General features: G+C 62.3%; 50 protein-coding genes and 3 pseudogenes (2 of these 53 running past the window's edge). 28 read left to right on the top strand and 25 right to left on the bottom strand.

The window, feature by feature from the left end:
• Both NV382_RS10070 and NV382_RS10065 read right to left on the bottom strand, forming a co-directional pair.
• Positions 1 to 644, bottom strand: partial view of a hypothetical protein gene (locus tag NV382_RS10070; RefSeq protein WP_260596622.1) — the 5' portion only. It extends 37 nt beyond the left edge of the window; only the first 644 of its 681 coding nucleotides appear in the window; the start codon lies at positions 642 to 644; the stop codon falls past the left edge of the window.
• Positions 625 to 2,898 (bottom strand): ATP-grasp domain-containing protein, encoded by a 2,274-nt coding sequence (locus NV382_RS10065; RefSeq protein ID WP_260596621.1) that lies wholly within the window; start codon positions 2,896 to 2,898, stop codon positions 625 to 627. Before NV382_RS10065 ends, NV382_RS10070 begins: the two co-directional genes overlap by 20 nt.
• A gap of 219 nt (positions 2,899 to 3,117) precedes the next feature.
• Here NV382_RS10065 and NV382_RS10060 point away from each other — a divergent pair, with 219 nt between their 5' ends.
• From NV382_RS10060 to NV382_RS19770, 4 genes and pseudogenes are all read left to right on the top strand, one after another.
• Positions 3,118 to 3,753 (top strand): hypothetical protein, encoded by a 636-nt coding sequence (locus tag NV382_RS10060; protein ID WP_260596620.1) that lies wholly within the window; start codon positions 3,118 to 3,120, stop codon positions 3,751 to 3,753.
• A gap of 475 nt (positions 3,754 to 4,228) precedes the next feature.
• Complete coding sequence (locus NV382_RS10055; RefSeq protein ID WP_260596619.1) at positions 4,229 to 6,190, top strand: glycoside hydrolase family 1 protein; 1,962 nt, start codon at positions 4,229 to 4,231, stop codon at positions 6,188 to 6,190.
• Between the two features lie 337 nt (positions 6,191 to 6,527).
• Positions 6,528 to 8,459, top strand: coding sequence for a M61 family metallopeptidase (locus NV382_RS10050; protein ID WP_260596618.1), 1,932 nt, complete (start codon positions 6,528 to 6,530; stop codon positions 8,457 to 8,459).
• Positions 8,460 to 8,536: 77 nt separating this feature from the next.
• Positions 8,537 to 8,997 (top strand): annotated as a pseudogene (locus NV382_RS19770) (IS6 family transposase); the annotation flags it as partial.
• A gap of 163 nt (positions 8,998 to 9,160) precedes the next feature.
• On the opposite strand, the gene NV382_RS10040 reads toward NV382_RS19770, so the two are convergent.
• A complete protein-coding gene (locus NV382_RS10040; RefSeq protein ID WP_260596616.1) occupies positions 9,161 to 9,988 on the bottom strand; it encodes a formate/nitrite transporter family protein in 828 nt (275 codons plus the stop codon).
• A gap of 146 nt (positions 9,989 to 10,134) precedes the next feature.
• Between NV382_RS10040 and NV382_RS10035 the strand changes: the two genes are divergently transcribed.
• Positions 10,135 to 10,851, top strand: a complete 717-nt coding sequence (locus NV382_RS10035) for an IS6 family transposase (RefSeq protein WP_260596615.1) — start codon at positions 10,135 to 10,137, stop codon at positions 10,849 to 10,851.
• 395 nt (positions 10,852 to 11,246) lie between these two features.
• Here NV382_RS10035 and NV382_RS10030 read toward each other — a convergent pair whose 3' ends face one another.
• Positions 11,247 to 11,450 carry a hypothetical protein gene (locus tag NV382_RS10030; protein WP_260596614.1) on the bottom strand — a complete coding sequence of 68 codons (204 nt, stop codon included), beginning with the start codon at positions 11,448 to 11,450 and terminating at the stop codon, positions 11,247 to 11,249.
• 176 nt (positions 11,451 to 11,626) lie between these two features.
• Here NV382_RS10030 and thpR point away from each other — a divergent pair, with 176 nt between their 5' ends.
• The gene (gene thpR, locus NV382_RS10025; RefSeq protein ID WP_260596613.1) at positions 11,627 to 12,172 is read left to right on the top strand and encodes an RNA 2',3'-cyclic phosphodiesterase; all 546 of its coding nucleotides are present in this window, start codon (positions 11,627 to 11,629) and stop codon (positions 12,170 to 12,172) included.
• An 800-nt stretch (positions 12,173 to 12,972) separates the two neighbouring features.
• Here thpR and NV382_RS10020 read toward each other — a convergent pair.
• From NV382_RS10020 to NV382_RS10005, 4 genes are all read right to left on the bottom strand, one after another.
• Positions 12,973 to 14,232, bottom strand: a complete 1,260-nt coding sequence (locus tag NV382_RS10020) for a metallophosphoesterase (protein ID WP_260596612.1) — start codon at positions 14,230 to 14,232, stop codon at positions 12,973 to 12,975.
• Complete coding sequence (locus NV382_RS10015) at positions 14,232 to 15,596, bottom strand: protein kinase domain-containing protein (protein ID WP_260596611.1); 1,365 nt, start codon at positions 15,594 to 15,596, stop codon at positions 14,232 to 14,234. The genes NV382_RS10020 and NV382_RS10015 overlap by 1 nt, the downstream gene beginning before the upstream one ends.
• Before the next feature lie 29 nt (positions 15,597 to 15,625).
• Positions 15,626 to 16,528 (bottom strand): vWA domain-containing protein, encoded by a 903-nt coding sequence (locus NV382_RS10010; RefSeq protein ID WP_260596610.1) that lies wholly within the window; start codon positions 16,526 to 16,528, stop codon positions 15,626 to 15,628.
• A 223-nt stretch (positions 16,529 to 16,751) separates the two neighbouring features.
• A complete protein-coding gene (locus tag NV382_RS10005; RefSeq protein ID WP_260596609.1) occupies positions 16,752 to 17,288 on the bottom strand; it encodes a cyclin-dependent kinase inhibitor 3 family protein in 537 nt (178 codons plus the stop codon).
• A 490-nt stretch (positions 17,289 to 17,778) separates the two neighbouring features.
• On the opposite strand from NV382_RS10005, the gene NV382_RS10000 reads away from it, so the two are divergent.
• Positions 17,779 to 19,032 carry a ferritin-like domain-containing protein gene (locus NV382_RS10000; protein ID WP_260596608.1) on the top strand — a complete coding sequence of 418 codons (1,254 nt, stop codon included), beginning with the start codon at positions 17,779 to 17,781 and terminating at the stop codon, positions 19,030 to 19,032.
• On the top strand, positions 19,029 to 19,169 hold the full coding sequence (locus NV382_RS09995) for a hypothetical protein (protein WP_260596607.1): 141 nt from the start codon (positions 19,029 to 19,031) through the stop codon (positions 19,167 to 19,169). The genes NV382_RS10000 and NV382_RS09995 overlap by 4 nt, the downstream gene beginning before the upstream one ends.
• 246 nt (positions 19,170 to 19,415) lie before the next feature.
• Here the strand turns inward: NV382_RS09995 and NV382_RS09990 are convergent, their stop codons facing one another.
• From NV382_RS09990 to NV382_RS09980, 3 genes are read right to left on the bottom strand one after another with little or no spacing between them, the layout of a single operon-like run.
• Positions 19,416 to 19,958: a DUF1003 domain-containing protein gene (locus NV382_RS09990; protein WP_260596606.1), complete on the bottom strand. Its 543-nt coding sequence runs from the start codon at positions 19,956 to 19,958 to the stop codon at positions 19,416 to 19,418.
• On the bottom strand, positions 19,955 to 20,260 hold the full coding sequence (locus tag NV382_RS09985) for a hypothetical protein (protein WP_260596605.1): 306 nt from the start codon (positions 20,258 to 20,260) through the stop codon (positions 19,955 to 19,957). The genes NV382_RS09990 and NV382_RS09985 overlap by 4 nt, the downstream gene beginning before the upstream one ends.
• The gene (locus NV382_RS09980) at positions 20,257 to 20,505 is read right to left on the bottom strand and encodes a YozE family protein (protein ID WP_260596604.1); all 249 of its coding nucleotides are present in this window, start codon (positions 20,503 to 20,505) and stop codon (positions 20,257 to 20,259) included. The genes NV382_RS09985 and NV382_RS09980 overlap by 4 nt, the downstream gene beginning before the upstream one ends.
• 577 nt (positions 20,506 to 21,082) lie before the next feature.
• Between NV382_RS09980 and NV382_RS09975 the strand changes: the two genes are divergently transcribed.
• From NV382_RS09975 to NV382_RS09965, 3 genes are all read left to right on the top strand, one after another.
• Positions 21,083 to 21,718, top strand: coding sequence for a helix-turn-helix domain-containing protein (locus tag NV382_RS09975; RefSeq protein ID WP_260596603.1), 636 nt, complete (start codon positions 21,083 to 21,085; stop codon positions 21,716 to 21,718).
• Positions 21,719 to 21,784: 66 nt separating this feature from the next.
• Positions 21,785 to 22,306 (top strand): SgcJ/EcaC family oxidoreductase, encoded by a 522-nt coding sequence (locus NV382_RS09970; RefSeq protein WP_260596602.1) that lies wholly within the window; start codon positions 21,785 to 21,787, stop codon positions 22,304 to 22,306.
• Between the two features lie 23 nt (positions 22,307 to 22,329).
• Entirely contained in the window at positions 22,330 to 22,821 is a 492-nt protein-coding gene (locus NV382_RS09965) for an SgcJ/EcaC family oxidoreductase (protein ID WP_260596601.1), read from the top strand.
• Positions 22,822 to 23,143: 322 nt separating this feature from the next.
• On the opposite strand, the gene NV382_RS09960 is transcribed toward NV382_RS09965, so the two are convergent.
• Together NV382_RS09960 and NV382_RS09955 are read right to left on the bottom strand one after the other, a co-directional pair.
• The gene (locus NV382_RS09960) at positions 23,144 to 23,455 is read right to left on the bottom strand and encodes a hypothetical protein (protein WP_260596600.1); all 312 of its coding nucleotides are present in this window, start codon (positions 23,453 to 23,455) and stop codon (positions 23,144 to 23,146) included.
• Between the two features lie 179 nt (positions 23,456 to 23,634).
• Complete coding sequence (locus NV382_RS09955; protein WP_260596599.1) at positions 23,635 to 24,804, bottom strand: GGDEF domain-containing protein; 1,170 nt, start codon at positions 24,802 to 24,804, stop codon at positions 23,635 to 23,637.
• A gap of 255 nt (positions 24,805 to 25,059) precedes the next feature.
• Between NV382_RS09955 and NV382_RS09950 the strand changes: the two genes are divergently transcribed.
• Positions 25,060 to 25,455, top strand: a complete 396-nt coding sequence (locus NV382_RS09950; protein ID WP_260596598.1) for a hypothetical protein — start codon at positions 25,060 to 25,062, stop codon at positions 25,453 to 25,455.
• Between the two features lie 71 nt (positions 25,456 to 25,526).
• Here the strand turns inward: NV382_RS09950 and NV382_RS09945 are convergent, their stop codons facing one another.
• Positions 25,527 to 26,723 carry a recombinase family protein gene (locus tag NV382_RS09945; RefSeq protein WP_260596597.1) on the bottom strand — a complete coding sequence of 399 codons (1,197 nt, stop codon included), beginning with the start codon at positions 26,721 to 26,723 and terminating at the stop codon, positions 25,527 to 25,529.
• Between the two features lie 84 nt (positions 26,724 to 26,807).
• On the opposite strand from NV382_RS09945, the gene NV382_RS09940 reads away from it, so the two are divergent.
• Together NV382_RS09940 and NV382_RS09935 are read left to right on the top strand one after the other, a co-directional pair.
• The gene (locus NV382_RS09940) at positions 26,808 to 27,524 is read left to right on the top strand and encodes an IS6 family transposase (RefSeq protein WP_260596596.1); all 717 of its coding nucleotides are present in this window, start codon (positions 26,808 to 26,810) and stop codon (positions 27,522 to 27,524) included.
• A 65-nt stretch (positions 27,525 to 27,589) separates the two neighbouring features.
• Positions 27,590 to 28,156, top strand: a pseudogene (locus NV382_RS09935) (IS6 family transposase); the annotation flags it as partial.
• Between the two features lie 138 nt (positions 28,157 to 28,294).
• On the opposite strand, the gene NV382_RS09930 reads toward NV382_RS09935, so the two are convergent.
• The 3 genes from NV382_RS09930 to NV382_RS09920 all read right to left on the bottom strand — a co-directional run bounded on the left by NV382_RS09930 (position 28,295) and on the right by NV382_RS09920 (position 33,682).
• Complete coding sequence (locus NV382_RS09930; protein WP_260596594.1) at positions 28,295 to 28,687, bottom strand: DUF2924 domain-containing protein; 393 nt, start codon at positions 28,685 to 28,687, stop codon at positions 28,295 to 28,297.
• A 20-nt stretch (positions 28,688 to 28,707) separates the two neighbouring features.
• A complete protein-coding gene (locus NV382_RS09925; protein WP_260596593.1) occupies positions 28,708 to 29,229 on the bottom strand; it encodes a DUF3489 domain-containing protein in 522 nt (173 codons plus the stop codon).
• A gap of 352 nt (positions 29,230 to 29,581) precedes the next feature.
• A complete protein-coding gene (locus tag NV382_RS09920; RefSeq protein ID WP_260596592.1) occupies positions 29,582 to 33,682 on the bottom strand; it encodes a PAS domain S-box protein in 4,101 nt (1,366 codons plus the stop codon).
• 385 nt (positions 33,683 to 34,067) lie between these two features.
• Here NV382_RS09920 and NV382_RS09915 point away from each other — a divergent pair, with 385 nt between their 5' ends.
• Positions 34,068 to 36,419, top strand: coding sequence for a bifunctional diguanylate cyclase/phosphodiesterase (locus tag NV382_RS09915; RefSeq protein ID WP_260596591.1), 2,352 nt, complete (start codon positions 34,068 to 34,070; stop codon positions 36,417 to 36,419).
• A 304-nt stretch (positions 36,420 to 36,723) separates the two neighbouring features.
• On the opposite strand, the gene NV382_RS19580 is transcribed toward NV382_RS09915, so the two are convergent.
• The 6 genes from NV382_RS19580 to NV382_RS09880 all read right to left on the bottom strand — a co-directional run bounded on the left by NV382_RS19580 (position 36,724) and on the right by NV382_RS09880 (position 45,415).
• The gene (locus NV382_RS19580; protein ID WP_312026733.1) at positions 36,724 to 37,830 is read right to left on the bottom strand and encodes a GGDEF domain-containing protein; all 1,107 of its coding nucleotides are present in this window, start codon (positions 37,828 to 37,830) and stop codon (positions 36,724 to 36,726) included.
• A 302-nt stretch (positions 37,831 to 38,132) separates the two neighbouring features.
• Complete coding sequence (locus tag NV382_RS09900; protein ID WP_260600377.1) at positions 38,133 to 38,861, bottom strand: GntR family transcriptional regulator; 729 nt, start codon at positions 38,859 to 38,861, stop codon at positions 38,133 to 38,135.
• Positions 38,862 to 38,866: 5 nt separating this feature from the next.
• Positions 38,867 to 39,757, bottom strand: a complete 891-nt coding sequence (locus tag NV382_RS09895) for an N-acetylmuramic acid 6-phosphate etherase (RefSeq protein WP_260596590.1) — start codon at positions 39,755 to 39,757, stop codon at positions 38,867 to 38,869.
• Positions 39,758 to 39,785: 28 nt separating this feature from the next.
• Positions 39,786 to 41,339 carry a sodium:solute symporter gene (locus NV382_RS09890; protein ID WP_260596589.1) on the bottom strand — a complete coding sequence of 518 codons (1,554 nt, stop codon included), beginning with the start codon at positions 41,337 to 41,339 and terminating at the stop codon, positions 39,786 to 39,788.
• Positions 41,340 to 41,445: 106 nt separating this feature from the next.
• Positions 41,446 to 44,091: a TonB-dependent receptor domain-containing protein gene (locus tag NV382_RS09885; protein WP_260596588.1), complete on the bottom strand. Its 2,646-nt coding sequence runs from the start codon at positions 44,089 to 44,091 to the stop codon at positions 41,446 to 41,448.
• A gap of 214 nt (positions 44,092 to 44,305) precedes the next feature.
• Complete coding sequence (locus NV382_RS09880) at positions 44,306 to 45,415, bottom strand: anhydro-N-acetylmuramic acid kinase (protein ID WP_260596587.1); 1,110 nt, start codon at positions 45,413 to 45,415, stop codon at positions 44,306 to 44,308.
• A gap of 164 nt (positions 45,416 to 45,579) precedes the next feature.
• Between NV382_RS09880 and NV382_RS09875 the strand changes: the two genes are divergently transcribed.
• The 10 genes and pseudogenes from NV382_RS09875 (at position 45,580) to NV382_RS09825 (ending at position 55,210) form a co-directional block, all read left to right on the top strand.
• Positions 45,580 to 46,602 carry an SIS domain-containing protein gene (locus tag NV382_RS09875; protein WP_418066792.1) on the top strand — a complete coding sequence of 341 codons (1,023 nt, stop codon included), beginning with the start codon at positions 45,580 to 45,582 and terminating at the stop codon, positions 46,600 to 46,602.
• On the top strand, positions 46,599 to 47,747 hold the full coding sequence (gene nagA / locus NV382_RS09870) for an N-acetylglucosamine-6-phosphate deacetylase (RefSeq protein ID WP_260596585.1): 1,149 nt from the start codon (positions 46,599 to 46,601) through the stop codon (positions 47,745 to 47,747). Before NV382_RS09875 ends, nagA begins: the two co-directional genes overlap by 4 nt.
• A complete protein-coding gene (locus NV382_RS09865; protein ID WP_260596584.1) occupies positions 47,744 to 48,808 on the top strand; it encodes a protein O-GlcNAcase in 1,065 nt (354 codons plus the stop codon). Before nagA ends, NV382_RS09865 begins: the two co-directional genes overlap by 4 nt.
• A gap of 4 nt (positions 48,809 to 48,812) precedes the next feature.
• Positions 48,813 to 50,549, top strand: coding sequence for a D-lactate dehydrogenase (gene dld, locus NV382_RS09860; RefSeq protein ID WP_260596583.1), 1,737 nt, complete (start codon positions 48,813 to 48,815; stop codon positions 50,547 to 50,549).
• Positions 50,546 to 51,451: a glucosamine kinase nucleotide-binding domain-containing protein gene (locus NV382_RS09855; protein WP_260596582.1), complete on the top strand. Its 906-nt coding sequence runs from the start codon at positions 50,546 to 50,548 to the stop codon at positions 51,449 to 51,451. The genes dld and NV382_RS09855 overlap by 4 nt, the downstream gene beginning before the upstream one ends.
• A 143-nt stretch (positions 51,452 to 51,594) precedes the next feature.
• A pseudogene (locus tag NV382_RS19690) lies at positions 51,595 to 51,690 on the top strand (IS6 family transposase); the annotation flags it as partial.
• Positions 51,691 to 51,991: 301 nt separating this feature from the next.
• Complete coding sequence (locus NV382_RS09845) at positions 51,992 to 52,231, top strand: hypothetical protein (RefSeq protein WP_260596580.1); 240 nt, start codon at positions 51,992 to 51,994, stop codon at positions 52,229 to 52,231.
• Between the two features lie 134 nt (positions 52,232 to 52,365).
• Positions 52,366 to 52,662, top strand: a complete 297-nt coding sequence (locus NV382_RS09840; RefSeq protein WP_260596579.1) for a hypothetical protein — start codon at positions 52,366 to 52,368, stop codon at positions 52,660 to 52,662.
• A gap of 132 nt (positions 52,663 to 52,794) precedes the next feature.
• Positions 52,795 to 53,742 (top strand): manganese catalase family protein, encoded by a 948-nt coding sequence (locus NV382_RS09835; protein ID WP_260596578.1) that lies wholly within the window; start codon positions 52,795 to 52,797, stop codon positions 53,740 to 53,742.
• A 751-nt stretch (positions 53,743 to 54,493) separates the two neighbouring features.
• A complete protein-coding gene (locus tag NV382_RS09825; protein WP_260596577.1) occupies positions 54,494 to 55,210 on the top strand; it encodes an IS6 family transposase in 717 nt (238 codons plus the stop codon).
• A gap of 10 nt (positions 55,211 to 55,220) precedes the next feature.
• Here the strand turns inward: NV382_RS09825 and NV382_RS09820 are convergent, their stop codons facing one another.
• The gene (locus tag NV382_RS09820; protein WP_260596576.1) at positions 55,221 to 55,598 is read right to left on the bottom strand and encodes a retroviral-like aspartic protease family protein; all 378 of its coding nucleotides are present in this window, start codon (positions 55,596 to 55,598) and stop codon (positions 55,221 to 55,223) included.
• A 90-nt stretch (positions 55,599 to 55,688) separates the two neighbouring features.
• On the opposite strand from NV382_RS09820, the gene NV382_RS09815 reads away from it, so the two are divergent.
• Positions 55,689 to 55,907, top strand: a complete 219-nt coding sequence (locus NV382_RS09815) for a hypothetical protein (protein WP_260596575.1) — start codon at positions 55,689 to 55,691, stop codon at positions 55,905 to 55,907.
• Between the two features lie 141 nt (positions 55,908 to 56,048).
• Complete coding sequence (locus tag NV382_RS09810) at positions 56,049 to 56,318, top strand: DUF1488 family protein (protein WP_260596574.1); 270 nt, start codon at positions 56,049 to 56,051, stop codon at positions 56,316 to 56,318.
• A 172-nt stretch (positions 56,319 to 56,490) separates the two neighbouring features.
• Here the strand turns inward: NV382_RS09810 and NV382_RS09805 are convergent, their stop codons facing one another.
• A complete protein-coding gene (locus NV382_RS09805) occupies positions 56,491 to 56,721 on the bottom strand; it encodes a hypothetical protein (RefSeq protein ID WP_260596573.1) in 231 nt (76 codons plus the stop codon).
• Positions 56,722 to 57,025: 304 nt separating this feature from the next.
• Here NV382_RS09805 and ligD point away from each other — a divergent pair, with 304 nt between their 5' ends.
• On the top strand, positions 57,026 to 57,671 hold the beginning of the coding sequence (gene ligD, locus NV382_RS09800; protein WP_260596572.1) for a DNA ligase D. The gene runs 1,292 nt beyond the window's last position; 646 of the gene's 1,938 nt are visible here — the first part of the coding sequence; the start codon lies at positions 57,026 to 57,028; its stop codon lies beyond the right edge, outside the window.

Here is a 57,671-nt window from a genome sequence, read left to right as displayed (position 1 = left end):
TCGCCCCAGCGCAGCCCGTCTGCGAAGCCACCGAGATCCGCCTCAATCCGCACCACGGCGAGACTGCCATAGCCGCCCTCGCCCCGCGGGTTGATCCACCAGCCGGCCGAGCCGTCCCACAGCTTCACCGTATCCTCGCCAATAAGTACAGCATTGCCCTCATGGTAGATCGCATCGCCATCGATCCAATGGTCGGACACGTCTTCCTTGCCCCAACTCTCGCGCCACGAGGCAGCGGCTTCGGCGCTGTAACGCTGGATGAATTGGGCGCGGAAGGCCTGCACGCCGCGTGCGACGAATGCCTCCTGCGCGATTGCGGCGTGGACACCACAATCGACGATCTTGGCATCCACGGCCTCGCACCAGTGGATCGGCCAGGCGGACGGGCCCCAGCTGGAATGTTCGCGCATCCAGCGCGGGCCGGACAGGACGTCGCCGCCGTTCAGCTGTGCGAAGTCGAAGGCGATCAGCCATTCGTGCGCGATGTCGCAACAGGCTGCGCCGTGGTGCGAAATATAGCTGTTCGGGAAAGTTTCCCATTTGCGACCGGGCGAGCCGGGCTGTCCCACGAGCATGAAGCTGCCGCCGACACCGCCTTCCGATGCCCGAACCTCCGCGCTGTTCTTATCCTCGACCAAATACATAGGACATGCTCCTGTCATAACCGCCGGCATCACAGAAAATCAGAAGGTCGCCGGCGCGGGTCCCTTCGGGAAGTTGAACGTTGGATGCGATGATGTCGTGCTCCATGCACAGACGCCCCATCAGATGAGTCTTGCCGCGCCCGATCGGCTGCAAGTCGCCCGTTTCGCCACACTGGCGAACCATGCGGTGCGGTTGCCAGAAGTGCATCGGGATCTCGGCGATGGAGGCATCGACAACCGCCTCGATCATGTCTTCTTCATGCTCCTGTATTTCCAGGATGCGCATCGCCAGCGCCATGGACGGCTGCGCCATGGCCTTGCCGGGCTCGGACGCGATCTGCCGCACGCCGGGTAGCATCGCGCGGGCTAGTTCGGCCGCTTGGGCGATCTTGGAGATGGCATCCTCGTGCCAATCGTCGGGGTACCAGCCGCCGCCCATGTCGAGCATCTCGATCATGCGCCCGCTGAGCTTCTCGATCGACCTGCACCAGCGCAGCATCGATTCGAACAGGTGCCACCATTGCGCCACGCCGACATGGCTGCTGGCCATGTGGAAGTGGATGCCGAACGCGCTGTCAGTTGGCAGACGCTTGACCGCCGCGATCAGCTTGCCAAACGTGGTCGGGCTATCGAGCGGAATGCCGAAGCGCGACACGATGTTGGGCGTGCGAATGCGGATGCCGATATGCTTGGCCGACATCTCGCCGGCTTCCACCGCCGCCACGACGCGGTCGAGATCGGCGACGCTGTCGCAGAACACGGCGTGCATCCGCTCGCGCGGCATCAGCCCTTCGGGCCACCATTTGCCGGGGCCATTGAGGATCACCTGGTCGGGACGGAAGCCGACCTCGAGCGCGGACTGCACCTCGCTCAGGCTGATCGCCTCGGCATAGAAGCCGTTGTCCAATGCGAGCTTGATCAGGCGCTTGTCCGGGTTGGTCTTGATCGAATAGCCGCTGATCACCTCGACATCGTTGGTGCTCAGCCGATGGGCGCGATCCGCCGCCTGCCTGAACAAAGTTTCCGCCGTCGTCTCCATGTAGATGTATTGCGGCGTCGGCATGCTGTCGAAATCCTGCGCACCGATATCGGTGACATAGGTTTCGGGAAGCTCCGGCACGGCGTTCGGCGCCGGCGCGCCCTCGGGCGCCAATGCGACGTCGAGCATGTCGGGGTCGATCTTGTGCAGCCGCGCGGCGAGCGCGGTGAGCCCCGATGGGTGCTTCATCGAATGCCCGACCGCGCCGGCGAAGGGCTCGGGGAGCGGGGGCAAGGGATAATCGGCACGCACCGGCACCTCCAGCACGATCCGCGTGAACTCGGCCGATTCCGCCGGCGCACGCTGCGCGGTCACACCGCTAGCCGCCTGTACCAGCAATGCCGGAAGATTGTGCCCGGCGATCGTCGCACCGTGCACCCAGGCGGGGAAGCGCGGGTTCATTTCGATCAGCCAGAGCTGGTCGGATGCGTCACGCACCATCTCGAGCTCGCCGCCGCCCGTCCAGTTGGTGTCGCGCACCATGCGCCGCAGCGGCTCCAAGAAGGCGGGCGGCACGTTGGATACGTCACCGGCCCAGGTCTTGCCCTCGACGGTTACGTCGCGCTTGCGCATGCTGACCGCGCCTAGCAACTCGCCCTTGTAGGCGGCCAGCATGACCGATTCCTCGTAGCCACTGACATGCGCCTGCAGGAACAGCTTCTCGGTCGACCAGACCTTGCTCAGTGCGTTGCGAACCGCAGTGAACGTATCCCAGGTCGGCGTGCGCGAAGCATCGTAATAGGGGCCCTTCAACCACACGCGCCAATTATGTTCGCGGCAGAACGCGTGCAGATCCCAGTCGCTATGCTCGGTCGACAAATAGGTCGGGATCTTGATCGGCAAGCCGGACGCTGCTTCGACCACGGGCTTGGTGATGCGCTTGATACCGGCCATGGGCGGCGCGAGCAGATTGGGGTGCCCGTCAGGAAACACGCTGCCCAGCCACATTGCCTCCAGGTCGCTGCCCGAGATCCACATGCCGCCGGCGTCAAGCACCTCGCGCACCTTCTCACCATAGTCGTCGAGGTCCAGTTCACCCCACGGCCGCTGGATCCAAAGTTCGTCCAGTTCGTCGTAATGGATGCCAGATACCCGATTGGAATATTCGACGCCAACGATGGTAGCGTCGGGATAGCCTTGGCGAACGGATCGAACAATGCCTACCCCCGGCTGGGGATTACCGCCAGCATAGAGCCCGCTAACATAGATTTTCATTCAATTTCCAAAAGACAAGGTCGGACAGCACCCGCGACTAGTAGTCGCGAGGTGAGCTTCCGATAAGACACGCCGATGGAGCCTTATTTAAACAATTAAAAATTCCGGCTATAACCCGGATCAAGCCACAGAAGATAAAAGAAATTCTCGCCTGTGGTCATGGTTCGCTATCGGCGCTAGGTTCTTCGTATGAGACCGCATTATCCCAGCTACATGAACATGGATCCGTTCATCGACGTGGAGCGCCTAAGAGCGCTTGACGGCTTTATTACGGAGCGCCTGAACCGGCGGCTTGCCGCGGCAGAGGATCGGCAATTCTATACCGGCCCGTTCCTCCTCGATGCCGATGCGTCGCACTTGCCGGGATCGCGTATGATAGAGCTGGCCCGCTCTCGCGAACCGGAAAACTACTATGATCTCAATCGTGCTGAATTGTGGGAGCCAAGTCCCGAGGCTGCGGAGTTCGCGCCGCTAATGGATTTTATTGCCACGCTGCCATTCGCTGCGACGGCTCGGATGCTGATTATGTACGATGCGAGCGGACGAGCCGTTTCCGCCCACAGAGATCACGACAGCAGCGAGCTGTGCCACGAATTCGTCTGGTTCCGCACCAACCGGAGTAAGCCGTTCTACATGCTCGACCCCGATACCGGTGAACGGGCCTATGTCGCCGGACATGCGGCCTGGTTCGATACGGTGAACCAGTTCCACGGTGCCGACGCAACGGGCAAACTCTCGTTCAGCATCCGCGTGGACGGAGTCTTTAGTGAGGAGTTCCGGCGTGCTATCCCGTTTCCTAGCCAGAACCGGGCGGCAGCGCCTAGCATCTGGGCGAACGCGCAGGCGGGTGCTTAAGTTGGATCGTAATTCAGCTCCCAAGCGCGTTGGGCATCGGCTTGGTTCTGTGTGCATCAGCCAAGCCGTCACCGAGGACATGTTTTGGCGTCCGCCGGGACACAAGCACTAGCTTGAATTTTACAAGCAGACGCACTCGGACCGGATCTCGAACCATCCTAACATCCACTGCGACATTGCGGCGAGAACGCAACGCGAAGCTGCGAAAATCCTGATCGAGGTTTGAATCCTCAGACATGCGAGCTTAGCGTACCGGAAGATGCTCGGGGCGCGCAATTGGTCCGGGCGAATAGGATATTGCCTAACCTACGTTGTAAAAAGGACTTTTTCGAGAACCTTTTGTCATTCGTCTCCGTTAGTCGCCTGGAATCCGCAACGGAGACGGGACATGGATGTACAGTCGGTTCTGTTGGCACGACGGCAAACAACACCCGCCATGGAATTATGGGGCGGCCATGAATGCACCGTCAATCGCGTGGGCAACAGGTGGTTCGACCAAACGCGCCGCAGTGGTCACGAGCACCGCATTGAGGATCTCGCGCTGTTCGCCGATCTAGGCATTTGCAAGCTGCGCTATCCCGCCCTGTGGGAGCGGATCTCACCCGCCGATCCCGAACGTTGTGACTTCCGCTGGACCGATGAGCGATTACCGGAAATACGTCGCCTCGGGATGGAGCCGATCCTCACCCTTTGCCACCATGGCAGCGGCCCGCATTACACCGGCCTGCTACAAGACAGTTTTGCTCACGGTCTGGCGCACCACGCCGCGGCAGTTACGGAGCGTTATCCGTGGGTGGAGGATTATACCCCGGTAAACGAACCGCTGACCACGGCGCGGTTCAGCGCGCTGTACGGCTTTTGGTATCCGCATCTGTGCAATGAGACCGCATTCTGGGTGGCGCTGCTCAACGAAACGGATGCGACGCGATTGGCGATGCGGGCGATCCGGCGGATCAATCCCGCCGCGCGTCTTGTCCAGACCGATGATCTCGGCTTCTGCCACGCCTCGCCGCCGCTGCAGCACAGTGCCGATTTCCAGAACGAGCGGCGCTGGATGGGGTGGGATCTGCTCTGCGGCATGGTCGTGCCTGGGCATGCCTTGTGGGAACGTCTTGTCGCCTGCGGGTTGGAGGACCGGCTGCGGACGATTGCCGATGATCCGTGTCCGCCCGACGTGATCGGTGTGAACCACTACCTGTCGAGCGAACGTCTGCTCGATCATCGCATCGACCGCTATGGCGACCGCGCGCTTGCCGACGGTCCGCTCGGCGCTACCGACGGCGTGGTGCACGTCGATGTCGATGCCGTGCGCAATCTTCCGGACGATGTGATTGGGCTCGCCGGTCTGATCGAGCAAGCCTGGGAGCGATACCGCATACCAGTGGCGATCACTGAATGCCATCTCGGCGCGACCCGGGAGGAGCAGGCTCGGTGGTTCATCGAAGCGTGGAGCGATGGCAAACGCTTGCGCCGCCGCGGAGTGGATCTTCGCGCCGTCACGGCATGGTCGCTGCTGGGCGCCTATGATTGGAACCGCATGGTCACTCGCTTCATCGGCCAATACGAGCCTGGGGTGTTCGATGTGCGCGGTGGCACGCCGCGGCCGACCCTGATGGCCAGGGTCTTGAAGGATCTGGCGTCGGGGCGGTGCCCTGATGGACCTGGGCTTCAGGTGCCCGGCTGGTGGGGAGAGCGACGCGACAATCAGGGCAGCTACGCGGTTAGCGCGCACAGCGTCGACGTCACTGCTGCTCCATTGATGATCGTGGGTGACGACGGGGTGCTGACAGCCCTGGCGATCGAGGCGTGCGAAGCGCGCGGGCTGCACTACATGCTGTCGGACGATGTCGCACGGGCATCACAGACGGTCCGGCCCTGGGCGATGCTCGATACACGCGTGCAAGCACCCGGCAGCGCGCTCGATCCTGGCGGCGTCTGCCCACGGTTCGGCATTTACGGCGCTTTCTTTACCACCGAAGCTCCGGTTCCGGGCCAATTGCCTGCGCCGGGCGTCCTCGCGATCGAGCACGGTCCCGTGTTCATCGCGGACGACGACACTGCACTTCCGGCACGTGTCTTGGATGCGCTCGATGCGGACCAGCCGATTTCGTTAGAACCGGGTCCTCCTTGGAAGGGAGTGTACGGACCTTCGCTGATCGACGGAGTGCTCGACCTGCTGCTGGATGGTGCCGCCGGACACATGCGCTTCATCCCGGCCGAGCAATGGTCTCGCGTACAGTTCAGGCACGTGCTCGCGAATGTCGCAGGTTACGATACAGGTGCGCTCCATGAATGGGCGACGGCGTCGAGCGCGGTGTCGCAGTCGCAGCTCCCGCCGATGGAAACTGTTCTGGAGCGCTTCGTAGCGGATCGTCGACGCTTGCGGAGAGCGGTCGAAGAGCGTCTACCGCAACTCTACCTCGCGGCCGCCGAATGACAGGTGAGGACGCGCGATAAAGAACACCCTGCTGCGCTAAGGCAGATCCGCCAAATAGCTGGACCTGAAACGGTACCGACAGGTTGCGAGATTTCTAGTTGGAGGTTGGTTATGGAAATCAGGGGCGCGGGCGGCAATCCCGGAGCCGATCCGGCCGAGGTGAACATGGATACTGATCGCTGCCACGGGATGTCAGGCTGTCATCAAACTGGCTGTCAGTTCTGTCATGCCTCATCATCCCCCAAGGGAAACCCACCATTGGCCCACGCCTGTGGTCGCGGCAGCGAAGCGGATGCTGCCGTGAAAATGACGTGGTAAACGGATTAAGGAAGCCAGCATGGTCAATCAATTGAACACGGAAGACGTGCTGGCGCTGGCGGCCCCCAGGGCTGTGCCGAATGCGCAAGTGGACCCCGGGCATCACTACCCGAAGACGCAGCCCGATGTAATCGCTGCACCGCAGGACGTGGATTATTGCGGCGTGCTCGGGTTGGAAATCGATGCCACGGACACGATCCGAGGCATAGTTTCAGCGAGGCTCGTGGTACCCGTCGCCGCAAGCGGGCCGATGACGTTGCTATACCCCAAGTGGATGCCGGGCTATCATTCGCCGCAGAATCCGATCGAACTCTTTGCAGGCCTCGAAATCAAGGCAGGCGATCTGGTGCTCGACTGGATACGCGATCCCGTCGAAGTCTATGCGTTCCACATCGACATCCCTTCCGGCACGTCGACGCTCGACGTGAGTTTTCAATTCCTTTCTCCGACGACATCGAACCAAGGCGATGTCGTCGTGACGGAAGACATGCTGAACCTGCAATGGGGTCGGGTGCTGCTCTACCCGGCCGGTTATTTCGCGCGCCGCGTCGAGGTACAGGCCAGCATCAAGCTACCAAATGGGTGGCAGTATGCGACCGTGCTGGAGGTCGAAGGACGAGAGGCGGACACCATTCGCTTCGCGCCGGTAGCGCTGGACGTACTGGTCGACTCACCAGTGGTGGCAGGGCTACATTGCCGCGAACTGGTGATCGCCGACGATGGCGACGTCCACATGAATTTGTTCGCGCACCAGGCACATGACCTGGAAATCACGTCCGAACAGGTCGCGCTGCACGCAGCACTGGTGAAGCAATCGGATGTGCTTTTTGGCGCGCGTCATTTCGACACCTATCGGTTCCTGGTGGCCCTCAGTGAGGAATTGGGTGGCGGGGGAATCGAACATCACCGCTCGGCTGAGATTATCGTACCGCCAACGTACTTCACGCAGTGGGAGGCCAACCGTACCAAGCGCGACGTGTTCGCGCACGAGTTTACCCATAGCTGGAACGGCAAGTTCCGCCGTGGCGCCGATTCCTGGACGCCGAGCTTTGAGGTCCCCATCCGCAACAGCCTCATGTGGCTGTACGAAGGTCAAACTCAGTATTGGGGACATGTGCTAACGACGCGCGCGGGCCTGTGGTCGACCGAAGCGTCGCTCGAATCGCTCGCCAAGATTGCAGCGACTTACGATGTACGCCCCGGCGGACTGTGGCGGACGATGGCCGACACCACGGAGGATCCCGTGATCAATGGCCGTGCGCCACTGCCGTGGCCAAGCTGGCAGCGCAACGAAGATTATTATTCGGAAGGCCAACTGATGTGGTTGGCGGTGGACACGCTCATCCGCGAAGCCTCGGGGGATCAGCGTTCCCTCGACGATTTCGCGAGCGCTTTCTTTGGCGTCGACGATGGTAGCATGGTGACGCGAACCTATGATCTGGACGATGTCGTGGACACCCTTAATGGTGTCTTAGAGCATGACTGGGCCGGCTTTCTCGATACGCAGTTGCACCGCCGCGAGGAAGGCGCACCGCTCGAAGGTCTAGGACGCGGCGGTTACCGTCTCGTCTACCGTCATCATCGCACCGATTTCTGCAAGAGCTTCGACGCGCAGGCGGGCCAGTTCGATCTACGCTTCTCGGTCGGGCTGAACATCGCCACGAGCGGGACGGTGCAGGAAGTAATGTGGGGAAGCCCGGCGTTCGACGCGGGCCTGACGTCGGGCGCGCTGATCCAGAGCGTTAACGGACAGGAATATAGCGAGGAGGCGATCGGCGATGCGATCCAAGCCTCACGGAACGGTGATCCATTACTCATGACGGTGAAGGCGCGATCGCAGTCTCGCGCCCGGGAAGTCAATGTGGACTATCAAAGAGGGCATCGGTTTCCGCACCTCGAGCCGATCCCGGGCGCACGGCTGCGGTTGAACGAAATCTTTGAAAGCCGATAGCGTAGGCTTAGGGCATCAAGGGGCTCTGTCAGACCAAGTGCATCGATCGTTAGGCGTGACGGGGTAGTGCGCCTGGCGTGCCTCGCCCCCGCAAGCCTGCCAGTCCTTTTCGCTACTTCAATTCATCGCCCGAGGTGATCCGCCTGGTGGTCATGATGTATGTCCGTTTCCCCTGTCGCTGCGCAACGTCGAGGACCTGCTGTTTGAGCGCGGGATAGACGTCTGCCATGAGACGGTGCGGATGTGGCGGAACAGGTTTGGGCCGATGTTCGCAGGCGACATTCGCCGGCAGCGCGTCTCGCGCATGCGGGGCTTCCGTCACTGGCGCTGGCACCTGGACGAGATGTACGTGAAGCTGAATGGCGAGATGGTCTAGCTCTGGCGAGCGGTGGATCACGAGGGCGAAATCCTCGAGAGCTACATCACCAGGACCCGCGACAAGGACGCAGCGCTTCGCTTCATGAAGAAGGCGCTGAAGCGTCACGGCAGCCCTGAGGCGACAACGACTGACGTTCTTCGCTCCTATCGTGCCGCAATCATTTGTTCAGTGAAACACCTGCCTATGTTCTCGCTGCGGCTCTAAGTCAGGATCCAGATCCCGACCGGTCACCCTCAACGAACCAGATTCTGGTTAGTCTGACAGCGCCCTTAGCTCCCATCTCCTAGCGGGCGGTGCACTTGCTCTTACAGTGCCCGCGACATCAATCGGCATTCTCCGGTATTTGACTATCCTGCACCATCTCCTGCCGAACCTGGCCGTGCGCCAGTAATGCGAACAAGCCCGCACCGCCGACGAGATTGCCGAGGATGGCCGGTGCACTTGATTTTCCCAGCGCGGTGATCACGTCGATGCGCCCAGCCCACAACAGAGTAAACGCTTCGGCTGAGCCGACCACCGAATGGCTGAGACCGGCAACGCCCACTACATAGGTGATGGCAAAGATCACCAGGACAGACTGTTCGCGGGCATTGGGCAGCGTCCATGCCAGGCTCGCAATCATGAATCCGGCCGGAATTGCCATCCAGAACGTCGTGAATGGATCATGCTTCAAGATGACTGCGGACACCTCGATCATGCTATTTCGCAACGAGGGGTCGATTACCGGTAGCGTCGCAAAGGCGAAGGTAGCAGCCGCAGTGCCGATCAGGTTGGCGGTAAGAACGATCAGCCAAAGGCGGGCGGTGCGGCGCGCGGTCTGCCATGCTGGCCGCGTGACCAGCGGCAACATCGCGGTTATTGTACTCTCGGTGAAGAACTGCATTCTTCCGAGGATAACAATGATGAAACCGAGCGGGTAGCCGAGGCTCACGATCAGGTGCCGCCACGGTGCTTCCGTCGTCATGCCGTGTATTGCACCCTGTGCGAGCAGCGACGCATTGATGGCCAATCCAGCAGCAATCCCCGAGCACAGCAACGAGCCGGTTGGCCGTTCCAGTTCTGCCTCGCCCTCCTCGCGAACCGCACGATGAAGCTCTTTGGCGTCCGCGGCCTTCAATTCGTCGATGTCTTGGTTATTTGGTTCAGCCACGGTCCTCGAACGGGCAACAACACGTTTCGGTCCGCTATGACGTTGAGAATAGCGAGCTTAATGATATGCGCAGCCTCTTTGTGCCAAGCGGGCTCTGTCAGACCAAATGCACCGATCGTTAGGAGGGGCGGGGTAGGGCGATCGGCATGTCCCGCCCCCGCAAACCTGCCAGCCCGTTTCGGTACTTTAATTCATCGCCAGAGGTGATCCGCCTGGTGGTGATGATGTACGTGCGTTTTCCGCTGTCGTTGCGCAACGTTGAGGACCTGCTGTTCGAGCGCGGGATCGACATCTGCCACGAGACGGTGCGGATGTGGTGGAACAGGTTCGGGCCGATGTTCGCAGGCGACATACGCCGGCAGCGTATTTCGCGAATGCGCGGTTTTCGGCACTGGCGCTGGCACCTGGACGAGATGTACGTGAAGCTGAATGGCGAGATGGTCTACCTCTGGCGAGCGGTCGATCACGAAGGCGAGATCCTCGAGAGCTACATCACCAGGACCCGCGACAAGGAGGCAGCGCTACGCTTCATGAAGAAGGCGCTGAAGCGTCACGGCAGCCCTGAGGCAATCACCACCGACGGCCTGCGCTCTTATCGTGCAGCAATGAAAGAGCTGGGTAACGAGCAGAAGCAGGAGGTCGGACGCTGGGCCAACAACCGGGTTGAGAACAGCCACCTCTCGTTCCGAAGAAGGGAGCGAGCGATGCTCAGGTTCAGGCGGATGAAGTCGCTACAGAAGTTCGCCAGCGTGCACGCCAACGTCCACAACCACTTCAATCTCGAACGCCATCTCGTCGACCGCCAGACCTACAAGGAACGCCGCTCAGCCGCACTGGCTGAGTGGGGTCAGGTGGCGAGCTAGGCGATCGCGCTCAAAGACCAAAGTGCGTCGTGTGGAGAACGGTTCGCATTAGACTGACAGCACCGTCACCGGTAAACGCGTCAGTTCGACCGTCTCAGGCGTGTTTAGGAAATCTTCTTTCGGAGCGCAGCAGGCGCACTGCCGGCTTGCCGCAGGACGTTTGGTTTGGCCCGCGAGCGCGCGGCGTTCCTGTCGGTTCATCGTCTTCGGTCACTTGTCATTCTGGTCTGCTCCAGCACCCGAGGCCTGAGGTGTACATGCGAAGCGACCACATTCGTAATCGCTTCGACATGATCAGCGCAGACCTTCCAGGATCTGACCCTACGGGTTGCCGTCACCGGCACGGCCACCGAACATTGTGCCTCAGCCCGAAACGCCTATTCACCGGGCTGCGGTCAGCCGCGACCTCTTAGGCTGTTCATCACGGCGATCGCAGCCACGCCGAGGAAGGCAGCGCTGGTCCATGGGCGCGCCTTGGCGAAATTCGTCGCCTTTTCGGTGATCGGCGCGTCGCCGGCGAAGTGCGTTCGGAATGCGTCAGACAGACCAGTCTTGCCGTTGCTCGTTGAAGCCTCCGGTGTGGCAGCGGTGTCGGTCATGTTTTTCTCCATCAGTCGCGTTATGCGCCTTGCGGCAGGTCAACGCGCAAATTCCGTAGGCGGTCCGGGGAGCGCTAAAATATCCCGCTTCTAGGAAACCGCCCCTTCTCCTCTCTTCTTGGTAGGGCATTAGCAGGTCGGGTTTAGCGTGTTAGGTGGCGACGATGTCCCACCGCTTGTTCATCGGCATCCGGCCACCCGCCCATGTGCGAGAAGCGCTGATCGACACGATGGAAGCGCTGGAAGGCGCACGCTGGCAGGACGACGAGCAACTGCACCTGACGATGCGCTTCGCCGGCGAAGTCGAGCGCGAGACCGCAAACGACCTTGCCGCCGCCTTAGCGAGCATCGCATTGCCGCCCTTCGAATTGGAGCTTGAGGGGGTGTCGCAGTTCGAGCGCAAGGGCATGCCGACCGCCATCTGGGCGCGGGTTCGGCCCGCGCCTGAGCTTGAGCGGCTCCGGGCGAAGACCGAGCGGGCGTGTGCCCTGGCCGGACTTGGTGGCGAAACCCGGCGCTTCACGCCACACATCACGATCGCGCGTCTGAACAATCACACCGGCCCGATTGTCGATTGGTTGACGCACAACTCTGGCTTGCGGGCGAACTGGCAAGTTGATGGATTCAGTTTGTTCGAGAGCCACTTGTTGGCGTCCGGCGCGCAGTATGAAGTCGCTGTGCATTATCCGCTGCAGGGGACCGAAAGTCGGACGAACTCGTGATATTCTCCCGATTTTTCTCCACTTCTCACCATCGACGCCGACCGCGGTCGGGAGGCGTCAGTTGCTTCCTAGCACCTGCCCCGAATGTTGGGGGAAGGGCAAGGTGGATCACCGCCGAATAGCAGTTTTCAAAACGACCCCGCGGGGAAAGCGGTAACGCTCCGCTAAGTCCAGCCGGTCGCTACTGTTGCCCAACGAATTCTGAACGAGCGACCGAAGTTGGGGAGTGGAAACGCGCTTTGAGTGACTGGGTCTGGGTCTTCAGAGCATCTGGAGTAACGCACCTCCAAGAAGGATCGGTACCAACAAGAACAGCCCCGCTAATAGCAACGCAAGCAACAGCAGCCGCCCGACGCAACCGCCTCCGGTTGCACGAACCGGCGCAACGGGAGCGTCGTCGCTCGCCGCCTTGCGGATGCTTCTGGCGCGGGCTGCATAGGCCAAGGCCTCGATTATCAGCCCCGGAGTGGGGCGGCGGATCCCGTCGGGGACACTACCGTCGAGTGGCCGTGAGGGCTTTATATCCCGAGCGCTCGATCGGTCATCAAGTTTTGCTGCGGGATCCGCTTCGGGCAGCGAAGGCGGACCCGGGGGGCGATCGGCAGCCCGCCGTAGTCCTGGCCGGGTAGGGGAGGCCTCGCCGAAACGCGCTCCGCACTGCGAGCATGCTGACATGTCTAGCCACAGCCCTGGTGTATGATTCGTGCAGAAGTACCGGACCTGCGCCTCGTGGCACGCTTCGCATTCACCCGCGCTGGTTTGCACAGTTCCGCAGTTCGAACAGCGAAGGACGACGCCGCTCATTGCTGATCCGCACCCTCGGCGATCTCGCCCGCTTCATGGGAGTCGCCAGGTTGCGGAAACACGGCCTCGACGATGTCCGCAGGAATATGCAGCCGATGAACCTGCGGCAGCGAGCCTTCGACGAAGCGCGCAATGGTCGGAATACGCGCGTATGGGCCGAAGGACTCCCGCGGCAGGCGGCGTGACAGCGCGACCGTGGTCAGCATCGGATGCGCCAAGTATGCAGGGTAGATTGCATAGCGTTCCTCCATGTGATCGTGCCCGCGCACCATGTGCGTGACGGGCCGGCCAAGCCGCGCCGCGAGTTCGCAAAACGCACCGAAATCTTCATAGCCGAACTGGCTTCCGCGCGTGAAGCGGTTGGGCATCTTGCGCCGTGCGGTTGGATGGGCGCGAGTCCAGGTGAAGTCGGACAGACATGCGGGATCGCTCCAGTTCCCGGTCTCTTCCAGTCGCGCGTGCAAGTCGCTCAAAGGAAAACCGGCATGAGCAACTAGCAGGCCATCAGGCAAGAACAGCGCATGGGGTGCGTGCGCAAACAGTCTCACAGCAAGCTTGCCGGCGCGCTCAATCCATTCGTGTGCGAGATTGTTATTGAGAAAGTCGGTGAAGTCGCTCGGGGATACGCTCGAAGAAAAGCGGTTGCCGTCGTAGCTTAACGCCTCGTCGTGATTGCCGACAACGACGCAGATGCGGTCGGGTGCGTTGAGGATGAGTTCAAAGACGCGCAGCAGCAGCTCGAGGCCCATTCCTTCATCGTCGAAGAAGTCCCCAAGGAAGATAATGTTGGATGCAGTGGGGGCCTGGTCATCGTTGATTACCGCCAATGCCGCCTCGAGCGCGAGCAGGTCGCCATGCAGGTCGCCGATGATCCACAGCGGAGCTGCGGGGTCCAGCGCGCTCACCTGAATAGCGCGATCGGCCGCCTCCGCGCGGTCGGCATCGAACAGCAGCCCTGGTCCGTCCGCGCGATCGAGTAGTGCTTCGAATGCCTCCACTGTGGTACGCATCCGCGCCCGGACTGCCGTCGGAGAGACCGAACTATGGACAGCCGCCCAGTCGACGTCGTAGGCGTCAACGACCGGGAGAACGCCGGCTGCAGCGGGCGGATCGATTGGCGCGTTTGCGGCGCTCCCTGCCGCATCAGCTGGAATCTCAATCGACGCCGCCGTCACGTCATGCGCGACATCGCTCGGTGTCTCGGCCGGCGGATCGTTCAGCGGCAAGTTCGCCTCGGCTTCGGGAACCTCGTCCATCAGACAGCCCGGGCTGTGAGCGGGAGCTTGGCGACGCCCTTGGCTTCATTGCCGACGGCTACCAGATCGCCGCTATTGAGGACGCGTGCCCCGGTAAGCGCACGGCCGTTAACGAGCGTCTGGTTCGTAGAGGTGCCGACGGGCGTCATCATCCACTCACCGCTCGGATTGCGTTCGATCACACACTGTCGATCGTCCCAGTATTCACCATCGGGGCCGAACTGGCGCATCAGCAACTTGCCGAGTTCGGTCCGCACGGCAATTCGCAAAGACTTGCCGCTGGAGGCAACAAGCTCAACTGCGTTAGAAACCAATGGCATGCGCGCCACGGGGGTCGCTGTCGCCACAGGCGCCGGCTTTGGAACAGATGTCGGTGATGTGACCCGTGCTGGCTTGATCGGCACGGCGACCGTGGGCGGGGACGGCACGAATGCGGCCGCAGGCTTCCTGTCGCGGCCGCTCAACGTCGCGCGTAACTCGGCGGCGGTCGGACGCGCCGCAGGGTCCGGAGAAAGGCAGCGGTGGAGCGCGGCACTTACCTCCGCATTGCTTGCCGGCCACGGCATCTTGCCCACCAATGCCGGAGGTTCAGCTTTGTAGCCTTGGACCAGTCGGGCGTAGTCGGCCTGGTCCTCCGACCAGTACGGATGCCGTCCGGCCAGCAACTCGTAGAGCATCAACCCGCAGGTGAACATGTCGGAGGCGAGGCTGGGTACGGCGCCTTTCAGCAGGTGCTCGGGCGAGCGGTAATTATCCGTGCCGACATAGCCCTGATGACCATGCCATGGGGGACGGCGATCGGCCAGGACCGAGAAATCCATGTCAATCAGCTTCAGCTGGTACTCGGCCGCAATCGTGGGGTCCTCGATCAGATAGGCGTTGGCAGGTTTGAGGTCGGCATGGACGATTTTGACGTCGTGCAGCGCGCCGATGGCCGCAACCAGTACCTTGGCCCAGGTCGCATGGCGCGCCCAAACCGCTGGATCGCTTGTTGGCGCCTTTCTGGTCAGTCGGTGCTGCTCGCGCTCTTCATCCATCACCTGCTGCAGATCGGCGCCGTTCTCAACGAACGTGTATGCTTGGAAATAGCAGGGGCCGCCCCACACCTCCTCGAACGCGTCGACCTGTGCCACGGCAAAATTGTCCGCCTTGCCCTTTATAACACGAGCGGACAGTTCCTTCTGATAGGCCACAAAGTCCCGGTACCAAACCACTGTCGGAGCCGGTGACTTATACTGCTTGAAGAAGACCTTCCTACCCGAAGGCGCCTGTGCGGCGTAGGAAATCGCCATCATGCCGGGGCCGAATACATTCAGTATGCGGTAGCCCCGAATGGTGTCGCCGACCTTGAGCTTCTTTGCCATAATCCGCTCTTACAGCCGCTTCCGGCTGATCAAAGCGCCACCGTCTCTGCCGAGCGCGATACGCTGGCAGCAAGCTGCTTGAGCGTATTGCGAAAGTTGACCGGATCGGCGGTGAACTTCTGCAAGGCTTCCTGCGCGGTCAAGCCATCAAACTCGACGACCTCCCACTCTGACTTGTCGATCTGGCTGAGGCGATCATAGCCCTCGAAATTAGGAGCAAACACGCTCAGGATGATGCGGTTCGCCATGACCACGTTGGCGACGTCCTGCAGCGATCCACCCTTTGCTTCAGGAATTCCCATCGTCTCTTTGAACGAAGCGTCGGTGAAGACGACAACCACCCGGGCCGCATCGCTGCGGTAGCGCCACTTGGTCGCTTCAACGGTCTGCGCGCCCTTCGCAGTCGCCTCCATTGTCGCGACCTTATACAGCGTATCAAGCAGCGACTCCGGTTCATCTCCGCCACCATTCGCCTCAAGGGCGGCTAGCTGCGCTTTGAGCTCAGCCGTTTCACGCACGAAGCTGTTGTCGATCATCCAGGGCAGGCCCTCGCTCTCAGCGCTTTCGAAGTCCCGGTAGCCGACGACCTTGGCGCGCCAGTCCTTCACCGGAGCGGTATTGTTGGCGTCGCCGCGGCTCAGCGAGTCCACGAAAGCCTCAATGTTCTGCCTCAGCGCATCAATACACGGTGCCATGCTGCCGCTGACGTCGACGACGAACACGATGTCGGCCACGCCCTTGGTCTTCCCGCGACTCTGCGGGGCTGGCGCGCTCGGCGCCAGATCAGCACCGCCTGCCGACGCTTCCGGCGGGATCGCCGCGATGGGCGCCTCTGAACCTGCCGCAGGCGTCGGAGCCTCGCCTACGGTCGATGTCTCGACCGGGGCGGTTTCTACGACGTCTTCAGGGCTCAAAGGCTCGGTGCCGCTCATATGATGCTCCGTGATCTCTTGGACGCCGAACATCGGCTCCATTGGAGGGCGAACGAGGGGCGACTCGGTTGGTTCCGGGCTGACGAGACCGGTCGGAAGCCCCCGCAGCCATAAGCTTCGGCTGAACGAGCCGGTAGGATCCGGTGGCCCGGGCGCATAATCTGAATGGCCGTTTGTGGGTATTTGTTGGTTGGGCGGCCGCCGCTCTTATAAAGCAAAGTCGTCAGCCCTGCTGAGCACGACACTTTCTGCGCAGCGCACGCACGTACGCCTCCTGCTCGGGTACTTGGATGGCGCCGAGACGCACGGCACGTACGTCGGCAATTGCCTGCTCGGGGTTAACGCCAAGCTCGACTAGAAGCCGGGCCGCTATCGTGCCAGCTCGACCGAGGCCGCCCTTGCAGTGCACGAAGACATCACGCCTGCTTCGCAGCAGCTTCAGCAGTGCAGGACCCGCATCGATCCAAGTCGCCTCGAATGACGGACCTGGGGCCGTAACGTCCGGTATCGGCAGATGAAACCACTGCATCTCTCTGGAAGTGACAGCCATACCCATACTCTCCACCCGTAGTGCGATCAACTCCTTCTCCTCTACGAGGGTCACCACTGCGGCCGCGCCCCATTCAGCTACAGCGTCAAGGTCGATCTCGATGTCGCGCGCCCATGCGCCCGTCATCGCGGTTGCCTGCCACTTGCCCGGGCAGAAGCTGATGCCGATACGCCCAATCCCTTCGCCCGGTGTGACGGAAGGTATCTGCAATGGGTGAGTGTGGCTTGTTCGGGGCGTCACTCGTGGTCACCTCGCGTGTGCTAGATGCTTCGGCCCATATCGGTTCGCTGCTGCGGCGAGACAATCGTCGAGGTTGGCTGATCGCTCGAATGCGAGCTCATTGCGCTGAGAAGCGTCATTCTTCTAGCTTAACGCGATCGGCTCCGCTGAGAAGCGAGGTGCTGGGCAAATATCTGAGCCGAATACAGAGCGATGGGGTCGCGCGATATCGGCTGGTCACAAATGCATGCCGTTAAGGGTAAGCAGCAAACGATCCAAGTCAGCCGATCACGTTGCTAAGCGTTATACCTAACGGTTGGAGCTTGTGGAGGCTCGGGTTGTTACCTGTCTGAATTGAAGCAGTGGCACGCGACTCAGCTGGTTTTGTGCGTGATGAAACGGAAAAATATGTCAATTGCTCGACGCCTCTCCGGCATACAGATCGAAGCCATCTTACCATTGCCGCTCGGACGCTAAGCGGATGCCCCTTGAAGCGGTGATAGAAGAGGTTTCCGGCCAAGCGGTGGTCATCGGATCGCGTGAGCAGTTGCTGCATCTGCTCGCTGAGGCATCGGAGATCGAGCACACATTAATGTGCAGCTATCTCTATGCGGCCTTCAGCCTGAAGCGTGCAGGTGAACCTGGGGTCTCGTTTGAACTGGGCGAGACGCTCGAGCGGTGGCGCAAGGTAATCATGGATGTCGCCGTCGAGGAGATGGGACATCTAATGATAGTCGCCAATCTGACGGTGGCGATCGGCGGACGTCCCCATTTCGGACGCCCCAACTTTCCCGTGGCGCCCGGCTACTTCCCATCTGGCGTTGCAGTACGGCTGACCGGGTTCAACGCCGAGACGCTCAAGCACTTCGTTTTCCTGGAACGCCCCCAGGATACGCGCGGCCAAGACAGCGCCGCCTTCGAACAGGATGACTACTGCCGCGAACAGGCGCATCTCGGGCTCATGCCGAGTGCGCAGGATTATGCGACGATCGGCCACCTGTACGAAGCGATCCGCACCAATTTGATCGCAGTCAATCGCGAACTGGGCGGAGACGTGCTGTTCCTCGGTGGTAAGGCGAGCCAAATAGGTCCACCGGCTATCGATCTCGATGGAGTCGAGCCGATCGTCGATATCGCCGGGGCCGGGCGGGCGATCGATATCATTGTGGAGCAAGGCGAGGGATCGAGCGCAGATCGCGAAGAGTCGCATTATCGCAGCTTCCTGCAAATCCAGCGGGAGCTCGATGCTGCTGTCGCCGATGATCCTAACTTTGCCCCAGCCTGGCCAGCCGCTAACAGCCCCGTGCTGCGCCAGCCGCCGGAACCCGAGGGCAAGGTGTTCGTAAATCATCCGCAGGCGGCCGAACTGCTGGACTTTGCGTGTTCGACCTATGGGTTGCTGCTGCGATGCCTCGTCCAGTGCTTCGCTCGTTCGGGCAACCAGATCGAGCGGGATCAGGCCTCGCTTATGAGCGCCGCGATCGAGCTGATGCACGTTCTTGGCGCCGCATCCACTGCGCTGGTACGGCTCCCGGCGACGCGCGAGGGGAGCGGCGTTCACGCTGGCATGACCTTTACGATGCTGCGTGGTGTCGAGCCGCTGCTGCCCGGCAGGGTCGAACGGCGCTTGCTACTGGAACGGGTCGACGCGTTGTCGCGCACACGGTGTAAACTGCCGAATCACGTGCGCCAAGCGATCGCGCGTGCATCAGAGCAAATCGAGGCGCTTGAATGAGTGACCTACCGAAGTTCGCTGCTATCGTCTTGCTGACGTTCGAGGTCGAGGCAGTTTCGATCTTCGACCAGGTGCCGTCGATGCAGCGGCTGCTACGCCGGCGGGGTCAAACTGGTGCCGAGCACGAGGGAGGCTGATGCTCCGGCAATCGCAAGCCGAGCTGCGGGAACGCTTCCGAAAACGCCTCGTGTGGCTCCACGCAGTTACATTGGCAGGAGTTCTGATCATCCTTGGCGCATCTGTGTCTCCGGAAAACTTTGGAATGCTGCGCAGGATCGGCGTCTTTGCGACGCTGCTAGGCGGCGGCGCTCAGATCTGGATAAGCATCGCACATTTGCGCAGGCCCCGTTAAGCGGACTGCTACGTGCACGTGAGCCGATGCTCTAGTTGGTCTCGCCGCCGCCCTGCTTTCTCCCTTCAAGCTCGTCCAGAACCGCCTCTGGGGCGATATCCCGCTCAACTTCAGTCATTTCTGCAGGAACAGAGACCTGCATTTTTTCTGCGATTGCGTTCACAACGACGGCGAGCTTGGTCAACTCATGCTCCGCCAGAAGGTTGATGTGCAGGTCCAAATCCGCTCGCTTGTCAGCCGCTTGCTGCATCCTGTTTTGGCTGATCAGGACGAAGGTTGAGAGAAAGATAGCCTCAACGGAGGCTTCAGACGCCAGAATCACGAAGCTTGGGTCGAATGGCTTGAGCCAAGGAACAATGCCCGAATTCACTGCAATCCAGGCGGCATAAACAACCAGGTGCAGGTACACGAAGCGCATGCTGCCAGTGAAGGCGGTGATCGCCTGAGCGACCCGGTCTTCCAACGATGCCGATGCAGCCTCCATCGCTTGACGCCGTTCGAGTGCCGCGATGTTACGCTCGAGAGCTTCACTAAGTTGGACTGGCCCAGGTGGGGGCACCAATGGCTGCGTCATTGATCACCTCCGGAGCACGTGTCTATCCCGCGGCGCTCCAGCTCCCCAGCCAAAGCGGCTGACCAAGGGTCGCCAGCCTGTCCGTGGCTAACGCAGTACTGCACGACCAGATCGCGGTTACTCAGCAGGATCGCGTGCATACGGTCGCATTGGAGCATCGCTTCGTCTGCATCCGCCATCCGCCCTTCAGTGCGCACACCCTCGGCAAAAGATTGGATGGTTCCGACGTATGACGGTCCATGTTCGTCGAGCAGAGCGCGGCCGAGTTCGTACAGCTGGCCAGGAGTCGAATGATCGCTCATGGGGTCAAGCTCCGCCAGGCGGCTTCGGCGTCATCGATCGCCAGGAAGGTGTCGTCGTCGACCTGCTGCGTGAATAAATGGGCCCGCACTGTTTCTGCGTCCCCGTCCGCCGGGAACGTGTGATCTGCACGCGCGGCGTTGGCGAGATCGTCCACCCAATCGCCGCGGTTGCGCTGTGCGAGCAGCCAGCTGGCAAAGGATTCGCGCTGGTGACGGTAGCTTTCTGGTTCGTTCTCGTCTGCCATGTCATCCCTTGATACGCCGTCGCGTTGGCGGCCATTATCTACCCCTTGAAAGATAGCGGACTCAGCCCAAACGTCGATACCGAGCGGTTGCATCGTCCGTGCCCATCTCCACTGCCCAAGCGTTGATCTGGTCGACACTTGGAAGGATAGAACCCGGGCGAAACCACCACCGCTGATCTTACCGACACGAACGATCCCCGCAAGGCGGAGAAGCTAACCAAAGAGGGCCGCGACATCGATCATCTAAATGGCGCCTGGTGACTAGCTATCATTTGCTCATTAGGTGCTTAGACGCGTGTGCGGTGACCCTCGATCCCCATACTGCATTCTGTCTGGTCAAGCTAAGCACCAGTGTTGCCTATGGCCATCGCAGGGAAGATCAGTAGACATTACTGCACCCCCTACGGATTGGTCCAGGATCATGCGGGTTTGTAAGGCAACGGCAGGTGCTGCGATCAGGTCCGTCGTTCGCTCGTTCAGCGAACGCCGCGCAGTTCTGAACGACGACGTGATCACTAAGCCCCTTCCGGCGCGACCCGATCAGTTCATCGAGATCTATCTCGCCGAGCGCTATGGTGTGTCGCACGGCGATGGCCAGCGGGAAGCCTCACCCGAGATGGTCGTCGTCGGACCGCAAAGCTACCGCAGCACCCAGTTGTTCATGACGGGCGAGATCGACGTCTTCACGATCCGGTTCCAGCCAGGCGGCTTTCACGCATTATTCGGCATCGACATGTCGGAGATCGTCGATGAAGGCGTCAACGCTATGGATATCGTCGGCGCCGCATCTGAAGTGCTTCGTAGCATGGTGCTCGGCGCGGCGGATTTCGACGCGCGCGTGGCCAGTGCCGAGCGGTGGGTCTATGATCGTGTTGCCATTGCCCGACCGCTCGACGCAGTCGCTCATGCAGGTTGGCTGTTGTCGCGGACCGGCGGGCGCCTCAGGATCGATGCGCTCGCCCGACACTCAGGCTTGGGTGAGCGGCAATTCACACGTCGGTTTACAGCGCAGGTCGGGCTTCCGCCGAAGCTCTATGCTCGAACTATTCGGTTCAACGCCGTACTGGCGGCCAAGGAGGCAAATCCCGCAGCGGTCTGGACGGACCTTGTACACGATGCAGGGTATGCCGATCAGGCGCATTTCATCCGCGACTCCCACGCATTTAGCGGCACAACGCCCGCGCGCTTCTTTGCGGAATGGTCAGGCCCATGACGGATTCGTTCAATCCGGCCCAGTTTCTCTTGGCTAGTTCTCCCGCATCAACGGGAGTGACAAGTGATGACACGACGCGATCTGGCCATCAGTTTGATGGCGTTACCCATGATGCCCTTAGCGGCGAAAGGAGCGACCATGGCATCAGACGATGTAACGCGAAAGGTCGAGGATCTACTCGACCGGTGGCTCGCAGCTTGGAATGCATCCGATATGGACGCCATGTTCGCTCTGTTCCGGGCTGATGCGCACTGGGTCAACATTGTTGGCATGCACTGGAAGGGGCGTGCAGAAGTCGAGCATGCCCACCACGTCTATTTCGAGCTCATGTTCAAAGGAGTGCACCAGTCGTTAGAAGCGATCGAGTCCATCGTGCCTATCGCAGGTGGGGCCGTGACTGTCGTCGCGCGGTGGTCGCTGGGCGCATTCAAGACGCCGGATGGCCACCTCAATCCGCCGAGCCGTGACAGAATGTCATTGGTGCTGGCGCCTGAAGGCGATCGCTTTGTGATCGTCCACGGCGCCAATATCACGATTGTGGAGGAGGCGCAGCGTTTCGACCCGACACTGAAGGGCGTCCAGTCGTGATCGCCGGGTGTATCAAAGCCATGATGACGGGTACCCTGTTGATCGTCGCATCGGTTACCACGCATGCAGCACCGGCTCAGGAGATGAGAACCATGCTATCATCCCAGGATGTGGCCGCCATCGAAGCAATGGTGCCGGCTATGGCAGCTGCTTGGCGAACCCACGACGCGGCGGCCTATGCCCGGCAGTTCGTACCGGATGCCGAGCACATCAACGCTTATGGGATGTGGTGGCGTGGCCGCTACGAGATCGAGCAGGGGATCGCGTTTGCTCTGACCCGGATCTATGCGGACAACCCCATCGTGGCGAGCGACGTCACCGTGAGCGCGGTCACGCCAAAGGTCGCGATCCTGCAATATCGCTGGCGGCTGAAGCCATACTCTGACCCCGACGGGACGCGCTATGCCGATCCGCAGGGACGCGTGACCGATGTTCTGGTTCGGACTAAAGAGGGGTGGCGCATCCGAAATTTTCAAAGCACGTTCATCAATCCGAAGGTCCCTCAGCCGCGCTGAGCCATCCCGGCGAGGGAACCCAAGTCCGACTTCATGACAGCAACGAAATTCGAAGTCCGCTCCGTCGTACAATCTCGAAGCTCAATGAACGATGCTTCCGCAGCGAGCCGGTACTCCGGATCTGTGCACCTGGATCACATCAGCTGTCTAGCCGGGTGGCGGACCCACAATTCTACTCGAAAGCACGAACTCAGTGGATGGGAGCGTCAGTTGAGCGCTGTCGTGACCTGGCCGCTGTTCGTAGCCAACCCCCCAACCAAGCTTGAGGATGTGTCGTTTATGCTGGGGTGTGTGGGTCGGCTGCCAAGTCAACCAGTGTTGATCAGCCAGCCACCTTCACCAAGCTGTACGGTACAAACTTGCCCAAGGTCACAAACCCGCGCTGGAAGCGAGCCCCGCGATCCAGCAGTTTGACAGAGTCGATGCTGCATAGTTGCGAGCCAAATGTCTGCGTGAGCAGGATGTCGTCGTCGCGCAGTGTCTCAGCGCCGGAGCGTGGCTCGTTGACGTAGACCTTTCCGCCTGCCTTGTAGATGATCGCTCTGCCGTCGATGATCTGGGTCGAGTTCACGCTCGACAGGCTGATGCAGTCGGTGGGCTTGCCAGCAACTCGGCCGGCGAGAACTTTTTGCAATTGTAGTTCTGGAGTATCGCGAGGGGCCGCAACGACAGGGGTTGCGAAAGCGGCTGCTGCTAGAAGCATTGATCTAATCATGCTTCCGTATGGCGCTACGCGGCTGAACCGAAGCTGAAGATCTCCGTCCAGGGAACGCTATGTCTTACCGGTTTATGCAAAGTGGCCGGGTCGGGCGATTACGCTGCAACAGTGCTTGCGCTACTCTCATCCCACACGGTCACTGTCCCGCGTGCTTGGCGCTTGGCGGCATAGAGCGCCGTGTCGGCTCGAGACGAAAGATGCTCGAGATCCAGACCGTCCCGGGGAGCAAAGGCGATCCCGATGCTCGTGCCGATGTTTATCGATGCTGCGCCGACCTCAAATGGCTGGGCGAGCGCCGCGACAATCCTATCAGCCAGCGCTTGCGCCTGGCTGACATCCCTGATGCCGGTCTGAATAACGGCGAACTCGTCGCCGCCGATCCGGCCCACGGTGTCGCCAGGACGGATAAGGCTGGAGAGCCGGTCTGCGACAGCCTTCAAGACCGCGTCGCCTGTCGGGTGTCCGTATCGGTCGTTGACCGGCTTGAACCGATCGAGATCGAGCAGGTGAAGCGCGACCAGGTCGCCGGCCCTCGAGATCGCGGCGATACTCTCGTCGAACCGTTCTCGAAGGAGCAACCGGTTGGCGAGGCCGGTCAGCACATCCTGGCGCGCAAGACCCGCCAGGGTTCGGGCGGTAACCAGCTGGTTGACGGTAGAGCGGTAGAGAAAGCGCGCGGACTCGGCACTGCCGAGCGCAAACGCGCAGTAAAGTAGTGCCGTTACCCCGTAGGGTAAGCCATGCCGCGAAGGCTCCCCAATATGCATCAGCAGACCGGCCATAGAAGGCAAAACCGCGGCAGTAAGGCTTGCGGCAAAAATCATCGGACGAACCGAAATCCGGACGACAAGACCGGCGCCGTAGCCAAAGATCAAGGCGCTGGTGAGCATGTGAATGCCCGCGTCCTCACTGCGCAACGCCGCAAAGTTCATGCCGCCCAACAGCAGGCCTGATCCGATGCTTCCAACAGCATAGAGTGCCTCGAAGCGCCGGACCTCTACGCCGTTCATCTTGTATGTCGCCGCGCGTTTTCGATAGGCGAGGAGAAGCGCCAGACGACAGGCTGTCCAAGCGATGATGCCAAGGGCCACAAGTGCAATGCTCAGGCTCTGGAGGCGAACCGCAACGATAGCGCCAATGGCAGCGGCAATCACGCCGACCATGATGAGCGGCGCTACCGTGGTGTAGAGCATGGCCACCAACTCGCGATGAACGCCGCTTGGAAGCCTTTCAGCGAGCGCGCGAATGATGCGTCTTCTGATCATCAGGTGCTTGTAGCCCTAAGCGGTAAACAACAATCATCATGAGATCCCGAACAAGATGGAACGGCGGTGACATTCCCTGCTGTTCGCACGTTCGAGCGACACGGCTACTTACAACGATACCGCCCAGCACCAGCTTCAAAAAACGATCTTTCGCACGCCCCAGAACCGGCGTGGCAGGCACGGGTCCGCAGCCTGCATGTTTTGTGTGTCGTCAGTCGCTGCTTGCGATCTTGCCTGTCCGGTCTAGAGTGGGAAATGCCCAAATCAGCGCACTCGCATCATGTCCTCCCGATCCTGCTCGCCCTTGCGGGCGTCTCCAGTTTCGGGACACCGTGCTTTGCCCAGTCGACCGTATCACCGGCACCCACGATCGCCCGTCCCGCGCCGGGCGCAACAGAAGACACAATTCGTCTGACTAACGCGGAGCGGAATACGATCCTCGGCAACAACACTGTGGAGAGTGCCGCCACAGCTCGTGGAGAGCAGGGCGTGTCGTTGAGCGGCGGGCGGGGCATTCACGGCGAGATGGGCGTCATGCTCGGCTCCAACGGTGCGCGCGGCGTCTACGGGATCGCTGAGGTTCCGCTGGGCGACAACGCCGGGGCTGTCGTGTCTTTTGAAAGTAGTCGCTTAGGCCGGGTGCGGCGTTAGTCCTTGTTGGAGAGTGCGCAGACTTCGTGCCGCCGGTGTCCGCTTCGCTGACGTGCAGCGCAAACGACCGCCTAACTGATTTGGCGACCAACTTCGAAATGCCGCAGCTGCTCGGTCCAGCTGGTGGGCAGGTCAGCGGTAAACGCGAGCCGTCTGGCATCGAGCGTGGCGGGCTGGCGACCAGCTAGCACATCGTCGATGATCGAAGGTGCCAGGAACGCCAGGCGGACGATGCGGGTGACGTAGGATTTTACGACCCCCTCGGCTTGTGCCAGTTCCTGGACGGTGATCTCGCCGCGTTGAAGCTGCGTCCACCAGCGCTGCGCCTTGACCAGAAGCTTGATCATCGAGGCGTCAGGTGGTGCGGCTGCGATAGCGCGACCATCGTTCTGCACAATCCGAAGCCTGTGGCCTGTCCGCGTCAGCCGTGTCGGGCAGGTGAGAAGCAAGGTAGCCTCGTCCTCGGCGCTCGTTGCCACCGACAGGTGTTTCGCCATCGCCGCGGTCACGAGCTCGATCTGCAGCATGGTGGGATGCACGATCACCTTGGCGACCAGCGCGCGCAGCATCTCAGGATCGCGGCACCGTATCGCCGCAGCAGCGGTACATGCGGCGCCGAAAACGCGCGCCAAGTCCGCCGGCGCGAGCGGGATCGACGCGCGCGCCATAAGTGCGATCGGATCGTCGAACGCGGCGGCCAGAGCTTCGACGGTTGCCGTCTCGATCTCGCGTGCCGGGATACGCAGCGCCTTGCTGTCGCTGACCCCGTGGTGCGTCGAGTGGCTGACGTAATAACGGTAGCGCACCTTACCCTTGCAGGCATGCGCCGCGATCAGCTTCTCGCCAGCATCGTCGACGATCAACCCGGCAAGCAGGCTGCCGCTCGCCGTGTTCACAGCCCGTCGCAAACCCGGCACATGGCCGGCGAGCATAGTCTGTGTCGCGTCCCATACATCCTGACCGATGATGGCCTTGTGCAATCCCTTATGGCGCTGGTCACGGTGCGGGATGTCCCCCACATAGATCGGGTTCTTGAGGATGGCGTAGATCTGCCCGCGGCTGAACGCACAGCCACCAAAGTCGCGACCGTTGGCCATGCGTCGGACAGGCGTGTGGATCCGCTCGGCAGTGAGCTGGTCAACTACCAGACGGACGTTGCCGAGATCCAGGTAGCGTCGGTAGATGTCGCGCACGATGTTGGCATGAGGCTCGACGATCTCCAGTGTGCGTCCGTCAGGCCGGTAGCCAAGTGGCGGGACGCCGCCCATCCACATACCCTTTGCCTTCGATGCCGCGGGCTCTGTCAGAGCAAATGCACCAATCGTTAGGCGGCCCAGGGTAGGGCAATCGGCATGCCCCGTCCCCGCAAGCCTGCGAGCCCTTTCCGCTACTTCAATTCATCGCCCGAGGTGATCCGCCTGGTGGTGATGATGTATGTCCGTTTTCCACTATCGCTGCGCAACGTGGAGGACCTGCTGTTCGAGCGCGGCATCGATATCTGCCATGAGACGGTACGGATGTGGTGGAACAGGTTTGGTCCGTTGTTCGCAGGCGACATCCGCCGACAGCGAATTTCACGCATGCGCGGCTTCCGTCACTGGCGCTGGCACCTGGACGAGATGTACGTGAAGCTGAATGGCGAGATGGTCTACCTGTGGCGAGCGGTCGATCACGAGGGCGAGATCCTCGAGAGCTACATCACCAGGACCCGCGACAAGGACGCAGCGCTGCGCTTCATGAAGAAGGCGTTGAGGCGTCATGGATCACCCGATGTGATCACCACCGACGGTCTGCGCTCCTACCGTGCAGCCATGAACGAGCTCGGTAATGCGGAGAAGCAGGAGGTTGGACGCTGGGCCAACAACCGGGTGGAGAACAGCCACCTTTCCTTCCGACGAAGGGAGAGGGCGATGCTCAGATTTCGACGAATGAAGTCGCTACAGAAGTTCGCCAGCGTGCACGCCAACGTCCACAACCACTTCGATCTCGAACGCCATCTTGTTGACCGTCAGACCTACAAGGAACGCCGCTCAGTCGCACTGGCTGAGTGGAGCATGATCGCGAGCTAGGCTGGCCTGCTCAAAGAGCGACATGCATCGTGTGGAGAGCGGTTCGCATTAGACTGACAGCACCCCACGAGACGGTGCGGATGTGGTGGAACAGGTTCGGGCCGAGGTTCGCTGGCGACATCCGCCGGCAGCGCGTCTCGCGGATGCGCGGCTTTCGTCACTGGCGCTGGCACCTAGACGAGATGTACGTGAAGCTGAATGGCGAGATGGTCTACCTCTGGCGAGCGGTCGATCACGAGGGCGAGATCCTCGAGAGCTACATCACTAGAACGCGGGACAAGGACGCAGCGCTGCGCTTCATGAAGAAGGCGCTGAAGCGCCATGGATCACCCGAGGCGATCACCACCGACGGCCTTCGCTCCTACCGTGCAGCGATGAAAGAGCTCGGTAATGCTGAGAAGCAGGAGGTCGGACGCTGGGCGAACAACCGGGTTGAGAACAGCCATCTGTCATTCCGAAGACGAGAGCGAGCGATGCTCAGGTTCAGGCGGATGAAGTCGCTACAGAAGTTTGCCAGCGTGCACGCCAACGTCCACAATCACTTCAATCTCGAACGCCATCTCGTCGACCGCCAGACATACAAGGAACGCCGCTCAGCCGCGCTGGCTGAGTGGAGTCGAATCGCGAGCTAGGCCGTCGTGCTCAAAGAGCGAAATGCAGCTTGTGGAGAGCGGTTCGCATTAGACTGACAGCACCATCGAGCGAGTTGAAGGCCTGCTCCAGACCTTCCTCGCTCGACTTGCGGGTATAGATCGCACAGCGCACCCGGTTCATGCCGCCAGCCTCTTCTTCAGACCGAAAAAGGCCGGACCCGACCATCGCGTACCGGTAATCTCGCGGGCGACCTCGCTCAGCGAGCGCCATTCGCGATCGTTCCAGCGGATCACGCCATCCTCGCCGATCGTCACGATATGCGCAGTGCCGTTCCATTCACGGATCAGCCGGGTGCCGGGCCTGGCTGCCTGGGTGACAGTCTTTGCGCTCCCGAGCTGGGCGAGCCGCTGCTGGCTGACACGCGAGAGGCCGCCCAGCGCCTGCGCCTGCAGCTCATACCCGAGCGCCAGCCGCAACATGCTCGGGCTAACCAGCGGTACTGGCGACGTCCTCAGCGCGCGCCACGCATCACGCAGTTGCGCCGACGACATCGTCGTCAGCGCAAGCATCTTGTCCTCCAGACCGGCCATTATGCGGCCACCGCTACGATGCGGTAGCAGGTCTGGTCACCGCGCTTGGACTTCTTGAGTGTATGCCCTTTCTTGCGCAGGCCGGTCAGCGCTGCGCGGGTAGTGTGCGGCAGCCATCCTGTGGCCGCGATCATGTCGGCGAGTGTCGCCCCTTCTTCGCGCCGGAGCAGCGCCAGCACGGAACTCGCCTTGGTGACCCGCGGCGTGTCTGGCTTTGCGGAGGAAGCGACCTTGCCTTCACCTTCGTGGTCATCTCCATTGTCGCCGGCGATGCCGATCGCGGCATTGCCGGCGTCAGTGATGAACACGCCGTATGCCACTTCAGCTTCGGTGCGGCGCGCCGTCGTTTTGTCGCGGGTCTCACGTTCTTCCGCCAGGCCGTGCTTGATCAGCCCGGTGATCGCCTTGGTCAGGCGTGCCCCGGCGCCGCTCACACTTTCTGGTACGGGTAGAAGACTGCCCGTGTCGCGCTTGGCTGCGCCGGACAATAGGATGGCGTCGAGATCGGTCAGCTTGGTCATGGAGGTGGTCCTTGTTCAAGGTGAGCAGCACCTTGCTGCTCCCACCATCATCAGCCCCGCGGACCTTCATCGGCGGGGCGGGCGGCTCCATCCGGGCCGCGATCCAGTACGCCGACGTTTGCTCTGCTTGCAGCACAAGTCGAATGGTTTGTGAGGAGATCCAAGGAACAAGCGCGTTGGTTTAGCATCGCGGTGCCGCCGCTGATCCACGGCATCGCCTTCGACGGGCTGATCGCCGACAAAGCCTTCGATAACAACGCGCCCGCGGCCTCGCGAACTAGGGGCCGCCGGTGCCGGTGCCATACGCCTGAGGCCACGGAGGTCTCCGAACGCAATTGCGACGTGTCGTCCTTCAAGCGGTTTTGCGCACAAGCTGGTGCATCGTGTCGGAGGACGCGCGAAGTTGTTGGGCACGATCCTCCATCGACCAAAGGCCGATGCCGGCATCAAGCGCCGCCGCAGCGTCACCTAACTCGGCCTCCCCGAACATGCCCGCCGTCCCGGCCAGGTTGTGCGCCATGTTGGCAACTTCGCTCACCTCGGTGTCCGTAAACCGGCCGGCGCGGATTAGCGCGTCGAGTGCCTCAAGGGTGGCCGTCCGCCTGATTGCATAGCGCTCGCGCAGTGACAGGCCGGTTTGGGGCGCCGCCTTGGGCTCCGGCTCGGGTTCGCTCTCCGCCGTTTCGCCGAGATAGCGTTGTAGCACCTCTTCTAGAGCGTTCGGGCTTAGGGGCTTGGTCAGATGTTCGTTCATGCCGGCAGCGCGGCACCGAGCCAGATGCTGTGGCTGAGCGCTGGCCGTCAGCGCAACGATCGGCATCTTCGCAGTGGCTCCGGTCTGCTGGCGGATTGCCCGCGTCGCGGCAAAGCCGTCCATTACCGGCATTTGGCAGTCCATGAGGACGAGATCGAAGCTCTGTGTCTCCAGAGCTTTTAGCGCGTCCAGCCCATCTTCTGCTAGTTGTACCGTGCAGCCATATGGGGATAGCAGAGCAAGCATCAATTCGCGGTTGAGGTCGACGTCATCGACTACCAGGATCCGCTTACCGCTCAGCGACAAGGGTCCCGGCGCTGAGACCTCATGTTCGCTGCCATCCAGTGCATCTGCGATGGGAAGCGTGATCTCGAACCAGAAGGTCGATCCCGTCCCGACTTCGCTGGTGACCCCGATCTCGCCGCCCATGAGAGAAACGAGCTGGCGCGATATGGCGAGACCGAGTCCAGTGCCTCCATAATGGCGCGACACCGACGCGTTCGCCTGAACAAACCGATTGAAGAGCGTCGCGAGCTTGTCTTCGGGTATGCCGCCCCCTGTATCAACGACTTCGATCCGAAGCCGCGCCTTGCGATCCGCATGCTCAACCAGCATGATCTTGGTGGTGACCGAGCCGTTCTGGGTGAACTTTACCGCGTTCGACAGCAGGTTCAGCAGGATCTGGCGCAATCGGCCCGCATCCCCAACGAGCCTGGCAGGTACGTGTGGATCGACATCGACGTGCAGGCGAACATCCCGCGACGCGGCTTGCGGCTCCAGCAGCGAGACAGTGTTGGTGAAGAAAGCGTCCACGTTGAACGGGCTGCAATCCAGCACCAGCTTGTCAGCCTCGAGCTTCGAGAAGTCGAGCACGTTGTCGATAACGGCATGCAGCGCAAGGCCGGCGCTGTGCACCAGCCCCACGCGCCGCTGAACTTCCGGGCCGAGGCCGCCGCTTTCGTCTAGCAGGCGCGAAAAGCCGATGATGCTGTTGAGCGGCGTACGGAGCTCGTGGCTCATATTTGCCAGGAAGTGCTCCTTGGAGTGCATCGCCTCTTCCGCGGCGAGCTTGGCCGCCCCCAATGCATCCTCCTGCTCCTTCTGGGCTGTCACATCGCGAATAACGTCGAGATATCCGGTTACCGCCTGCGTCGCGGGATCGCGCAGCAGGGCCGGGCTTGATTCTACCCATACCCAGCGAGCCTCGGTGTTGTGCCACAAGCGCCAGCGGACTCTTTCTCCCGTCGTGCCCCCCTTCAGCCTGCGGAAGGTCGCCAGTAACTCCGCAAGGTCATCCGGGTGCGTAATGTTTGCGGGCCGGTGACCCATGCGCTCCTCGCTGGTGTATCCGGTAACCGCGACCGACGATGGCGAGACGAATGTAGTGCGGCCCTCAAGGTCGCTGGTGACGATGACGTCGCTAGAGTTCTCGGCCATCAGTCGGTATCGCATGTCGCTCTCGCGCGCTTTCTCCTCGGCGCGCCTGAGTTCCGAGACATCGAGCAGCACGCCGAAGACGCTGAGCGCGACGCCGCCTTCGCGGCGGATCGTCCCCCGCGCTAGAATGTGGCGTATTTTGCCGCTGGGCAACAGCAGGCGATAGCTGCTCTCGTAGTCGTGCGCACCATTGGCGATCGCGTCCGCCATAACCTGCTCCGCCTGTTCGCTATCCTCGGGATGGCGACGCTCTAACAGTTGGTCGATAGTGGGGACGTTGTGTTGCGGGTCGAGTTCGAGCATGGTCCCGAGTTCATTTGACCAGGTCACCTCCTGCGTGATCAGGTCGAGCGTGCAATAGCCCATGTGCGCAATCTTCTCGGCGGTGTGCATCAGCACGTTGGCCTGCAGTGCGACCACCTCCGCCCGCTTCAGTTCGGTAACGTCGCGCTTGCCGACAAAGACGCGGCGGACGTGGCCGGCGGCGTCATGCAGCGGCACCACCCTAACGTCGAAAGTGACGTCGTTCCCCGAAGCAGTTCGCTCCTCGGCTGTATGCCGCCCTTCTCCTAAAGCGATCGCCTCTTCCATATTAAGCTGCGCGCGATGTGCGCGTGCGGGCGGGAACAAGTCCCGAAGTTCCTTCCCTCGCACCTCTGCGATGGTGAACCCCAGCGACCGTTCCGCCGCTTCGTTCATCGTGTTCATCGTAAACGTGTTACCCACTAATTCGTAGACAATGTTCACGTCGGGTGAACTCTCGAAGATGCCCTTGAAGAGCGCCTGAGCTTCCTGGATCACCGCCGCCGACTGTTCAGCGACCCTGTTGGCGCGGATAAGCTCCCGTGTACGTTCCTCCAGCGCCTCCTTTGCCTCGATACGAGCCGTGACGTCGCGGCATGCCGCGACGATGTGCAGCGCGCCATGCTCGCCCAACGCCATGCGCATGCCAATTTCGATGTGGACGAGATGGCCGTCTTTGTGGCGCAACCGAGTGAGGTGCGTTACGGTGGTGCCCATGAGTGCGGCTTGCAGAGCCACCGTGGCTCTAGCCATCAGCTCGCGCTCTTCGGGTGGCATAAAGCTGAACACCGTTTTGCCGGTCAAGGCTTCCGGCGCATATCCCAGAATTTTCTTGCTGGACGGTGACATGTATGAGCAACGGCCGCCTGCCGAATAGATGCCGACCATGTCGCTGGCGGTGTCCGCCAGCAGTCGGTAGCGGTCTTCGGACTCGCGTTCGGCCGAAAGATCCTGGATCTGCGCGATCAGATGCTTGGGTGCGCCATCGCTATCCAGCACCAGAGATGCCGAGAGCCGTACCCACACGACACGTCCGCTCTTGCGGATGAACCGCTTCTCCAGCTGGTATGACGGAATGTCACCGGCGACCAGCTGTTCCAACAGGTGTAGATCGCCTGCGCGATCGTCGGGATGGGTGATCGTCTGAAAATCTAGCGTCGTAGCTTCAGCGTGCTCATAGCCGATCAGGTCGCAGAAGGCCGAGTTCAATTTCATCAGATGGCCGTCCAGCGCCGCCAGCGCCATGCCTATCGGGGCGTGATCGAATGCGTTTTCGAACAACTCGGTCTGTGCGCGCCGCTCGGAGATATCCTGTATCAGCGCGGTGAACTGCCAGTCCTCACCAATATTGGTGGCGCTGAGCGCAAGCTCAATGGGAAAGACGTCGCCATTGCGGCGCAGTGCGGTGACTTCAATCCGGCTGCCAATCAAGCGCCCGGACCGGCTCGACATATAGCGCGCTAGACCGGCCTCGTGCGCCGCGCGTAGCTCAGGCGGGACAATGATCTCCGACAGAAGCCGTCCCAGCACCTCGTCGGACGTCCATCCGAAGGTTAGCTCTGCGTGACGGTTCCAGCCGGTGACCATGCCGTGTTGATTTATGGTGACGATCGCCTGGTGAGCAGTTTCCAGGATGCTCTGGAGGCGCTGCTCGTTGGCGCGTACAGCCTCTTCCAGAAAGCGGCGTTCAGCAACTCCAGCCGCGAGCGTCTCGGCGGTAAGCTCCGCCGTCGTGAGCTCGGCTGCCTGCCGCCTGAACACGTCTCGGTGCAGTTCACGCGACCGTCGCGCGAACAGGAAGAGCGACGCCGCGCCAACGAAAAGCAGGACGATGATCGCCTCGCCGATCTGCCAGGCTTCATTTCCTTCGACGAAGGCCGTTAGTCGCGCGAACGCGTCGGTTCTAACGCAGAAAATGCCTAGAAAAGCTGCTCCCAGCACGACCAGGATCAGGTCCATTTGTTTTCTACTGAGCCGGCGAGCTGACGGATGGTGCAGGGTCCATCTCCTTCGCGCAGACTATGGTCCAAAGCTAATAACAGGTAATGAAGACGCAGGAACTGCAGCTTCCCACGCCTACCCAGATACCCTGCCGAGCAAGCGATCAGCCAGCCGCTCGATTGCTATTCCGCTTAGGGTGTGAGCCGCCCACGATGCAGGGTTCGCCCAAGCGGTGCAGAATGGGCATGCACGTCTGCCGAGCATTCAGCGGACATTCCTGCTTCGCTTCCAATGGCACGGAGACGTTCCCATGGTCAGCCTGCCGCATTTTCATTAAGGATTGCAGCTTATTGCGACGTGCATGGCTGCTACCTTGTCGTCTGTGATTGAATGCATGCGAGACATGCACGACGCCCGACTGATGATCGTTGCCGGAGTTGTCTGCGCGATCGGCATCTATGCCTCGTTCGCGATCGGCCACCACGCGGCCAGAGCAAATGGCGCCGCTCGCACCCGGTGGGGTGTGGTCAGCATCATCGCAAGTGGTAGCACCGCCTGGGCGACCCACTTCATCGTCCTGCTCGCGTTCAAGCCGGGCATGCCAGCGGCCTTCGAGCCAGTGTTAACCGCCATATCGCTGACCTGCGCCATCGTCGGGATTGGATTGGGCGTCTCGATCTCCATCAGGGTGCGGCAGCACTGGCAGCAGTTCATAGCTGGACTGATCGTCGGCGTGGGTGTGGCAACGCTCCACTATGTGGGACAGGCCGCGTACCTTGTGCAGGGAACTCTCTCCTGGAACCTGGGGCTTGTCCTGCCCTCCATCATTGTCAGCCTGCCTATTTCGGGCGCTGCGATGATGGCGGTGGGGAGCCGCGATCGACGGATCCGCTCAGCCGCGGCGCCGCTGTTGCTGCTTTCGATTGCCTTGCTCCACTTCTGCGGCATGGCCGCGATGACACTCCGTTTCGATCCGACCAAACGGTTCCCCGATGACGCCGTTTCTCCACAGGCTATCACGCCGGTCGTCGCTGGTGTCTCGCTCGCGCTTATCGTGCTGGCCATCCTTGGATGGCGTTTCGATCTCGCGGCGAAGGCTCGCCTGCGGCAGGATCGACGCCGCCTCCGCGAACTGGCCGACGTTGCGCTCGAGGGCTTGCTGATCTGCCAGGGGGACATAGTCGTGACGGCAAACGATAGCGTGGAGTTACTGTCGGGACGCCAGCCAGGCGCACTGTCTGGCAGCTTCGTCAGCTCGCTACTACCTGGCCTAGATGTCGCGAGTCTCCCCGAACGCGAGGAACGCGAAATCAACCTCATTGGCGCGGACGGGCAGGAGGTTCCGGTTCGTGTCCTGCGGCGCGAGGTGGCGCTTGGCCACCGGATTCACACGGTAATCGCGGTCAGGGATCAGCGCGAGCGTCTCAAAACCGAGGCCAAGATGCGGCTGCTCGCATTCACCGACCCCTTGACCGGCCTCGCCAATCGAACGCGCTTTTTTGATCTTCTCGCACTGCACACTTCGTCGCGCCGTGAGCGGGACGCTGCCAGCGCGGTGTTAATGCTCGATCTTGATCGCTTCAAAGCTGTCAACGACACGCTCGGCCATGCAGCAGGCGACATCATCCTGGGGATGGTCGCGGATCGCTTGCGATCCACCCTGCGCGGTGACGATGTGATCGCTCGCCTGGGTGGCGACGAGTTCGCGGTCCTGCAGCTGACAACGGAGGAAGCAGATGCGGCCGCAGCGCTGGCGGAACGCATCGTCAGGATTATCGAGGCAAGACCTTTCATGCTTGATGGGCAGGCAGTTCATCTGGGTGCCAGCGTCGGTATAGCGGTAACGCCGGCTGACGGCGACGATCCAGCGGAGTTGATGCGCAATGCCGACCTCGCACTCTATGCAGCAAAAGCGGATGGCAGGGGCACCTTCCGGCGCTACGACGTCTCGCTGGACGAGAAGATGCGCGAGCGTCGTGTGATCGAGGCCGGGTTGCGGCTTGCGCTCGTAGAAGGGCAGCTGGAACTGCATTATCAGCCGCTCGTGGATGCCCAGAGCGGATGTATCACGTCCGCCGAGGCTCTGGTGCGGTGGAACCACCCGGATCGGGGCCTGGTGCCACCGGCGGACTTCATCGGCGTAGCTGAGGAGACGGGTCTCATCGTGCAGCTCGGCGAGTGGGTGATCAGGACGGCGTGCGCCGAGGCAGCGACGTGGCCAGAAGGCATAAGCGTCGCGATAAACCTTTCACCGGCTCAGTTTCGCCAGCGGTCGCTTGTGCCATTCATAGTGGAGGCTCTCCGTTCCGCTGATTTGGCGCCTGGAAGCCTTGAGCTGGAGATTACCGAAGGCGTTTTGCTGTCAGATGAAGAAGGGACTCTCGAGACGCTCAACGAGCTGAGATCACTGGGCGTCCACGTTTCCATGGATGACTTTGGAACCGGCTACTCGTCGCTTAGCTACTTGCGCAAATTTCCGTTCGACAAGATCAAGATCGATCAGTCGTTCGTGCGGCAAGTGCCCCATGATGCAGAAAGCGCGGCGATCGTTCGTGCCATCATAACGATGGCTCAATGCCTTGGCATGTCTACGACTGTTGAAGGTGTCGAAACGGTGGAGCAGTTCGACTTTTCGGTCGCGGCGGGATGCGATACCGTCCAGGGTTACCTGATCAGCCGTCCGCTTGATTGCGCGGGCTTGGCCTCGCTCATCGCGATCAGGGGTAAGGCTCCCCGCCCATTGGAAGCCGCCTAAACTGGCCTGCGGGCGCGACAGGTTACTTTAGGTAGATCGGACCGTCACGTGAGGCACAAAACTATAGCGGCGAGTGTAATGCGTGGTAGATCCGCGCAGTTTTCGAAGCGGGTAGCGACGCGGCAGGATTGCGTGAGCTTCGAGATGCAGCATTCGACGTTATTGCGTGGGATTTAGAGACGTGTGCTTGAAGGTGCGTGTCGGGTCCTTGGCGCTGATACAGCCGAGACGTGGACAAGATATGATATCGGAATTCGCTTGCGGGGATCGTCTGAGATGCTGGTCGCATCGTACTCAGCGAACGTTACCAGCCGACTGCCTTTACGATCGCAGGATTAGGCGCGGTTGCGCTTGAGCCAACCCCTCCACCGGCACGCTTAACTCGGTAGAGTGTGACGTCGGCTGCTGCGAGCAAGTCGTCAAGTGACGCGACTTCGGGCGGAGAGGTTGCGTAGCCGAGGCTGACGCCAATCTCGATACTCTTCCCGCCAATGTCGTAGGGAGCGCCAATCGCCCGAGCGAGGCGCCGAGCGAACAGCTCCGCCTCCTCTGGATGAGCGATGCCGGCCTGCACCACGGTAAATTCATCGCCGCCTAAACGCGCGGCGATGTCGCCTTCGCGGGCTATCGCAAGGATACGAGTGGCAAGCTCACGCAACAGCGCATCTCCGGCTGGATGTCCGAACCGATCGTTGATGGGCTTGAACCGGTCAAGGTCGAGGCAATGCACTGCTACCATTGGCAGGTCACGATGCGCCTTTAGCAGGTCGCCGAACGACTCGCGCAGCCCGAAACGGTTTGCGAGGCCAGTCAGGGGATCATGACGCGCTACCATCGTCATTTCATTGCGGGTTGCGATCTGCTCTCGGGCCAGCCGATATGCAAAGCGGATCGTCTCCAGGCTGCCGGCAAGAAACGCGAGAAACATGCCTGCAAGGATCAGATGGCCCCAACCGCCCTGCAACGCTGTGGCAAACGCGACAGGTAGGGTAGCTAGCGTCACGCAAGCGGCGCAGATTTGCGGACGGATATAACCTCTCGCTACCGCCCCCGAGCAGAAACCAAACAGCAGACCAGTCGCCAGCATCTGCGGCAGCGGCTTGGGAGACAAGAAGCTCGCCGCGCCAAGCAACGCAAGCGACGCCGCAAACAGCAACGTCGAGAGTGCCAACCTGAACTGCCAGGCTGCACTTACGGCGCGATCCGCGAGTCGAAGCGGGGATTGCCGACGATAGGCGAGGATCACTCCGAGGCGGCCAGCCGATGCCACCATACCGCTGCCGATTGCCACCCAGGGTAGCACGCCGCCAATTTCCATGGCGCAGAACGAGCCTACTGCGAGAAAGATGGCTGACATGATAGCCGCGGGCACCAACATCGTGAATGTCGCGGCAATCAGCTCAACGTACACCGCAGTCGGCTCGGGCTCGCGTCGGGTGCTAAGCATCATACATCGTTTTAGCAGAACCCGCGCTGTAAAAGGTTAATCAGAGACAGGAAGCCTTTGTCAGAATTGATGAACCGCGGTGCCGAGCATTGGCCAGTCGTCTTCGCGGTTTTGCTGCACTAACCAAATAGGAAATTAGTGGCGCGTTAGTTTTACAGTGCCCTTCGTGTGGAGAGCGGTACGCGTTAGACCGACAGCGCCCAGCCATGGGGCTGGGTAATCCATTGACGATGCCACAAACTCGACGCGGCGAGTGATATTCCGCATCACACCTCGTTAAGCTCCGTGACGAATTCGTACCGGTCGCCGCGATAGACCGATCGCGTGAATTCGACGATGCGGCCATCGGGAATGCGGGTTCTTCGTTCGATGCGAAGTACCTCGGAATTCTGCTGCACGCACAGGATGCCGGCCTCAGTCGGCGTCGCCAGGGAGGCGCGCAGGCGTTGTGTGCCGGAGGTCGGGCGGAAACCGTGCGCTTCAAGGGCCTGATACAGCGAGTCCCCTAGACTTTCGAGTTCGGGCATGAACTGCGCCGGCACCACCGCATGTTCGATCGCCAGCGGTTCCCCATCCGCCAGCCGTACGCGACCGAGTCGTGCCACGCGCGTTGTGGAGGAAACATCCAATGCGACGGCCTCCTCCTCGGTCGGCGGAGCATAAGATTTGTAGATCCACACTACGCCCGGATCCACGCCGCGCGAGCGGGTGTCATCGCTGAAGCTGTTCAGCTTAGCGCCTGGCGTCTCGATCCGCGCCGCCACGAAGGTGCCCGAGCCTTGCTTGCGGATTAGCACACCCTCGTCGATCAGTTGCTCGATGCCCTTGCGAACGGTGACACGCGACAAGCCGGCCAACTCGCTCAGATCGCGCTCGGAGGGAAGCGCGCTGCCGGGATCGATGCCACCGCCGCTGATATGCTCGCGCAGGCTGCGAGCAAGCTGCAAGTAGAGCGGTGTGCCTTCCCCATCTCGCGTCCAGGCGATGTCGCGTATTGTCGTCATTGACGTTCTTCCAGAGTTCGAAAGACGGCGCGTAGACTGCCCCGATGGTCCTCTAGAAGCGCCCGTGCTTCCTCGGCAGAAATACCCGTGGCGACGATCACACCGAGCCGAATATCGTTTGCTGCCGTCTCCAGCGCGCGCGCAGCCACATCTGCCTCGACGCCGGCAATATCCTGAACCATGCGGCGGCCACGTTGCAAGAGCTTGGCATTCGAAATGCGCATGGCCACCATGCGGCCTTTGTAGACGAGGCCGAGGCGGATCATGATCGCGGTGGACAGCAGGTTGAGCACCGCCTTCTGAGCCGTCCCCGCCTTCATGCGCGTCGATCCAGCGACCACTTCGCTGCCGGTGACTGCTATCACCGCATGCTCGGCCGCTTCGAGCAGCGCGGTGGCCGGATTGTTGGCAATGGCGATCGTCAGTGCACCGGCTGCGCGAGCCTGCGTGATCGCGGCGACCGTGTAAGGTGTGCGGCCGCTGGCCGCGACGCCGATCACGACGTCGGACGGGCCGATACCGCAGGCGACGATCTCCGCCTGGCCCGCAGCCACGTCGTCCTCCGCGCCCTCGCGAGCTTCGGTCAGTGCACCGATGCCGCCCGCCATGAGGAACACCATTCGCTCCATCGGCCAGCCAAAGGTCGGGAGCAACTCGGTTCCGTCCTGGACCGCAAGACGGCCAGAGGTGCCCGCGCCGGTGAAGACGAGCCGTCCCCCCTGATCAAGGCGGGCGGCGGCGGCTTCGGCGGCGCGAGCAATGGCTGCGGTCTGCGACTGGATCGCTGCGATCGCTGCCATCTGGCCTTCGAGCATCGCCTCCACGGCGGTTTCGGTGGGCCAAAGGTCGAGGCCGAGGTAGCGAGGGTCGAGCGCTTCGGTACTCATGATATTCCTTGTTTCTGTCGGAGCGTCATTATGCGCGCGAGGCCGCTGCGCCGCGGGGCAGGGCGCAGACCACGAACGCCACCAGCGTTCCAATGCAGAGCTGGAACGGAAACGAGAGCTCGTTCAGCGTACCCGGCAGACCGATAGCGCGCGCGATCCCCGGCTGCAGCAGGACGATGACGAGGAACCCGATCAACAGCGACGCGATGACCGAGCCGGTCGTGCCCCGATTGGTAAACAATGCCGTAAAGTATACGCCCAATATGCCAGCATAGGTAAACACCATGACCTGAAGCGCGAATTCCAGCAGCCCCATATCGCTATACCGTTGCCAATAATAGGACACCACGGCCATGAGGAACATCGCAAATCCTATCACGCCCATGCCGGTGCGCCCTGCCTTCACATAATGATATTCGGCGACTTCACCGCGCTTTTCGCGCCAGGGGCGGTAGAAGTCCTGGATTAGCACCGACGACATCGCGTTCAGCGCCGAATTGGTGGTGGCAACCGCGGCGGCACAGATGCCGATTGTCACCAGCCCGCGCAGACCGCCGGGCAGCTGGGTGAGGATATAGTGCATGAAGATGCTGATCTTCTCGCCGCCGAACTCGTTGGCGGCGATGGCCGCCGTCCCGCCCATTAGGTCGGAGCGATCATAGAAGACGTAGAGCAGCAGCCCGATGACGATAAACATGCCGACCACCGGCACCGTTGCCAGTACCGAGAGGTAGAGGCTGCGCGCCCCGGTCTTGGCGTCGCGGCAGGATAGCAGCCGCTGCGTGGTGTCCTGGTCCATCCCGGCGTTGGCGATGTAGAGCAGCGCCAGCCCAGTGACGATCGCCAGCATCGAGAACGGACGGGAGAAGTCGATCGAAAAGTCGAACACTCTCAGCTTATTCACGCCCTCCGGCGTATGCGCCAGCGCCTGCAGTATCTCACCGTTCGAGGCCGGTATCGACAGGCGCAGGAACACCAGGACGGCTATCGCCGAGCCAAGGTAAACGACGAACTGGATCAGGTCATTCCAGAGCACCGATTTGAGCCCGCCGACGAAGGTGAAGAGTACGCTGGCGATCACCAGCACCGCGGCTGCGATCATGATGCCCGATGCATCGACGCCGCCGGTGATGACCATCGCCAGCGCGATCGCGGCCAGGTAGACGCGTGCACCGCCGGCGAAGACCCGGCCGATCAGGAACATGCCACCGGCCCAGCGCGTGGCCGTTTCGCTGAAGCGCAGCGTAAGCAGTTCGTAGGCTGTGGTAGCGCGGATCGCGTAGAAGCGCGGGATCAGGACATGGGCCACGAAGATCGCACCGATCAGCCCACCGATATTGCCGCTGAGATAGGTGAGATCGCCGTGATAGCCATAATCGGGCCCGCCGAGGAACGTCGCCGCCGATTGGGTCGCGGACAGAACCGAGATCGCCGCCAGCCACGCTGGCACGTTACCGCCGGCGAGGAAATAATCGCGTGCTGTTTCGGTCTTGCGCGGCGTGAAGATCCAGCCGCCAGCGACGAGCAGCAGCAGATAGGCGGCGATCACCAGCCAATCGGCCATCGAGAACGGCAACATCATCGAAGGGGTCTCCGACCGGCCAAAACCGCGATTTTAGCTGGGATTATTAAAAAGTGCGCCCGGCCCGCAGGACGGACCGGGCGCTACAGACGCGTGCGATGGGCGATCAGAGATGAGCTGTCAGTGAGAAGCCGATCGTGCGCCCGAGGATGTCGTAGGTATCGGGGAAGGTGTTGAAGACGCCGCCGGTCGACACGCGCGGGGGATCCTTGTCGAACATGTTGTAGACGCCTGCGGTCATTGTGACCACGTCGGTGAAGTCGTAGGACGCAGAAAGGTCAAAGGTGTTTTGGGCCTTAATCGTCTCGGTCGATCCCGCGGCACTCGACCGTACCTTGCCGATACGCTGCCAGTCGAACTGGATCACGCCCTTGTCGAGCAGCACGCCGAGACCGGCGGTATGCCGATACGCCGGCTGGACGAGCGTCGTGCCGTCGCTGGAGCAGGTGGCGCCGAACGTTCCCTTGCACTGCACCGCCGAGACGGTGGAGTTGGCCTGGATCAGATAGGACGTGACGATGTTGCCCTGGTAGCTTGCGCGCACGCCTCTGCCCGGCAACCAGTCCCCGCGCAGCGTGTAGCTACCCGTGATGTCAAGCCCGCGCTGCAGCAACCGTCCGAGATTTTGGTTGTTGACGAACGCGTCTTTGAACGTGCCGTTCGCGTTACGCGTGACAAGCGCGCACAGTGGATTGCCCGCAGTCGGGTTGGTGATGTAGCAACTGGTGATCGCCGCGATCGGCTGGATCACGCCGACCGCGCCGCGCAGGTCGAGTTCGTACCAGTCGACCGTGACGTTGAGGCCCGGAAGGAACGACGGTGTGATCACCACGCCTGCGGTCGTTGTGTAGCCGGTCTCGGGTTCAATGTCCGGGTTGCCGCCGTAATAATAATTGCCGGTCAGGTAGCTGGCAGCGTTGGAGTTCGCGGACCCGGCCGCTGGGGCGCCGAAGCGGGCGCATTGCTCCCCATTGCCGGTACCTAGCACGCAGGGATCCCCGCCGTACCGCGGCTTGAGCCGATCGACGGTCACAAGGTTGTTGAACGGCAAAGACGACGTGCTGGCGGCGAACTCACCGAAATTCGGCGTGCGCAACACGCGCTGATAGGTGCCGCGGAACCGCAGGTTGCGATCGACTTCCCAATTGGCCTCGACCTTCCAGGTGCCGTGCGTGCCGAACAGATTGTAATCGGACAGGCGATAGGCACCGCCGATATCGAGCTTGCGAATGAACGGCGTGTCGTGGATCAGCGGTATCAATGCTTCGCCGTAGAGCTCTGCGACGTCGAACGACCCGCTGTAGGCGGCCTGTACGCCCTGCCGGTAGGTATTGCCGGTCAGCAGCGCGGAATCTTGGTCAATGGTCGCGGTCTCGCGGCGATATTCGACGCCGACGGCAAAGCCGATCGGACCGGCGGGCAGCGAGAACAGTTCTTCGAGCGTGCCGCTGATCGTGCCCGCCGTAACGAACTGGTCGCGTTTGCGGTTGAAGCCGTTGATCGTGCTACCTAGCGCACCTGCAAGCGCATCCTGATTGGGCCCGAAGATGTTGACCGTGTTGACGATCGACGTGAAATTGTCCGCACCCGCCGCGTTGGTGACGAGACCGTCGCCCTTGATCAGCGAATTTTCAGTCGAACGGCCATATTGCGCGTAGATGTTCCAGTTCACCGCGTCGGTCAGCGGCCCGCGCAGCCCCGACTGGAACTGCAGCGTGTTGCGTTCCGTCTTATAAGTTACGAGTCCGAGTTCGGCCAGCGAGCGCGACACGTTCACCTGCGCGGCGCCGTTGACGAAGGTCAGCTGGTTGCGGATCGCATCGGTCAGGAACGGGTTGCTTTGGCTGATCGAAACGGTGCGGTTCACCGACGCCGGGGTTGCGCCGGGCGTTCCGGTCTCCTCCGTGCGTGAATTAGTATACATCGCGCGGCCGTAGAGCTCGACCTGTGGCGTGATCTCGTATTTGTAGAGCGCCGCAACGTTGATGCGCTTGAGCGGCGAGATTAGCGGATAGCTGTCCGAGATGTTCGACGTGGCCGAAGGCCTGGTGGTGAACGCACCGTCGTCGGCAAAGCCGAACCTGCGGCCGCTCGCAACGTCGGTGAAGACGCCGCCGATGCTGGGGATCGTCTGGTTGGGCGTTGCGGCCCAGTCGCGCTGGCCGGCGCGGATCGGGTCGCGCTGGGTATAGTCGGCGGCGATGACGATGTTGCCCCGATCGCCAAGCTTCGTGCCCATCATCAGCGAGCCGCCATATTGCGCGCCGCCGTTGACCGACAGGCGGGTGGAGGCGGTGAAGCGGATGCCCTGATAGTCGTCGTTGAGGATAAAGTTGACGACGCCGGCGACCGCGTCCGCGCCATAGACCGCGGCGGCGCCGCCGGTGAGCACGTCGACCCGCTTGATGAGCGAGGCCGGAATCGCGTTGACGTCGACCGAGTTGCGGAAGCTGAAGGGTGCCGCGCGGGTGCCGTCGATCAGCACGAGCGAGCGGCTCTGGCCGAAGTTGCGCAGTTCGATTACCTGGGCGCCGAACGCGTCGCTGCCCTGCGAGCCTTGGCGCACGCCGCCTGAGAGCTGCGGGATCTTGGTCGAGAAATCCTCGATCGTGAGCGCGGACTGGAGCTTGATCTGCTCTTCGCCGATCGACGCGACTGGGCTGCTCGAAGTAAGGCCGGGGATGGGGATCCGGGTGCCGGTGACGATGATGTCGTCGCTCGGCGGCGCCGCATCCGCGGTGGCGTCGGGCACGGTCTGAGCAAAAGCGATACTCGGCGCCTGGACGAGGGCAATGGCCAGCGCGCTTACGGCCAAGGTATGTCGATGTGACTTAACCATTAGACTTCCTCACTTTAACTTCCCTGACCATAATCATCGTGGTGGCGACGCCACCCCAAGGATCGTGCCGATTTTTACCGGTTGGGTGGTTTATGCATACCTGTCGCTGATCTGTAAAGAGGTGGTATTAATTTGGTTGTACGTCCGGAAGCGATGCTGGCTTGAACAGCCGTCCGCCGGTGGAGGGGCGCGGCACGCCGGTAGTACCCGGATAAGTTAGAGGAAGTCCGAGGAGGCTGCGTACCGCTAGGAAAGCCATCGCTTCGGCTTCCACAAAGTCTCCACGCAGGCCGATTTCGTCGGCGGTCTGGCAGTGGCCGAGCCGTTCGCGCAATGCGCGCATCATTGTCGGGTTGTGGCTGCCACCCCCGCAAACGACCCACATCGCCGGCGGGGCGGGCAGGGTGGTCGCCGCGAGCGCGATGGCCTCGGCGGTAAAAACGGTCAACGTCGCCGCCGCATCCTCGAGCGAATGATCCCGGGTCCATTCGAGTGGAAAGTCGTGCCGGTCGAGCGACTTTGGACCCCTTGCGCGGAAATGCTCATGGGAAAGGAGCGTCTGCAGGACCCGGTGATCGACCTTGCCAGCAGCCGCGAGGCGTCCACCATCATCGTAACGCCCGGTACTACGCGCCTGCACGAGCAGGTCGATAAGTCCATTGCCGGGCCCTGTGTCGAACGCCACCAACGTGTCGTCCTCACCGACCCACGTCAGATTCGCGACGCCGCCCACGTTAAGAAACGCGAGGGGTCGCGGAAGGCCGAGGTGCTCGGCCAACGCGGCGTGATAGGCAGGCACCAGCGGCGCGCCTTGCCCGCCGGCCCTCAGATCGTCCTGCCGCAGCTGGGCGACCACAGGTATTCCGAGCGCATCGGCGAGCGCTTGGGGGTCCCCAACCTGAACGGAAAGCGCGCGCTCGGGCCGGTGAAGGAGCGTCTGCCCATGGAAGCCGACAAGATCGGGGTGTCGCCCAGTTTGCTCGATGGCATGGCGCCCGGCGCGCAGGTGTACGTCGTCGATCACTGCCTCGGCGTGCCGGAAGGAGGTCGGCGGAGCGCCGTCGCCGTCCCAGACGAGCGCGTCGCGCGTCGCCTGCTCGATTGTTTTGCGTTCCGTGGCGGAGAAGTCGATTAGGGCGGTCGGGCCGAACGCGGCGATCCGTTCACCATCGGTCTCGATCATGGCGACATCGACGCCGTCGAGCGAGGTGCCGCTCATATATCCCATCACCAGCATCAGCGCAGATCCTCCCAGGTGCAGATCGCAAAGAGTATCACCGTCCCAACCAGATGCAAACCATTCTAATGCCACTTGCCTCTGACGTTTAACTGGTATCTACACGAAGAATGACCCAGGCCGTGATCGAACCGTCTGTCGCGATGCTCCGACGTGACACGCAGATGTCCAAGGAGGCGCGCGAAGCGCCCGCGCGGTGCGTCGAGCAGCTGCGCCGGAATGCCGAGCTCGTGCGCGCAGCCGGGCGAACGCTACGCGAGCTGGCGCCGCCGTTCGCGGCCACGCTGGCGCGGGGCAGTTCGGATCAGGCGGCGGCGTTTGCCAAGTTCCTGCTCGAAACCCACGCCGGCATGCCGACGCTCAGCCACGCGCCGTCGATCGGCTCGCTGTACCACGCGACATCTTCGCGGTTTCACGGCGTGCCGCTGATCGCGATCTCGCAGTCCGGCCGCAGCCCCGACCTGCTGGCCGCTGCCGACGATGCGCGCGCACAGGGCGCGATCCTCGTCGCGATCGTCAACGACGCCGACTCGCCGCTCGCCGAACGCGCGCAGATCGTGATCCCGGTCCATGCCGGGCCGGAGACCAGCGTCGCCGCGACCAAGAGCTTCGTCTGCACGCTCGTCGCGCTCACGCATCTCATCGCCGAATGGAGCCAGGACGCCGCGCTGCTCGCCGCCCTCGACGATATCGCGTCCGTGCTCGAGGACGCGGCGAGCGCCGACTGGACCACCGCGGTCGCCTCGCTCAAGGATGCCCGCCAGATGCTGGTGCTCGGCCGCGGCCCCACCTTCCCGATCGCCGGCGAGGCGTCGCTCAAACTGAAGGAGACCTGCAGCCTGCACGCCGAAGCCTTCAGCAGTGCAGAAGTCGCGCACGGCCCGATGACGCTCGTCGGCGACGGCGATCCCGTTCTGGCGCTGGCGCCGCTGGACGTAGCGCGCAGCGGGCTGCGCGAGCGGCTCGAGGACTTCGCGGCACGCGGCGCGACGGTGATCGCCGCAGGCTTGGCCGAGGACGTCGGGCCGGCCAGCTTCGTGCTGCCCTCGCGAACCGACGTGCATCCGGTACTGGGCGCGATCGCGCAGATCCAGAGCTTTTACGGGCTCGCCAACGCGCTGTCGCTGGCGCGGGGCTACGATCCCGACAAGCCACCGCATCTCAACAAGGTGACGCGCACCTTATGACCGCCCAGGCTCTTGTCGGGGCGCGCATCGTCCTTGCCGACCGCGTGGTCGAGGGGCAAGCGCTGATCGTCGACGGCGACCGCATCGTCGGCCTGGCCGATTCCGGCGCGGTTCCCGCGGGCTGCGCGGTGCAGCAGGTCGGCGGCTGGCTGCTGCCGGGCTTCATCGACACGCAGGTCAACGGCGGCGGGGACGTGCTGTTCAACGACATGCCCGCCGTCGAGGGTATCCGCGCGATCGCCGCCGCGCACCGCCGCTATGGCACCACCGGACTGCTGCCCACGCTCATCAGCGACTATCCCGATGTCGTCGCTGCCGCGATCGTCGCGGGCGAGGCAGCGCTCGAACAGCGCGTTCCCGGCGTCCTCGGCGTGCATATCGAGGGGCCGCATCTCAACGCGGCCAAGAAGGGCATCCACGATCAGAGCCGCTTCGCGCCGATCGACGATGCCGTGCTCGCCCGGCTGATGGCGCCGACGATCGGTCGCCGGATCGTCACGCTCGCGCCGGAGCTCGCACCACCTGGCGCCGTCCGCGCGCTGGCCGATGCCGGCGTGCTGGTATGTGCCGGGCACAGCCTGGCCGGCTACGATCAGACCGGTGCCGCGCTGGCGGATGGCCTCGCCGGCTTTACCCACCTGTTCAATGCGATGACGCAGTTCCTCAGCCGCGAACCCGGCATGGTCGGTGCCGCGCTCGAGGATCGCGCCAGCCACTTCGGGCTGATCGTCGACGGTCTCCACGTGCATCCGGCGGCGCTGCGCGTGGCGCTGCTCGCGCGCGGAATCGAGGGCGCGATGCTGGTGACCGACGCGATGCCGCCGGTCGGCGGCGCGCGCGATCACTTCACGCTGATGAGCCAGGAGATCGTCGTGATCGACGGAACCTGTCGCGGCCCCGACGGGACGCTGGCCGGCTCCGCGCTGAGCATGGCGCAATCGCTGCGCAATGCCATGGACATGCTCGGCTGCGACATCGTCGCGGCGTCGCGCATGGCCAGCGGCAATCCGGCGGCCTTCCTGCGGCTCGCGCACGAGACCGGCACGATCGCACCCGGACTGCGCGCCGATCTGGTCCTGCTCGACGACGCGCGGCGGGTCCGCGCCACCTGGATCGGCGGCATGCGCGAGGATCACGGCGAGTGACGCCCGAACTCGGCCTGATCGAAGGCCGCTTCGGCCGGATCTGGAGCGAGGCCGAGCGCAGCCACGTTGTCGCCACGCTCGCGACGGCGGGCTACGCTTTCTACCATTACGGTCCGAAGGCTGATCGCTCGCTGCGCCGCGAGTGGCGCCTAACCCATGACGCCGATCGCACCGAGTCCCTCGTCCGGCTCTCGGCCGAATGTCGCGCGGCCGGCATGCGGTTCGGCATGGCCATCACCCCGGTGGGATCGACGCATCCGTTCGACGACGCCACCCGCGCCGACCTGCGCCGGCGCGTCGCCGATCTCGATGCGATCGGCGTGGACGATCTCGCCGTGCTGTTCGACGATCTGCGCGGCGACATGCCGGATCTCGCGCAGCGGCAGGCCGACGTCGTCGATTTCTGCGCCGGTCTGACCAGCGCCTCGCGCGTCTATACCTGTCCCACCTATTATTCCGACGATCCGGTGCTCGACCTGGTGTTCGGCGATCGCGCGCGCGACTACCTCCACGATCTCGGCCGCAGGCTCGATCCCGCGGTGCAGGTCTATTGGACCGGCGAGGAAGTCTGCTCGCGCGAGATCGGCGGCGCCCATCTCGCGCGGGTCGCGGACGAACTCGGCCGCCCGGTCTGCCTGTGGGACAATTACCCGGTGAACGACGGCGCCCGCATGTCGAGGTTCCTGCACCTGCGCGCCTTTACCGGCCGGCCGGCGCGCATCGCCGATCATGTCTCGGGCCACGCCATCAACCCGGCGATCCAGGCGCATCTCGGCTGCATCCCCGCGCTGACGCTGCCGATGGCCTACGCACAGGCCGACGATTACGCCTATGGCCAGGCCTTTGCGGCGGCCGCGATACAACAGCTCGGCGCCTCGTTCGCCCGCATGCTGCAGCAGGATCTTCCGGCGTTTCAGGATGTTGGGCTCGAACGGCTGGGCGCTCGGACCGAACAGCTGCGCGCGCGCTACGCCGGCATCGATCACCCCGCCGCGCGCGAGATCCTGCACTGGCTGGACGGCGACGACTTGATGACCGACGACGAGGTTCAGACGCAGTAACGCGATGACGACGGCCCGATCGACACTCGAGCGCGAAACGCATCTGCTGCTGGCCCTACGGGCGGCGGTCGGCAGGCGGCACGTGCTCACCTCGGCCCGCAGCACCGCGCGCTTCTGTAGGGGCTATCGGACGGGCGAAGGGCCGGCGATCGCCGTGGTGCGGCCGGGCAGCCTGGTCGAGCTGTGGCGCGTCGCGCAGGCGTGCGTCACGGCGGACGTGTCGATAATCGTGCAGGCCTCGAACACCGGCCTCACCGGCGGATCTACGCCGGACGGCGCGGATTATCCCGGCGGGCTCGTCATCATCAGCACCACGCGGCTCGCCGGCCTTCGCGTTATCCGTGGCGGCCAGCAGGTGCTCTGCCTGCCCGGCACCACGCTGCACCGGCTCGAACACGCACTGCGCCCCTATGACCGCGAGCCGCATTCGGTGATTGGCTCGTCGTGCCTCGGCGCGTCGGTAGTGGGCGGCGTGTGCAACAATTCGGGCGGCTCGCTGATCCGCCGCGGCCCGGCCTATACCGAGCTCGCCCTATTCGCACAGGTGCGAGCCGACGGCACGCTCCGCCTAGTGAACCATCTCGGCATCGCGCTGGGCGACGATCCCGAAGCCATGCTGTCTCGACTCGACAGCGGCGCCTTCACCGAAGCCGACATCGATCCGGCCGGTGATCGGCGCGCGCACGACCACGACTATGCCGACCATGTCCGCGACATCGACAGCGCGGTGCCCGCGCGGTTCAACGCCGATCCGCGCTGCCTGTTCGAGAGTGCAGGCAGTGCCGGCAAGCTGATCGTCTTCGCGGTGCGCCTCGACACGTTCGCGCGCGAGGCCGAGACCTGCACCTTCTACATCGGCACGAACGAGCCCGCCCGGCTGACCGAGCTGCGCCGCACGATGCTGCGCGATTTTGACACGCTGCCGATCGCGGGCGAATATATGCACCGCACTGCGTTCGACGTGGCGGACCGCTACGGCCGTGACACGTTCTTTGCTATCGAGCGGCTCGGGACGGATCGCCTGCCCGCGCTGCTCGCGGCCAAGGCATGGTTCGACGCGGCGACCGAGTGGTCGGGCAAGGGCCTGAGCGACCGCCTCCTGCAATGGTCCAGCCGCTTCATCCCGGATCCTCTTCCCGCACGCATGCGCCGGTATCGCGATCGCTTCGAGCACCATCTGATCCTGAAGGTGGGTGCCGGCCAGGCCGCGTCCGTCCGGGCGCTGCTCGCGCGCGTGTTTCCCGGTGACGATGCCGGCGACCGCTTCGAATGCACCGCGCCGGAAGCCGCCAAGGCATTCCTTCACCGCTTCGTGGCCGCAGGCGCCGCAGTGCGCTACCGCGCGGTGCACGCCGACAGCGTCGAGGACATCGTCGCGCTGGACGTCGCGCTGCCGCGCAACACGCGCGAATGGGCCGAGCAGTTGCCCCCCGAACGAGAGCGCGAGGTGATCCACGCGCTCTATTACGGCCACTTCTTCTGTCAGGTGTTCCACCAGGACTATATCGTGCGCAAGGGCTCGGACCCGCTTGCCTTCGAACACGCATTGTGGGCGCTGTTCGATGCGCGCGGCGCGCAATACCCGGCCGAGCACAACGTCGGTCACCTGTACGTCGCACGACCCGAACTCGCGCGATTCTATCGCAGCATCGACCCGCGCAACCAACTTAACCCCGGCATCGGCCAGACCGTGCGAGCGCGGGACTGGGGTGCAACGGCCGTCAACGGAGACACGCCATGACCTATTTTCTCGGTATCGATGCCGGCGGCAGCAATTGCCGCGCCCGATTGGTCGACGCGCAGGGCGTGGTGATCGGGCAGGGACGCTCGGGACCGGCCAACGCCCGGATCGGCATAGAACCGCTTTACAGGACGCTCCTCGATACCGCCGACCAGGCCTTGGCCGAAGCCGGTCTGTCGCTCGCGCAGCGCGGCACGATCCACGCCGGGATGGGCATCGCCGGCATCACCCGCCTGGGTATGCACACGGCCCTGGCGGAGCTCGAGTTCGGCTTTGCATCGGTCGCCTTCGCCAGCGACGCGACGATCGCCAATCTGGGCGCGCACGCTGGTGGCGACGGCGCGATCCTCATTATCGGTACGGGCAGTGCGGCAAGGCTGCGGATCGACGGCAAGGACTTCACCATCGGTGGCTACGGCTTTCCCATCTCCGACGAAGGTAGCGCCGCGGCGCTTGGCCTGAGCGCGATGCGCCATGCGCTGCGTGCGCTCGACGGCCGCACGCGCAAGACGCCGCTGAGCACCGCGATTACCGAGGGCTTCGGCCACGACACCGCGCGCGCCATCGCCTGGATGGACCAGGCGACGCCGCGTGACTATGGCGCCTTCGCACCGCTGGTAATGGAATACGCGGAGGCGAACGACCCCATCGCGCGCTCGATTGTCGAAAACGCTGCGGGTCATATCGAACGCTTTATCGAGACGATCTTCGAACGCGGCGTGACACGCTGCACGCTGGTGGGCGGCCTGGCACCGCGGATGAGTTCGTGGCTCCGTGCCCGCACAATGCAGCGCCTGAGCAGCCCGCTCGGCGATCCCCTGGACGGCGCCCTCAGGCTCGCGGGTTTCATCTCTGCTCCGACCGCCTCGGCCGCGCCCCTGTCTCCAGGGCAGTCGGCTTGAGCGGATCAAGGGCTTTGTCAGACCAATGTGGAAGCCGCAGCGGACGCTGCTAGCGGGCGTGGATGAGCCGAAAATCAAGGGCGCTTCCACCGAGTCCGTTCCGTCGTTTCATCTCATCACCCGAGGTGATCCGCCTGGTGGTGATGATGTACGTGCGATTCCCACTGTCGCTGCGCAACGTCGAGGACCTGCTGTTCGAGTGCGGGATCGACATCTGCCACGAAACGGTGCGGATGTGGTGGAACGGCTCTGTCAGACCAAATGCACCACTGATTTCCTATTTGGTTAGAGCAGCAATTGATCAGCCTCACTGCAGTTTTGTTCCTTTGAAGGCCAGCCTTCGTTCTCGCCGCCGCGCCGGCTCGGGATCGAGATTACGACCGGTCGCCATTCAAACGAACCAAATTCCGGTTAGTCTGACAGTACCTGCTGCGGCGGTCGGTCGCGTGCAATGATTGATCGACTTCGTAATCGGAGCGTTGTGCATGGACGCAATGAGGCTGACCTCAGGGCCGAACCCGCCGCACCAGGAGATGAGCGATGCCGATCATGGAAGGCCCTGCAGGAACCCAAGAAGACACGGCAGCAATGGTTTGGGATTTGGTGGACGGCTTTGCGCTACTGTCGGCCGCTGTCGCCGAACAGTACAAAGGTCCTCAATCCCGTCCGCTCGAAGCGGTCCTTTGCCGTCTGGCTGACCGGGTGGAGGCGATCGGCAAGAAGAACTTGGCAGCTCGGCTCAACAATGCGCGCGGACGTTTCGCCAGCAGTCTGTCCTGAACATATAGGGAGTTTACTGGGCGGCGTCTGGGGCTGTTCCATAATCAGCCCTGGCGCGCGGCTAAAGTAAGCAGGCGATCGTCTTTGGCAAAGGTATATACCGCTTCCAGACTTAACGAGAAACGAGGATCGGCATGGCGGACAGCAGCGAGCAAGATAAAGCCTTACAGCTATACGAAGTCGACCGTGCTCTGCTCGATGAGCACGGACTGCCGTACATCGACACAATCTGTTCGTTTGCGGAAGGCATGCGAGCCGAGGGGCGCACCGCAGACGCCGACGAGGCCATGCGTCAGTGCGACCGGATGCGCGCGATCCTGCTGAGCGACCGCGATCTTGTCGCGCATTACCACGCCGTGGATGGAGAGGGCGGTGATCCTTGGTCGGATGCGTTGGTTGCTGAGGTGGAGAGGCGCGGGCTCGACACGTGAACTACGACGTGCTGGCGCCTAAGGAGTTGCGCTGCCGCTGCTAGCCTATCCCAACGCGACTGAATCGCAATTGGAACGATGAAGGCCGCAGTGCGCTCGACACGCAGTCGTTGTGGCTGAAGGATCCTGAATATGTTCATGCACAATAAGCGGTTGCAATATACCGTCCGAGTATCCGAGCCCAATCCGGTACTGGCATCCTTAATGCTGGAGCAGTTCGGTGGGGCCGATGGCGAATTGGCGGCAGCGATGCGCTATTTTACGCAGGGGTTGGGCGAAACCGATGCCGGTCGGAAAGACCTGCTGCTCGACATCGCGACCGAGGAGCTCAGCCATTTGGAGGTGATCGGTTCGATCGTCGCCATGCTCAACAAGGGCGCGAAGGCGCAGCTTGCAGAGGCGGCGATGACCGAGGCAGAACTGTACCTGTCGATGACGGCTGGCGGTAATAGCCATACCCAGTCGCTACTATACGGTGGCGGTCCGTCGCTGACTAATTCGTCTGGTGTGCCATGGACGGCTGCATACATCGATAGCCGCGGTGATCCGACGTGCGACCTGCGCTCCAACATCGCCGCGGAATCGCGCGCCAAGATCGTCTACGAGCGGCTGATCAACATTACGGACGATCCCGGCATCAAGGAGGCGTTGGGCTTCCTGATGACGCGCGAAGTCGCCCACCAGAAGTCGTTCGAGAAGGCGCTGTATGCGATCGAGAACAACTTTCCGGCCGGCAAGCTGCCAGGCATCGAGAAATATGCGAACGTCTATGTCAACACGTCGCAGGGCGAGGGAGACGAGAACGGACCGTGGAACACTGGTGAGCAGTGGGAGCGGATCGACAATCTCGAAGAGACGATGCCGATCGACGAAGGCGACGGAACGGCCACGGTTGGTCTTAGCAAGTCGGATGCGGCAGTTGCAGAAAAGCTCGCCAAGCGTACGGCTTCCGATCCATCCAGCGATCCAGAAACCGGTGTTGATTTGGGCGCAGGACCGGGCGCCGGGCTCATCAGTGGCGAAGATCTGGGCGGAGCCAAGGACGTCAACGACGCGGCCAAGATCGCAGACAAGATGTAACAAAAAAGGTGCCCGGCTTTTCGCCGGAGCCGGGCACCCATTTGAGATCGTGGAAAATCGTCGGGCGTGCCACGTTAAACCGTTGAGCGGCTGATCGCTTTACTCCAGTGAATGCCTTGGCAACCCGGAGGGCGCCATATGACGCGTAAGCCAGCCGGCACCACCTTCAGACGCTTTCGCGTGGCAAATCACCTTAAGTAACACCGAGTGCGGGTGGCGAAGGGGGGGCCTTCGTTCCACGCCACGGTGGCTCGTCGGTGTTCCCGCAGGCGCAAAGGACCTTGGTGGTCGTGCCCAGCATTATGCTCTAGCAATTTCCTGCTCGGTGGCACCTCTACCTGCGGTCTCCGGCTGTTGATGTCCTCTAGGAATGATGCTCAAAAGCGCTGTCAGCAGCGCATGCGTCCCCCCTGCCGCGCTGCTGAACAGGGGGCGGCTCGTTCGGCAATCAGCTGTCGGGCGAGCCGTTTTCCTCTCCGCCGAAGAGGCTACCCGGCTTAAGGTCGAACGCGCTCACCGTGCCGCGATTGGCTCGCCCGCGATATCGTCATCGGCGTCTGGATCCCGCCCTTGGAGCCTATCCAGCCGTCGCATGATGGGTGTCACCGTCAGGCCGTGCATCGAGATAGAGAGCAGGACCACCAGCCCCATCAACGCCCAAAGTCGGTCAGGGTTGGAAACGTCCATGTGGTTCAAGGGCACTGTCAGACCAAATGCACCGATCGTTAGGCAGAGCGGGGTAGGCGTCGGCATGCCCCGCCCCCGCAAACCCGCCAGCCCGTTTCGCTACTTCAATTCATCACCCGAGGTGATCCGCCTGGTGGTCATGATGTACGTGCGGTTCCCACTGTCGCTGCGCAACGTCGAGGACCTGCTGTTCGAGCGCGGTATCGACATCTGCCACGAAACGGTGCGAATGTGGTGGAACAGGTTTGGCCCGATGTTCGCAGGCGACATCCGCCGGCAGCGCCTCTCGCGGATGCGCGGCTTTCGTCACTGGCGCTGGCACCTGGACGAGATGTACGTGAAGCTGAATGGCGAGATGGTCTACCTCTGGCGAGCGGTCGACCACGAAGGTGAGATCCTCGAGAGCTACATCACCAGGACCCGCGACAAGGAGGCAGCGCTACGCTTCATGAAGAAGGCGCTGAAGCGGCATGGCAGCCCCGAGGCGATCACGACTGACGGTCTGCGCTCCTACCGTGCAGCGATGAAAGAGCTCGGTAACGCCGAGAAGCAGGAGGTTGGACGCTGGGCCAACAACCGGGTCGAGAACAGCCATCTGTCCTTCCGAAGACGGGAACGGGCGATGCTCAGGTTCAGGCGGATGAAGTCGCTACAGAAGTTCGCCAGCGTGCACGCCAACGTCCACAACCACTTCAACCTCGAACGCCACCTAGTCGACCGCCAGACCTACAAGGAACGCCGCTCAGCCGCGCTGGCTGAGTGGAGCATGATCGCGAGCTAGGGTGTCGTGCTCAAAGAGCGAACTGCATCGTGTGGAGAGCGGTTCGCATTAGACTGACAGCACCAGCGACAGTGAAGGTCGCCGCTCTGAAGGTCTCGTTCCCGGCCTTCGCCCAGCCGGCCTTCTCCGCAAAATGGCCGTAGAGGCTGGTGGCGTCCGCACCCGTGTCGAGCTGCATGCGAAGCATTCGGCCGTTCAAGTCGACAGGTACGGTGATCGCACCGCGTGCGGATCCCTTGTCGTTGGCAAGCCACTTGAACGGTACGCACTGCGCCTTGCGGTCGAGACTTGCCGATGCCTCGCTCAACGCGCTGTTCGGCGCCGCAGCAGCTGGGGGAGTAGCGGCGAGGGCCGCAATCATAGACAAGAAAGCAGAGAATTTAAGCATCAACGCCGATTAGCAGCGGTCATGTGTCGGGTATAGTTGGGGAGACCAAAGCGAACACGATCGTTGCACCGTGGGTACAAGGAGACGATCATGCCGGAGAGAGAGAAGATCAGCGATGGCGCCAACGAGCGAGCTATAAACGAGTCCATTGCGGGCACCGGCCCCGGCATACCCGATGACGCCTTGGCACCCGGCGAGGAGCTTCCAGTGCCCCCGACCGACGAGGAGGTCGCCCGTGTCGCGCGCAAGCTGGGCGCCCCGGTTCCCGAGGCTGAGGGCGATCCACCAACGCCAGAGAGTGCCTCCTGATCGCGATCAGTCGTAAGCAAACCGGGTACAAGCCGATGTGGAGCGCGGAGCTTGCCATACACACCTGTGGCTGTTCCTTAATCTTCGGCTTGCGGCCGCTGACCTTTAGGCACAAACGACCGCGTTTATAGGAGCTGATATATGGCGTTGCGCCTCGAGATTGACCAAGCCAGCATTACCGACAACGACATCGCTCGCCACGTGGAGTTCACGGCTGAGCTCGACGGCGACGAACGGGACTTTGCCGTCAAATACGCGGTGCTTAAAGAGCTGAGCGGTGACGAGCCTGAGGCTGACGCGCTGGAAATGTTCGAGCGGTTTAGCGACGAGCTTATCGACGTCTGCGTAGAGGCCGCTGTGCAACGACCTTCTGCGAACGTGGTGATTATCGACGAGGGCGACCTCGAATAAGCGGCGTCGATAGCAGGAGCGTTTCGGCAGCACCTGGTCATCAGCGTGCGTTGGCGCGGATGGGGCCCGCTGCTGAAATGCGGCAACTTTTGTTGCGCCCCTGCTCACGATTCAGAGATTGGACATGACGGCAGTGCATGTGGTTCGGCCGCTTACATGTGCCGATACGGGTTCAACGCGCAGTGACGAACGGATGTTCGAGCCGCACTGCGTCGAGCAGGCGCTCGATCGCGGCAAGCTCACGTACCGTGCCTGATGGCTCGACTTCCCAGTTACAGTGCGCGTGCGTGGCCGTGTTGCGGACCTTGATCAGCCCGATAGCCAACCGCCACCCGCGCGCTGTGCCACCTGACGAGCGGGTCAGTCGAGCGATGAGCAGTTCTTGGAGCTGGCCGGCCGTCATGGGACGTCATCAGCATTCCCGCGCTGCCGGCGCAACCCGGAAAGCTCCCTTCAAGTCAGCCCTTTAGCTGCTTTCGACCCGCAACGCTGCTCCGGCAGTGTCGGTCGCCTTTGGAGCTCGTTGCGGATCCCCCGATCTTGTCGGACCAGTCCGTCGCCTCATCTCCTTCCATCGGAAGAGCGCGGCGTACTGCGGCCTGCGAGCAGGCTTTTCGTCAGCCATTCGATTCTCCCACGATGCCGAAACACCCGCAGCATTTACAGCAGCGTTTGAGCGGTCGCGGCTGAGGAAAAGCGTCGATGACATGTTCTTTGGTGCGGTGGAACGAGTCTGCACCGGCGCGAGTCTATGGTGGATGGCAAGCAGAGCGGCGGCAGGCAGATCGAAGGCGTCCAGAACCGCGGCTCGCGCGTCCGCTTCCGAGCTCGCGCCGCCGCCCTTCCGGCAGGTCCAGCTCGCGCTGTTGGTAGATAGCGTCCCGGCGGGCGACCGCTGGCTCCACGAGATGAAGTATGACGGCTATCGGCTGGAGGTCGCGGTGGGCGGTAGCACGGCGCGTGCCTACACGCGCTCGGGTCTCGACTGGTCGGATAAGTTCGCGGACATCGTCAAGGAAGCGGCGACCTTGGATGTTCGATCAGCGCTGCTCGATGGCGAAGCCGTCGTGATGGACGAGCATGGCCGCTCTAACTTCCAGAAGCTGCAGAATGCTCTGAAAGGCGCGCCGGCCAGCATCGACTTCGTCGCATTTGATCTGCTCGAACTCGACGGCGAAGACCTGACCGGCCTGCCGCTCACCGAACGCAAAGCGAAACTCCGCGCGATCCTTCCCGAGGGCGGGTCGCGCATTCGTTATTCTGACCACATCGTCGGCAACGGCGAGAGCCTCCTTCACGGTTTCTGCGATGCAGGCTTGGAGGGCGTCATCTCGAAGAAGGCTGACGCACGTT

The sequence above is a fragment of the Sphingomonas endolithica genome, assembly GCF_025231525.1.
Taxonomy (GTDB): Bacteria; Pseudomonadota; Alphaproteobacteria; order Sphingomonadales; family Sphingomonadaceae; genus Sphingomonas; species Sphingomonas endolithica.
This window is presented reverse-complemented; position numbering and strand designations above follow the sequence as displayed.

Coding starts and splice junctions, on each gene's coding strand:
- NV382_RS09980 (WP_260596604.1), bottom strand. CDS start 20,505: ATGGCAGACGAGAACGAACCAGAAAGCTACCGTCACCAGCGCGAATCC.
- NV382_RS09930 (WP_260596594.1), bottom strand. CDS start 28,687: ATGCTTGCGCTGACGACGATGTCGTCGGCGCAACTGCGTGATGCGTGG.
- NV382_RS09915 (WP_260596591.1), top strand. CDS start 34,068: ATGCACGACGCCCGACTGATGATCGTTGCCGGAGTTGTCTGCGCGATC.
- NV382_RS09825 (WP_260596577.1), top strand. CDS start 54,494: ATGCCCCGCCCCCGCAAACCCGCCAGCCCGTTTCGCTACTTCAATTCA.
- NV382_RS09950 (WP_260596598.1), top strand. CDS start 25,060: ATGCCCAAATCAGCGCACTCGCATCATGTCCTCCCGATCCTGCTCGCC.
- NV382_RS09895 (WP_260596590.1), bottom strand. CDS start 39,757: ATGAGTACCGAAGCGCTCGACCCTCGCTACCTCGGCCTCGACCTTTGG.
- NV382_RS10035 (WP_260596615.1), top strand. CDS start 10,135: ATGTCCCGCCCCCGCAAACCTGCCAGCCCGTTTCGGTACTTTAATTCA.
- NV382_RS09945 (WP_260596597.1), bottom strand. CDS start 26,723: ATGGGCGGCGTCCCGCCACTTGGCTACCGGCCTGACGGACGCACACTG.
- NV382_RS10050 (WP_260596618.1), top strand. CDS start 6,528: ATGGTCAATCAATTGAACACGGAAGACGTGCTGGCGCTGGCGGCCCCC.
- NV382_RS10060 (WP_260596620.1), top strand. CDS start 3,118: ATGGATCCGTTCATCGACGTGGAGCGCCTAAGAGCGCTTGACGGCTTT.
- NV382_RS09840 (WP_260596579.1), top strand. CDS start 52,366: ATGGCGGACAGCAGCGAGCAAGATAAAGCCTTACAGCTATACGAAGTC.
- NV382_RS10030 (WP_260596614.1), bottom strand. CDS start 11,450: ATGACCGACACCGCTGCCACACCGGAGGCTTCAACGAGCAACGGCAAG.
- NV382_RS09855 (WP_260596582.1), top strand. CDS start 50,546: ATGACCTATTTTCTCGGTATCGATGCCGGCGGCAGCAATTGCCGCGCC.
- NV382_RS09890 (WP_260596589.1), bottom strand. CDS start 41,339: ATGATGTTGCCGTTCTCGATGGCCGATTGGCTGGTGATCGCCGCCTAT.
- NV382_RS10020 (WP_260596612.1), bottom strand. CDS start 14,232: ATGGACGAGGTTCCCGAAGCCGAGGCGAACTTGCCGCTGAACGATCCG.
- NV382_RS09880 (WP_260596587.1), bottom strand. CDS start 45,415: ATGCTGGTGATGGGATATATGAGCGGCACCTCGCTCGACGGCGTCGAT.
- nagA (WP_260596585.1), top strand. CDS start 46,599: ATGACCGCCCAGGCTCTTGTCGGGGCGCGCATCGTCCTTGCCGACCGC.
- NV382_RS09990 (WP_260596606.1), bottom strand. CDS start 19,958: ATGACGCAGCCATTGGTGCCCCCACCTGGGCCAGTCCAACTTAGTGAA.
- NV382_RS09925 (WP_260596593.1), bottom strand. CDS start 29,229: ATGACCAAGCTGACCGATCTCGACGCCATCCTATTGTCCGGCGCAGCC.
- NV382_RS09875 (WP_418066792.1), top strand. CDS start 45,580: ATGTCCAAGGAGGCGCGCGAAGCGCCCGCGCGGTGCGTCGAGCAGCTG.
- NV382_RS09995 (WP_260596607.1), top strand. CDS start 19,029: ATGAGTGACCTACCGAAGTTCGCTGCTATCGTCTTGCTGACGTTCGAG.
- NV382_RS10000 (WP_260596608.1), top strand. CDS start 17,779: ATGCCCCTTGAAGCGGTGATAGAAGAGGTTTCCGGCCAAGCGGTGGTC.
- NV382_RS09820 (WP_260596576.1), bottom strand. CDS start 55,598: ATGCTTAAATTCTCTGCTTTCTTGTCTATGATTGCGGCCCTCGCCGCT.
- NV382_RS09955 (WP_260596599.1), bottom strand. CDS start 24,804: ATGATCAGAAGACGCATCATTCGCGCGCTCGCTGAAAGGCTTCCAAGC.
- NV382_RS09940 (WP_260596596.1), top strand. CDS start 26,808: ATGCCCCGTCCCCGCAAGCCTGCGAGCCCTTTCCGCTACTTCAATTCA.
- NV382_RS09845 (WP_260596580.1), top strand. CDS start 51,992: ATGCCGATCATGGAAGGCCCTGCAGGAACCCAAGAAGACACGGCAGCA.
- NV382_RS10065 (WP_260596621.1), bottom strand. CDS start 2,898: ATGAAAATCTATGTTAGCGGGCTCTATGCTGGCGGTAATCCCCAGCCG.
- NV382_RS09965 (WP_260596601.1), top strand. CDS start 22,330: ATGACGGGTACCCTGTTGATCGTCGCATCGGTTACCACGCATGCAGCA.
- NV382_RS09920 (WP_260596592.1), bottom strand. CDS start 33,682: ATGGACCTGATCCTGGTCGTGCTGGGAGCAGCTTTTCTAGGCATTTTC.
- NV382_RS09805 (WP_260596573.1), bottom strand. CDS start 56,721: ATGACGGCCGGCCAGCTCCAAGAACTGCTCATCGCTCGACTGACCCGC.
- NV382_RS09985 (WP_260596605.1), bottom strand. CDS start 20,260: ATGAGCGATCATTCGACTCCTGGCCAGCTGTACGAACTCGGCCGCGCT.
- NV382_RS09810 (WP_260596574.1), top strand. CDS start 56,049: ATGGCGTTGCGCCTCGAGATTGACCAAGCCAGCATTACCGACAACGAC.
- NV382_RS09815 (WP_260596575.1), top strand. CDS start 55,689: ATGCCGGAGAGAGAGAAGATCAGCGATGGCGCCAACGAGCGAGCTATA.
- dld (WP_260596583.1), top strand. CDS start 48,813: ATGACGACGGCCCGATCGACACTCGAGCGCGAAACGCATCTGCTGCTG.
- NV382_RS10015 (WP_260596611.1), bottom strand. CDS start 15,596: ATGGCAAAGAAGCTCAAGGTCGGCGACACCATTCGGGGCTACCGCATA.
- NV382_RS09835 (WP_260596578.1), top strand. CDS start 52,795: ATGTTCATGCACAATAAGCGGTTGCAATATACCGTCCGAGTATCCGAG.
- NV382_RS10010 (WP_260596610.1), bottom strand. CDS start 16,528: ATGAGCGGCACCGAGCCTTTGAGCCCTGAAGACGTCGTAGAAACCGCC.
- NV382_RS09970 (WP_260596602.1), top strand. CDS start 21,785: ATGACACGACGCGATCTGGCCATCAGTTTGATGGCGTTACCCATGATG.